Consider the following 55,632-nt stretch of genomic DNA (forward strand, 5'->3'; position numbering starts at 1 on the left):
AACGGGCAGGCATATTCATATGCTCTTTCGATCTAGTTGGTGTCCTGATTAGAAGAGGTCGCTGTGCTAGGATCCCCGCTCGAACACGGCCCGCTGGCCGTTCATAAGAAAGCCTTCGTGAGTAGCCATGGTCGACAAACTGACGCATCTGAAACAGCTGGAGGCGGAAAGCATCCACATCATCCGCGAGGTGGCCGCCGAGTTCGACAACCCGGTGATGCTGTACTCCATCGGTAAAGACTCCGCCGTGATGCTGCATCTGGCACGCAAGGCGTTCTTCCCGGGCAAGCTGCCGTTTCCGGTGATGCACGTCGACACTCGCTGGAAATTCAAGGAGATGTACAGCTTCCGCGACAAGATGGTCGCCGAGCTGGGCCTCGACCTGATCACCCACGTCAACCCGGACGGCGTGGCGCAGGACATCAACCCGTTCACCCACGGCAGCGCCAAGCACACCGACATCATGAAGACCGAGGGCCTGAAGCAGGCACTCGACAAGTATGGTTTCGACGCAGCATTCGGCGGCGCCCGTCGCGATGAAGAGAAATCCCGCGCGAAAGAGCGAGTGTACTCGTTCCGCGACAGCAAGCACCGCTGGGATCCGAAAAACCAGCGTCCCGAGCTGTGGAACGTCTACAACGGCAAGGTCAACAAGGGCGAGTCGATCCGCGTCTTCCCGCTGTCGAACTGGACCGAGCTGGACATCTGGCAGTACATCTACCTTGAAGGCATCCCGATCGTTCCGCTGTACTTCGCCGCCGAGCGTGAAGTCATCGAGAAGAACGGCACGCTGATCATGATCGACGACGAGCGCATCCTCGAGCACCTGAGCGATGAAGACAAAGCGCGCATCGTCAAAAAGAAAGTGCGTTTCCGTACCCTTGGTTGCTACCCGTTGACGGGCGCGGTGGAGTCCGAGGCCGAAAGCCTCACGGACATCATTCAGGAAATGCTCCTGACGCGAACTTCCGAGCGCCAGGGCCGTGTCATCGACCACGATGGCGCCGGCTCGATGGAAGACAAAAAACGTCAGGGTTATTTCTAAGAAGCAGTTGCAAGCTTCAAGCGGCAAGCTGCAAGCGAATCAAAAGCGGGTTTCGAAATGGATTTCGAGAAACTGATTGTTTGGCAAAGAGCCAAAGCATTGGCAGTCAACCTCTACAAGGAACTGGCTGAGTGCAGTGATCTGGCCTTTAGAAGTCAGATCACTCGTTCAGGGCTTTCGATTCCCAGCAATATTGCCGAGGGAATGGAACGTTTCACTGCAGAAGAAAAATGTCGGTTTCTGTCGATAGCTAAGGCCTCCTGCGGGGAGCTGCGGACACAGATAATCATTGGCAGTGAAATTGGTTACATCAGAGAACCGTTGGCGGCACTTTGGATTTCAGAATCTCGCGAGCTTTCAAAAATGCTTAGCGGGTTGATCAATAAAATTTCTGACTAGCTGTACGCCGACAAGCTTGCCGCTTGAAGCTTACAGCTTGGAGCTTGAATGCAATGAGCCACCAATCTGATTTGATCAGCGAGGACATCCTCGCCTACCTGGGCCAGCACGAACGTAAAGAGCTGCTGCGCTTTCTGACCTGCGGTAACGTCGACGACGGCAAGAGCACCCTGATCGGGCGCCTGCTGCACGACTCCAAGATGATCTACGAAGATCACCTGGAAGCCATTACCCGCGACTCGAAAAAAGTCGGCACCACCGGTGAAGACATCGACCTGGCATTGCTGGTCGACGGCCTGCAGGCCGAGCGTGAGCAAGGCATCACCATCGATGTCGCGTACCGCTATTTCTCCACCGCCAAGCGCAAATTCATCATCGCCGACACCCCGGGCCATGAGCAGTACACCCGCAACATGGCCACCGGTGCCTCCACCTGTGACCTGGCGATCATCCTGGTCGACGCCCGTTACGGTGTGCAGACCCAGACTCGTCGCCACAGCTTCATCGCCTCGCTGCTGGGCATCAAGCACATCGTTGTTGCCATCAACAAGATGGACCTCAAGGACTTCGACCAGGGCGTGTTCGAGTCGATCAAGGCCGACTACCTGCAGTTCGCTGAAGGCCTGAAGCTCAAGCCGACCAGCATGCACTTCGTGCCGATGTCGGCTTTGAAGGGCGACAACGTGGTGAACAAGTCCGAGCGTTCGCCGTGGTACACCGGCCAGTCGCTGATGGAAATCCTCGAGACCGTGGAAGTGGCGGGCGATCGCAACTTCACCGACCTGCGTTTCCCGGTGCAGTACGTCAACCGTCCGAACCTGAACTTCCGTGGCTTCGCCGGTACGCTGGCCAGCGGCATCGTCAAGAAAGGCGACGAAGTCGTCGTGCTGCCGTCGGGCAAGAGCAGCCGGGTGAAGTCCATCGTCACCTTCGAAGGTGAACTGGAGCACGCAGGTCCTGGTCAGGCAGTCACGCTGACCATGGAAGACGAAATCGACATCTCCCGTGGCGATCTGTTGGTTCACGCCGACAACGTGCCGCCGGTGACCGACAGCTTCGAAGCGATGCTGGTATGGATGGCTGAAGAGCCGATGCTGCCGGGCAAGAAATACGACATCAAACGCGCCACCAGTTACGTGCCGGGCTCCATCGCCAGCATCGTCAACAAGGTCGACGTGAACACCCTGGAAGAGGGTCCGGCCAGCGCGTTGCAGCTGAACGAAATCGGCAAGGTCAAGATCGCGCTCGATGCGCCGATTGCCCTCGACGGTTACGACAGCAACCGCACCACCGGCGCCTTCATCATCATCGACCGCTTGACCAACGGCACCGTTGGCGCGGGCATGATCGTCGCCCAGCCTTTGGCCCATGGCACCAGCACGCACCACGGCAAACTGGCTCACGTCGCCACCGAAGAACGCGCACAGCGCTTCGGCCAGCAACCTGCCACCGTGTTGTTCAGCGGCTTGTCGGGCGCGGGCAAAAGCACCCTGGCGTATGCGGTTGAACGCAAGTTGTTCGACCTGGGTCGCGCGGTGTTCGTACTCGATGGCCAGAACCTGCGTCACGATCTGAACAAAGGTCTGCCACAGGATCGCGCCGGGCGTACCGAGAACTGGCGTCGTGCCGCCCACGTCGCGCGTCAGTTCAACGAGGCCGGTCTGCTGACCCTCGCTGCGTTCGTTGCCCCGAATGCCGAAGGCCGTGAACAAGCCCGGGAACTGATCGGCAAGGAGCGTCTGCTGACGGTCTACGTCCAGGCTTCGCCGACGGTCTGCGCCGAGCGTGATCCGCAAGGTTTGTACGCGGCGGCCGGGGATAACATCCCGGGCGAGTCCTTCCCGTACGACGTGCCGCTGGATGCCGACCTGGTGATCGACACCCAGTCCGTGTCGCTGGAGGAAAGCGTCAAGCAAGTGCTGGGTCTGCTGCGTGAGCGTGGGGCGATCTAAGGCAATAGCAGCGACAAGCTTCTAGCTTCAAGCTGCAAGGAAAAGCCCGCAGACAAGTGATTGTCTGCGGGCTTTTTTGTGTCTGTTCCGACGCTTTCGCGGGCAAGTCGGATCGCCGCACCGCCGCTCCCACAGTTTTTGGGTTGTTCATGCCATTTGTATACGACGCGAATCCTGTGGGAGCGGGCTTGCCCGCGAAGAGGCCGGTACAGGCACCTCAAGACTTCGCTGGATACTCGCGATGCATCTGTTCCAGCAACGCATCCTTGTCCTGCCACAACTGGTTGATCCAGCCCTGAAACTGCAGGCGGTATTCGCCGTCCTGGTCGTAGTTCTTGCCAATGAACTGCGGCGGAATCTTCAGCTCTTCAAGGTGCACCACGACGTCCGCAACGTTCCCGCACAACAAATCCCAAAAACCAGGACGCCCGGCTGGGTAGTGGATGGTCACGTTGACCAGGGATTCAAGCTGCTCGCCCATCGCATCCAGCACAAAGGCAATGCCGCCGGCCTTGGGCTTGAGCAGGTACTTGAAGGGTGACTGTTGTTGCTTGTGCTTGCCCTCGGTGAAGCGTGTGCCTTCGACGAAGTTGAAAATACCCACCGGGTTGTCGCGGAATTTCGCACAGGTCTTGCGGGTGGTTTCCAGGTCCTTGCCTTTCTTCTCCGGGTGCTTCTCCAGATAGGCCTTGGAGTAGCGTTTCATGAATGGAAAGCCCAGTGCCCACCAGGCCAGACCGATCACCGGGACCCAGATCAGCTCCTGCTTGAGAAAGAACTTCAGCGGTTGAATGCGCCGGTTGAGCACATATTGCAGTACCAAGATGTCGACCCAGCTCTGGTGGTTGCTGGTGATCAGGTACGAGTGCTGATAGTCGAGACCTTGCAGGCCGCTGATGTGCCAGCGCGTGCGGCGCACCAGGTTCATCCAGCCTTTGTTGAGGCTGATCCAGGCTTCGTGGGTATGACTCATCAGCCAGCCCGCGAGGCGCTGGGTGAGGGCGAACGGCAGTACCTTGACGAGCGCCACGCAGAACAGGAACGAGCAGAGAAGAATCGTGTTCAGTGCCAACAGCAGCGAGGCGATCACGCCCCGCAGCGGAGCAGGTAGGAAGTCCAGCATTTACACATCCATAGGTCGGTTGGCAGCTTGAATCGCGGTCAACGCGATGGTGTAGACGATGTCATCGACCTGCGCGCCGCGCGGTAAATCATTCACCGGTTTGCGCAAGCCTTGCAGCATCGGCCCGAGGCTGACGCAGTCGGCGCTGCGCTGTACGGCCTTGTGCGTGGTGTTGCCGGTGTTGAGGTCGGGGAACACGTACACCGTGGCACGACCGGCCACCTGACTGTTCGGCGCCAATTGCCGGGCCACGCTTTCGTTGGCGGCGGCGTCGTACTGCAAGGGGCCGTCGATCAGCAGCGAGTGCTGTTGTTCATGGGCGAGCAGGGTCGCCTCGCGGACCTTCTCGACTTCTTCGCCGCTGGCCGACTCGCCGCTGGAGTAGCTGATCATCGCCACCCGTGGCGTGATGCCGAAGGCGGAGGCCGAATCAGCGCTTTGCAGGGCGATCTCGGCCAGTTCGCTGGCACTCGGGTGCGGGTTCATCACGCAGTCGCCGTAGACGAGCACCTCTTCCGGGAACAGCATGAAGAACACCGACGACACCAGGGTGCAGCCCGGCGCGGTTTTAATCAGCTGCAGGGCCGGGCGGATGGTGTTGGCGGTGGTGTTGATCACGCCCGACACGAGGCCGTCGACTTCATCCAGGGCCAGCATCATGGTGCCGATCACCACGGTGTCTTCCAGTTGTTGCTCGGCCATCGGCGCGTTAAGGCTTTTGCTTTTGCGTAGCGCGACCATGGGCTCGACATAGCGTTCGCGGATCAAGTCCGGATCGATGATTTCCAGGCCCGGTGGCAACTCGATGCCCTGGGCGCGGGCGACGGCTTGCACGTCCTCGGGCTTGGCCAGCAACACACAGCGAGCGATGCCTCGGGCCTGGCAGATCGCGGCGGCCTGCACGGTCAGCGGCTCGCTGCCTTCGGGCAGGACGATGCGCTTGTTGGCCGCCTGGGCGCGCTGGATCAATTGATAGCGGAAAACCGCTGGCGACAGGCGCATCTCCCGTGGCGTGCCGCAGCGCTGATGCAACCAGTTGGCGTCGAGATGACCGGCGATGAAATCGGTGATGATTTCTGCGCGCTCGCGGTCGTCGATGGGGATTTCCTTGTTCAGGCCATTGAGCAGGTTGGCGGTGTCATAGGAGCCGGTGCTCACCGACAGCACCGGCAACCCGGCCTGCAGGGCGCCGCGGCACAGGTCCATGATGCGTGGGTCGGGCAGGGTGTCGCTGGTCAGCAGCAGGCCGGCCAGCGGCACGCCGTTCAAAGCCGCGAGGCTGACGGCGAGGATGATGTCGTCGCGGTCGCCGGGGGTCACCACCAGCACGCCGGGCTTGAGCAGCTCCACGGTGTTGCGCATGGTGCGGGCGCAAATGATGATTTTGGTCATGCGCCGGGTTTCGTAATCACCGGCGTTGAGCACTTGCGCGCCCATCAGGTCGGCGACGTCGCGGGTGCGCGGGGCGTTCAGTTCCGGCTGGAACGGAATGCAGCCGAGCAAGCGGAAATCACCGCTGCGCAGCAACGGCGAATGCTCCTTCAGGCGCGTGGCGAAGGCCTCCATGCTTTCCTCGGTCTTGACCTTGTTGAGGATCACACCGAGGACTTTCGGGTCTTTCGGGCCGCCGAACAATTGCGCCTGCAATTCGACGCGGCCGGAGAGTTCGGTCAGCACTTCGTTTTCCGGCGCCGAGACCAGGATCACCTCGGCGTCGAGGCTCTTGGCCAGGTGCAGGTTGACCCGCGCGGCGTAACTGGCGCTGCGGGTCGGCACCATGCCTTCGACGATCAGCACGTCCTTGCCGATGGCCGCCTGCTGATAAAGGGCGATGATTTCTTCGAGCAACTCATCGAGCTGGCCGTCGCCGAGCATGCGCTCGACATGGGCCAGACCCAGTGGCTGGGGCGGTTTCAAACCGTGAGTGCGCGCCACCAGCTCGGTGGAACGTTCCGGGCCGGTGTCGCCCGGATGCGGTTGGGCAATCGGCTTGAAAAAGCCGACCTTGAGCCCGGCCCGCTCAAGGGTACGCACCAGCCCGAGGCTGATGGAGGTCAGACCCACACCAAAATCGGTGGGCGCGATAAAAAAAGTTTGCATGCGGATTCTCTAAAGGTGCATGGCAATGGTGAAAGCCTATATCTGGCCAACTACCGAAATTCAGTCGCCAAGGTTATCGCTAACCGAGCCTTGTGCGCACCAACCGCAGGCAAAGGGTTGGCCTATTTTTTCCTGGCGCTGCGCAGAGTCCATGACCCAAGCGCGGGATTGCCAGGGCGGCTGGTGCCGCAGGTGCTGGGTGTGGCCGCAGGAAAGCTCGGCCACCCAGTGTCCGTCCTCGTCCTGGTGGAAGCCTGTGATCGTCGAATCCCGTCTGTCCGGGTTGTGTTCGCTTTCGGACGATTGCTTCGCTAAACTTGGCCTTTCAATCTTCTTATGCAAAAGGTCTCGCCCCATGCTGATCGCCGCCAATAAGGCTGTCTCCATCGACTATACCCTGACCAACGACGCTGGTGAGGTCATCGACAGCTCCGCCGGCGGCGCGCCGCTGGTCTACCTGCAAGGCGCAGGCAACATCATCCCGGGCCTGGAAAAGGCTCTGGAAGGCAAGGCTGTCGGCGACGAGCTGACTGTAGCCGTAGAACCTGAAGACGCTTACGGCGAATACGCTGCTGAACTGGTCAGCACCCTGAGCCGCAGCATGTTCGAAGGCGTCGACGAACTGGAAGTGGGCATGCAGTTCCACGCTTCCGCTCCGGACGGCCAGATGCAGATCGTGACCATCCGTGATCTGGACGGCGACGACGTTACCGTTGACGGCAACCACCCGTTGGCTGGTCAACGCCTGAATTTCCAGGTCAAGATCATCGACATCCGTGACGCCAGCCAGGAAGAAATCGCTCATGGCCACGTCCATGGCGAAGGTGGCCATCACCACTGATTTCTGCGCTAAGCTCAGATAACTGGAGAGGCGCCCTGTGGGCGCCTTTTTAGTCTGCGGCCGTCCCTGACGACACCGCCAAGTGGCTGTTTCGAGAAGAACACGGGAATCTGGAGTACGCCATGAGTGCTTTTCACGACCTTAAATTGACAGCCCTGGATGGACAGGAGCTACCTCTGGCGCCTTTCAAAGGCCAAGTCGTATTGGTGGTCAACGTCGCCTCCAAATGCGGCCTGACCCCGCAGTACGCGGCGCTGGAAAACCTCTACCAGCAATTCAAGGCCAAGGGCTTCAGCGTCCTGGGCTTGCCGTGCAACCAGTTTGCGGGGCAGGAACCGGGCACCGAACAAGAGATCAAGGATTTCTGCAGCCTCAACTATGGCGTGACCTTTCCGTTGTCCAGCAAGCTGGAAGTCAACGGGCATGACCGTCATCAGTTGTACCGCTTGCTGGCGGGCGAGGGCGCGGAATTTCCCGGCGACATCACCTGGAACTTCGAGAAGTTCCTGCTGGGCAAGGACGGCCGTGTACTGGCTCGGTTCTCGCCACGCACGGCACCGGATGATCCGACCATCGTTCATGCGATTGAAAAAGCGCTGAGCTGATTCCCCCCTGTAGGAGCGAGCCTGCTCGCGATGAACCTGAGAGCGCCGCGGTGTGTCTGGCTTGCTACGTTATCGTTGACGAACATCGCGAGCAGTCGAGCGTCGACCGGCTGCTCCTACAGTACTCCTGCCTTTTGACCCTTAATCACGCTGATCAATAATGCTGTTCAAGGCGTCAGACTCTCCATATTATCGCCGTCATAAAATTACTTCCCGTGGAGCGTCCCATGCCCGTCAAAGCCCTGTTCAAACCGTTCCACCTCGGCACCCTCGAACTGCCGACCCGCGTTGTCATGGCGCCGATGACCCGTTCCTTTTCCCCGGGCGGCGTGCCTAATTCCAAAGTGATCGAATACTACCGTCGTCGCGCCGCTGCGGGCGTTGGCCTGATCATCACCGAAGGCACCACCGTCGGTCACAAGGCATCCAACGGCTATCCGAACGTTCCGCATTTCTACGGTGAAGCGGCCCTGGCCGGCTGGAAGAAAGTCGTCGACGCCGTTCACGCCGAAGGCGGCAAGATCGTTCCGCAGCTGTGGCACGTGGGCAGCGTGCGCCGTATCGGCACCGAGCCAGACGCCAGCGTGCCGGGTTATGGCCCGTCAGAAAAAGTGAAGGAAGGTCAGGTCGTGGTGCACGGCATGAGCAGACAAGACATCCAGGACGTGATCGCCGCATTCGCCCAGGCCGCCAAGGATGCCCAGAGCATCGGCATGGACGGCGTGGAAATTCACGGCGCCCACGGTTACCTGGTGGACCAGTTCTTCTGGGAAGGCAGCAACCAGCGTACCGACGAATACGGCGGCAGCCTGGCCAATCGTTCGCGCTTCGCCATTGAATTGATTCAGGCCGTGCGTGCCGCGGTCGGTGAAGGTTTCCCGATCATCTTCCGTTTCTCCCAGTGGAAGCAGCAGGACTACACCGCACGTCTGGTGCAAACCCCGGAAGCCTTGGGCGAGTTCCTCAAGCCGTTGGCCGACGCGGGCGTGGATATTTTCCACTGCTCGACCCGCCGCTTCTGGGAGCCGGAGTTCGATGGTTCCGAGTTGAACCTGGCCGGCTGGACCCGCCAACTCACCGGCAAGCCAACCATCACCGTGGGCAGCGTCGGCCTGGATGGCGAGTTCCTGCAGTTCATGGTTAATACCGACAAGGTCGCGCAGCCCGCCAGCCTGGAGAGACTGCTGGAGCGCTTGAACAACGATGAGTTCGACCTGGTGGCGGTCGGTCGTGCCTTGCTGGTGGACCCGGACTGGGCGCAAAAAGTGCGCGACGGCCGTGAGGAAGACATTCTGCCGTTCAGCCGTGAGGCGTTGATGACGCTGGTTTAAGCGGCGTCTGCATCGACGCCATCGCCGGCTTGCCGGCGATGGCAATCTCAATGACACCAAGGATTCAAGGTACGGTGGGTGCATTCGGCACCACCATCTCCCCAGCACACGCCCCGCGCAACTGCCCCTCGAACTGTTCGATGATCGTCGCCCAGCCCTGGCGACTTGCATGCTGGCGCGCATTGAGCCGCACATTGCGCAAGGCTTCCCTTTCCTCCAGCAGCCATGCCGCTGCATCGCAAAACGCTTCTTCATCCCCCGGCATCGCCAGCACGCCGTTGTAGCCATGACGAATATGCTGGGCGGCTGCCGCCTGGTCGTAGGCCACCACGCCAAGCCCCGAAGCGAGTGCTTCAAGCACCACATTGCCGAAGGTTTCAGTCAGGCTCGGAAACAGAAACACGTCGCCCGAGGCATAGTGACAGGCCAGGGCTTCACCCCGTTGCGCGCCGCAGAAAATCGCCTCGGGCATTTCGTTTTCCAGTTCCTGGCGCTGCGGGCCATCGCCGACCACGATCAGTTTCAGCGTGCGCTGGGGATAACTCGCCTTGAGGGTATTGAAAGTGCGTTTGAGCAGGCCAAGGTTTTTTTCCGGGGCCAGGCGCCCGACATGAATGACGGCGATGTCTACCTCGGCCAGTCCCCATTGCTCGCGCAGGGCATTCAAGCGTTTGGTCGGGTGAAACAATTCGCTGTCGACCCCACGGGACAGCAACGCCAGCCGCTCGAAATGACGTCGCTCCAGTTCCAGGCGCTGGCTGACGCTGGGCACCAGGGTCATGGTCGAACGATTGTGGAACCAGCGCAGGTAGTGAGTCAGCAGGCGCGTGAGCAAACCAAGCCCGTACTGGTTGGAGTACTGCTGGAAATTGGTGTGGAAACCGCTGACCACGGAAATTCCCAGTCGCCGTGCCGCACGCAACGCAGAGAGGCCCAGCGGGCCCTCGGTGGCGATGTAGAGCACATCCGGGCGGTGACGCGTCCAGCGCCGCAGCAGTTTGTGCATCGACGACTGACCCCATTGCAGGCCGGGATAGCCCGGTAGTGGCCAGCCGCGGCACAGCAGCAACTCATCGTCGCTGCCCAACTGCTGGTCGCAGCCCTGACGCGGTCGCACCAGCTCCACTTGATGCCCGCGTGCGCGCAATCCATCGCACAAGCGACCCAGGGTATTGGCCACGCCGTTGATTTCCGGTGGGAAGGTTTCGGTGATCAGGGTGATATGCAGAGCTGTCGTCATGACCCGAGTGTCGGCTGGGGCCATGTCGTCAGTGTGACGTCAGGATGATGGATTTGTGACTGCGGTACCGGCGCTGATGGCTCAGCGCTGCGTCACCAGGTTTTCCGCGCCGCGCTCACGCACCCAGAACAGCGTCGCGCCAGCCACGGCGGCCGGCATCATCAGGATGTTGACCACCGGAATCAGCAGCACCAGATAAACACTGCCGCCGAAACTCATGCTCTGCCAGCGCTTCGCGCGCAGCCAGGCGAGCATCTCGTTCCAGCCCAGTTTGTGGTTATCCGCCGGGTAGTCGATGTACTGGATTGCCATCATCCACACCCCGAACAACAGCCACAGCGGCGCGGCGATGATGTTCACCACCGGGATGAACGAGAGGATGAACAGCCCGATGGCCCGCGGCAGGAAATAGCCGAGCTTGCGCATCTCCCGGGCCAGGGTGCGCGGAATCATGGCGATCAGTTCGCCCCAGCTGAAGGCCGGGAAGTCATCGGTGCCGCGCACCACCACTTCGACTTTTTCCGCGAGGAAGCCATTGAACGGCGCGGCAATGACGTTGGCGAGCATGGTGAAGGTGAAGAACACCATCAGCACGACGAGCACCACGAACAGCGGCCAGAGGATGTAGCTGAGAAAACTCAGCCAGTCGGGCAGGGACGGCATCAAGGTGTTGACCCACAGGCTGAATTGATGGCCGGCCAGGTAGATCAATCCGACGAACAGCACCAGGTTGATTGCCAGCGGTAACAGCACAAACAAACGCAGGCTGGGGCTCAACACCAGCTTGAGGCCTTCGCGCAGGTATTGCGGGCCGGACAGAACAGGGGCGGGCATAAGAGGCTCCGTGCAGAGGGAAAACGCGCCGACCTTACCGGCTTTGCTTCACAGGCGAAAGCGCGATGGTGGTATCGACATTCACTGTAACAAAGACGTCGATATCATCGGCGAGATGGCATAGAGACCACCTATGAGCTGGATTGTTAAACCGTATTTCCTTAATCTTCGCCCCCTCGATACGCTGCACCCAATCTTTTTACAGGACGGTCGGGTTCAAGCCTTCCCCAAGTGCTTTCAACCGTTCTTTTTTATTCCAGCCGGCAATCCGGCGTTCCGCGCCAGGGATTCCGGGCCGGTCAACAGGAGCAGGTCATGTCTGAAGTCCGTCATTCGCGAGTGATTATTCTCGGTTCCGGCCCTGCCGGTTACAGCGCCGCGGTCTATGCCGCCCGTGCCAACCTCAAGCCACTGCTGATCACCGGCATGCAGGCCGGCGGTCAATTGACCACCACCACCGAAGTCGACAACTGGCCGGGCGACGTCCACGGCCTGACCGGCCCGGCGCTGATGGAGCGGATGCGCGAGCACGCCGAGCGCTTTGAAACCGAGATCGTTTTCGATCACATCAATGCCGTGGACTTCGCTGCCAAGCCTTACACCCTGACCGGCGACAGCGCGACTTACACCTGCGACGCACTGATCATCGCCACCGGCGCCAGCGCTCGTTACCTGGGCCTGCCATCGGAAGAAACCTTCATGGGCAAAGGCGTTTCGGCCTGCGCGACCTGCGACGGTTTCTTCTACCGCAACAAGCCTGTGGCTGTGGTCGGCGGCGGCAACACCGCTGTTGAAGAAGCCCTGTACCTGGCCAACATCGCCAGCAAGGTCACCCTGATCCACCGTCGCGAGACCTTCCGCGCCGAGAAGATCCTGATCGACAAGCTGAATGCCCGTGTTGCCGAAGGCAAGATCGAGCTGAAGCTGAACGCGACCCTGGACGAAGTGCTGGGTGACAACATGGGCGTGACCGGTGCCCGCCTGAAGAACAACGACGGCAGCTTCGACGAAGTAAAAGTCGACGGCGTGTTCATCGCCATCGGCCACACCCCGAACACTTCGCTGTTCGAAGGCCAACTGACCCTGAAAGACGGTTATCTGGTTGTGCAGGGCGGCCGTGACGGCAACGCCACTGCGACCAACCTCGAAGGTATCTTCGCCGCCGGTGACGTGGCTGATCACGTGTACCGTCAGGCCATCACCTCCGCTGGCGCCGGTTGCATGGCGGCACTGGATGCCGAGCGTTACCTCGACAATCTGCAGAACGCTTGATTCTGCTTTCGTCGAAATGAAAAAACCGGCTTCGGCCGGTTTTTTTGTGCCTTCGAAAAATGCGATGACCTTGTAGGAGCGAGCCTGCTCGCGATTGCGGTGATTCAGTCGACATCAATCTTGAATGAAAAATCGCTATCGCGAGCAGGCTCGCTCCTACAGGGATTGTGCGTTCAAATCAGTTTTGCCAGGCACGCCTCAAGGATATCCAGGCCTTCCTCCAGTACCGCAGCCTCGATGGTCAACGGCGCCAGCAAGCGAATGATGTGCCGCGATTTTCCGCTGGGCATCAGTAGCAGGCCCGCATCCCGCGCCAGAGCCAGCAGTTGGGTCAATTGTGCCGGTGCGGGCGAGCCATCGGCGTTGATCAACTCGATACCCCGCATGGCGCCGACGCCGGTCAGGCGTCCCAGGTATGGCGTCAGGTTGTTCGCGCGCCAGGTTGCATGGCGGCCGACAATCGCTTCTTCCTGTTGGGTGCCCCAGGCATGCAGGTTGGCATCGGTCATTTCGTCCAGGGTTGCCAGTGCCGCTGCGCAGGCGATGGGGTTGCCGGAGTAAGTGCCACCGAGTCCGCCCTTGGGCAAGTTGTCCAGCAGCGACTTGCGCCCGACCACCGCACCCAGCGGCACACCGCCGGCGATGCTTTTGCCGAGCAGGATCAGGTCCGGCTCGATGCCCAGTCGCGAGAACGCGAAGCGCTGGCCGGTACGGCCGAAACCGGACTGGATTTCATCGGCAATCAGCACAATGCCCTTGTCGTCGCAGAACTTGCGCAGCGCCTGGGCGAACTCGACCTCCATGGCCAGGAAGCCCGCTTCGCCCTGCACCGGTTCGACGATAAAACAGGCGACGTCTTCGACATCAATCTCGACGCTGAACAGGCGCTCCATGGCTTTGAGGGCCTCGGCACAGGTGACACCGTTGTCCTGGCTAGGGAAGGGCAGGTGAAACACCGGCCCCGGCAGCACGCCGACTTTCTGTTTGTACGGCGCGACTTTGCCATTGAGGTTGAGGGTGGCCAGTGTGCGACCGTGGAAAGCGCCGTCGAAGGCGATGACCGCGCTACGGCCGGTGGCGCCACGGACGATCTTCAGGGCGTTTTCCGCCGCTTCCGCGCCGCTGTTGGTGAGCATGCCGCTGACCGGGTAATCCACCGGGATGAACGTGCTCAGGCGATCCATCAGCTCGAGGTAAGGCACATGGGGAGCAGCGTTGAACGCGTAGTGGGTCAGTCGGGTGGCTTGTTCGCGAATGGCCTCGACGATGCGCGGATGGCAATGGCCGAGGTTGAGTACGCCGATGCCACCGACGAAGTCGATGTAGCGTTTGCCATCGGTGTCCCAGACCTCGGCGTTTTTGCCGTGGCTGAGCGTGACAGGGTGAACGATGTTGATCGACTGGCTGATGGTTTCGCTGCGCATGAATGACCGGCTCGGAAGAAGGAGGGCTTCTTTTTATCTAAGCCGTGAGCGGCGCTACGGGGCAAACGAAATAAAGTTGCCGGGTCAATCTTAAAAGTCGGGTTGTGTTTCTGATCAGTTCCGCGCCGTGAACGCAGAACCTGTAGGAGAGAGCCTGCTCGCGATGGTGGTGAACGATTACGCGTAAACCAGAGGCCCAGCAGTGCTCTTGAGTTTTTCGCGAGCAGGCTCGCTCCTACAATTTGAATCAGCGGCGGGTCAGCGGCGGCTGAGCGAACTTCACGCCAGCCAGTCCATGGGTAATCAACGCCCGGATGTTGCCGTGATCGCTGCCTTCAGGTGTGGCAACAACCGAACGGTAATGCTCGCCAAAAGCCAGCAGCGCTTCTTCATCGCTCAAGCCTTCGAGCAGCGCCAGACCCAATGTCTTGCACGAACCTTCGTTCTGCCCGGCCGCGTTTTCGACTCCACCGTTGTTGAAGGCCTGGGGCTGGTAGTCGTAACCGGCGGCAATAAACGCCAGGGTGTCGGCGAAGGCATGATCGCCGGTCTTGAGGCTGGCGCGCAGGGTGTTCAAATCACTCATTGGGTTTTCCTTTGGCGAACGCCGCTTGCTGGTCGGCGCTGGCTTCTTGCTGATATTGGGCTTTCCATTCGGCGTACGGCATGCCGTAAACCACTTCGCGGGCTTCGTCGAGGCTGACCTCGATCTGGCGGTCGTCGGCCGCCGCCTTGTACCACTTGGACAGGCAGTTGCGGCAAAAACCCGAGAGGTTCATCAGGTCGATGTTCTGCACATCCTTGCGGCTGTCCAGGTGGGCCACCAGCCGGCGAAAGGCGGCGGCTTCGAGTTCCAGGCGTTGTTGATCGGTCATGGGGGCTCTCGCACGCTATGAGGCAAAGTTATTGAAAGGACGGGACTATAAAGGCGCGGGGTCGGCGTCGGTAAAGATGTTCACCGAGTTGCGTTCGGCAGTCCGGATGAACGACTGCGTCATCATTGCGATGTCCTGAATGATGAACAGTTTCTTATCCGGACTGTTGAGCAGGTCAGTGGAAATGTTAGTGCCATCCTGCATACCTGGCCATGTGCACCAGATGGACAGCACTTGCTCGCCGGAGTTTTTGATAGTGGCTTGCTCGAAATTGACTTTGTAACCCACCGACTCTGCACCGCCGAAGGTGTACTGGAAGATGTCCTTGATGGTCTCTACCGACTCAGTGGTTTTCAGGAAGTAGGCAACGATGATCCGGTCAACATTGAAGCCGACCCACATTTTGGTTTTGGTATTTTTGTTGTGCAGACGATAGTTGGCACCAAAGATGTTGTTGATCGCAGATACCGCGACTTCAAGTTTTTGCCCATGCGAATCTTCGATGTTAGCCAGGGTTTTCGGCATGTTTTTGAGCAGCAGCGTTTCGGTCTTGCTGATCAGGTAGTGCAGGTTGGCCTCGCGCTCGCCAAAAATCAGTATCAGGCTGATGACCAGTGCGGTGGCTGCCAGTTGTGCCAGCGACAAGGACAACAGGATCCAGTCGCTGTGATCGGGAACACCGACAAAGGACAAAGACACATAAACCGCGGCCAACAGACACAGCGTCAACGCTGAAACAATGGTCATTTTTATCCAGCGCGGCAGATAGATCAGCTTTTTCGAGTCAATCATTGATGATTCCTTTCTTGATGTGGCGCCCGCCATTAATGACGACGCTGGTTCCAGTGCTGTAGTTGGTGTTGAGCAAGAACATGACGGCGTCGATCAACGGTTGTGCGCCGGGCTCAAACTCGAGAAGGGCTTTCTTCAAGGTCCGCTGGGAGTATTCCTGAGTGCTGTTTTCCTTGAGGATGAGCAGGCCGGGAAGAATGGCGTTCACCCTGATCGTGGGGGCGTATTTCTCTGCGAAAGACAACACCATGTTTTGCAGTGCCGACTTGGTGGCCGCATATCCGATATGGCTCTTGCTACCCCGTGTTGAGGTTTCGTCGCAGATATGGATGATGTCGGATCTTTCCAGCCGCAGCAGATGCTCGCCAAGTTCCAGGTTCAAATGATAGGGCGCCTCGACATGAAGCTTGAACATGCTGTTCAGATTTTCCAGGCCATCGTCGAGCCACAGAGACGCGTTGTGGATCACCGCCCGCAAACTGTCGAAATTGGTTTTGATGTATGCGATCAGCGCCTCGCGATCGCTCTGGAGCTCAAGGTTTGCTTGGAACGGCAACATGTTCGGGTGCGGTGTCACTGGGTTTAAGGAGCGGCTGACGCAGATAACGGTATTGCCGGCCTCCGCCAGAGTAGTGGCAAGTTGGAGGCCGACGCGCTTGCTGGTACCGGTGACAAGTATTGGACTATTCATAGTTGTGCGATCAGCTTCAGTAGGTCTATGCACGGGCTAAATGCGTGCAGCATAACTGAAGTTTTCCCGCTAGCGGCCAGCTTCTCCCGCCCGTTGCGATCCCGATGTTATCGGTCTGTAGATCGATGAACGAAAGAAACGCTAGTGATCGCTGACCGAATTGACCGTCAATGAGGGTGATTGGGTTTTTTTATGCAGCCAGTCTGCAAGCGCATGGGTCGACAGGGGGATGAAGAAATACACCATCAACGGCGTCAGGCACAGGGTGCTGACGAACACGCGGGGCAGCAGCGCCATCTCGCTCAGCAGCGGTCCCAGCACAAAGTTGAACAGCAGCGAGACCGGAAAGAACGCCAGCCAGATTGCCACGGCCTGTTTCCAGCGCGGCGGGCGTTGACCGACGGCGCCGAACCAACCCTCGATGCCGCTGACCCGATGTTCTGTCGGGTGGGCGAACAGGTCGCTGCCACGTGCCAGCCAGGTAGTGCGCGAGGCCGAATGCTCCCAGGCGTGCAGGGTCTGTTCGTCGGCGAAGCGGAAAATGATCTGGAATTCGTCGTCCTCGGGCGGCGGAGCGAGCACACCGGAGCCGAGATAACCGGGAAAATCGGTGGCCAGTTGTTCGCCTTCGCGCAGCCAGGCAATCAGGTCCTGGTAACGTCCATTGGCAACGCGGCGCGCAACCATCAGCGTGACGGGTGGGGTAGACATTGTGTATCTCCGTAAGGCATTTGCGTCGCTCCGGATAGGAACTTCGCCAGGCACAGCGCCGGGGTGGTGGGCTGCGACTCGAAACAAGCAAGGATTATTCCTGATTCCGCCCGTGGCGTCTGCGACGTTTATCCGCTCATTCATTGCATCGATTTTTTACGGAAACTTTACGGGGCAGGGGCGTTAAAATAACGCTCGGACGATACAGAGATGTTTCAACAGGATGCCCATACTTACAGACGTTGCTTCAGGCTCCACGCAGGCCGTCGCTCTTGAACAGGAAGAACTCTTCCCTATTCGCGAGGTGGCGCGACTGACAGGTGTCAACCCGGTCACGCTTCGAGCCTGGGAACGACGATATGGCCTGATTGTTCCAACACGCACCGATAGTGGGCATCGCCTGTATTCGATGTCCGATATCGAGCGTGTCCACAGCATCCTCGGCTGGATCGAGCGCGGGGTTGCCGTCAGCAAGATCGGCAAGATCCTGGCCAGGACCGAGCCGCTCCAGCCGTTGTCGCACATCATCCCCAACAGTCTTGTGGAAGCCGATTACGCGCAGTGGCGGCAGCAGGTGCTTGCTGCGGTCAACGGGTTTGACGACATTCGGCTGGAGCAGGTCTACGGTCAGATCTTTTCCAGTTACTCCCTGCCGGTGGTGTTTCAGGACATTCTGATGCCCATCTGGAAGCAGTTATTGCAACGCCAGGACCAGTTCGGTGGAACCAGCGAGTGGCTGTTCCTGGATGGCTTTCTGCGTTCCCGGGTGGTGCAGCGTTTGTTGTTGATTCGCGAAAAACAGCCGCGTCGCGTGGTCATCTGTGCCCTGGTTGGCCAGTGCCGGGAACTGGAACTGCTGGTCGCCGCCCTGTTCCTGAGTTCCGGGCCAGTGGCCGTTCGCGTGCTGAACATGGGCCAGCCATTCGAGGAACTGGCGCTGATGTGTGAAAGGATCAAACCCTTGGCGCTGGTGCTGTTTTCCAATCATGTGCCGGCTCCCGAGTTGCCGCGGCGCCTGAATCGCCTGGCCACGAGTCTGGAGTGCCGATTGTTGTTGGCCGGCGATGCTTGCGACCTGGTACAGGAAAGCCTGGCCGGGTCATCGATCGGTTGCCTGGGCAATGAAGGGGAGGTTATGAGCCAGCGTCTGAAGCAGTTCCTGGCGGGTACTCTGGATACTTGAGGTTCAGAGATGCAGCGCAGGATGAGTCAAACGATGCTGTTGCAGGATGAACTGGCGCAGGCGCTCGGTTTCGTCCGTATCGCTCTGGCTCAGTTGATAGGCGTAGAAGCCCTTTTCGTTTTCTTTCTCGAAGGTGCCGCGCAAGGCAATCCGCTCGTAGCCTGAGGGGCTGAACCACAAGGCGAAATGCTTCGGCGGTTTGGTCTTGTTGCGAGCTTCCAGCAAAACCCCTTTACACGACACTTCGTGTACCCACAGGGTGCCGGGTTGACCCTTGGCGTTTTCCAGGGCTACCGGTTCGTCCAGCACCAGGCGCCAAGGCCGGACCATCGGCCCGTCTTCATAGATGCTTGGCACGCCGAGACGCAAATGCAGCGCATGGAACTCGTCTTCCACCAGGTGCAGGGGGAAGGTCATTTGCTGGTTTTCGAAGCTGGCTTGAATGGTGACCTGCTCATGGGCCGCCAGGCGGGTGAGCAGGTCACGGATTTGCGAACCACCGTTGACGAGCAGGCTCGACGTCGCGTCCCGCACATTGAGTTGCGGGTTGTGTTGCATGGTGTGGATGAAATCCAGCTCATCCTGGGTCAGGAGCGCGTCGCGTTGCATGGCCAGCTCGAAAGATATAGTTACAAAGTCATTGGTGATTGTAGTTACTGACCATTAATTCTGAATTTCGTTTGCGCCGTTCGTCGCCTTGAGCGCGGCAAGCTCGGCCTGAAGTTCAGCCAACTGCCCCTCCAGCTGTGCCACGCGCTGTTGCGCCTTGACCTGCGCGGTGACGTCTTTCTGCACACCGACAAAATAGGTTTGCCCGTCCGCCGGATTTTTCACCGTTGAAAGGGACAATTCGTTCCAGAACGGTGTGCCGTCCTTGCGGTAGTTGCGCAGTATTTCCCGGCAGGATCCTTCACGGTTCAATGCATCGCGAATCAGCGGCAGGGCTTCCTGATCGCGGTCCCCCGACTGCAGGAAGCGACAATCCTGATAGAGGATTTCTTCACTGGAGTACCCCGTCAGGCGTTCGAACGCGGGGTTGACGTAAATGAGGATTTTGTCCTGATCGCCTTCCTTTTCGGCAATCACGATACCGTCATTGGAGGCATTGATCACCATTTGCAGCAGCTGTGCATTAATCATCGGAGTATCCTTTCCTGATTGATTGTCGATTGCATTCTAAAAGAACTATCACGACCGTGCTGTTAATATCCGGGTCTTTTACTCGGATTCAGGATCAGATTGATGAAAGTCGCCATCATTTCCGGCTCGGTGTACGGCACGGCCGAAGAAGTTGCCCGCCACGCCGCCAGCCTGTTGAAAGCCGCCGGTTTCGAAACCTGGCACAACCCCCGAGCGACCCTCGCCGACGTCCAGGCGTTTGGCCCCGAAGCCTTTCTGGCGGTGACCTCCACTACCGGCATGGGTGAGCTGCCGGACAACCTGCAACCGCTGTATTCGAGCATTCGTGACCAATTGCCAGCAGCCTGGCGCGGTTTGCCGGGCGCGGTGATCGGGTTGGGCGATGCGAGCTATGGCGATACTTTTTGTGGCGGCGGCGAGCAGATGCGCGAATTGTTCGGTGAACTGGGCATTCGCGAAGTACTGCCGATGCTGCGCCTGGATGCCAGTGAAAGCGTGACCCCTGAGACGGACGCCGAGCCTTGGCTGGCGGACCTGATCAGCGCACTGCGCGACTGAGCGTTGCCCCGGTACCAACGGCAGTCAGGGATCTGACAGTGCGCTGAAAGCTGCCTGTCAGACCTTTGCTGACGCCGGTCATTTGACATGGATCCAGGGCAGCAGGGCGGCTGACCCGCTGGGCCATCAAGCTGGCTGCCAACGCAACTACACGAACCTCAAGGGCTGACTAGACTCGGTAAACATAGGAAACACTCCATAATAAAAACATCGAGGCTTCTTGCCGTGACCGTCGCTCCCGTCCAATCGCCACCCAGTGTCAAAGACCAGGTCAGTGCTGCCGAGTGGCAGACCCGCGTCGATCTGGCGGCCTGTTATCGCCTGGTCGCCCAACATGGCTGGGATGACCTGATCTTCACCCATATCTCCGCCAAGGTGCCCGGCACCGAAGATTTCCTGATCAACCCGTTCGGGTTGATGTTTCACGAAATTACCGCGTCGAGCCTGGTCAAGGTAGATCAGGCCGGCAACAAGCTGATGGACAGTCCTTACGAGATCAATCCGGCGGGCTACACCATCCACAGCGCGGTGCATGAAGTTCGTCACGATGTCGTCTGCGTGCTCCATACCCACACGGCTTCGGGGGTGGCGGTGTCCGCACAGAAGCAGGGCGTTCTGCCGATAAGCCAACAGTCGTTGTTCGTGCTTTCCAGCCTGGCCTACCATGCCTACGAAGGCGTGGCGCTCAACCATGAAGAGAAAGTGCGTCTGCAGGCCGACCTCGGTGAAAACAATTTCCTGATGTTGCACAACCACGGTCTGCTGACCTGCGGCAGCACCATCGCCGATACGTTCCTGATGATGTTCACCTTTCAGCGTGCCTGCGACATTCAGGTCATGGCGCAAAACGGTGCCGCTGAACTGATCGCCATCGAACCGCAGATTCTGGCCGGCGCCAAAGCCATGATCGCGGGTGTCACCCGAAGTGCTCAAGGAATGGGCGGAGCGCTGGCCTGGCCGGCGCTGCTGCGCAAACTCGATAAACTGGACCCGGGTTATAAACTCTAATGGAACTCGCCGAGATCCCCCTGTGTGTCTGGCGCAAACGCAGCCAGACGTTCGTGTTCCGTGGCCAGAGCATCCGTTACTGGACAGCAGGACAGGGCGAGCCGCTGTTGCTCATTCACGGCTTTCCTTCCGCCAGTTGGGACTGGCATTACCTGTGGCAGCCATTGACCCAGCGTTTTCGCGTGATCGCTTGCGACATGCTGGGCTTCGGCGATTCGTCCAAACCGGTGAATCACGAATACAGCCTGCTGGAGCAAGCGGATCTGCAACAGGCACTGCTTGAACACCTGAATGTCGAACAGCCAGTGCACCTGCTCACCCACGATTATGGCGACAGCGTGGCCCAGGAACTGCTGGCCCGGCATTACGAATCGCGGTTGGAACTGGCCAGTTGCGTGTTTCTCAACGGCGGGCTGTTTCCGGAAACCCACCACCCGCTACTGATGCAAAAACTCTTGCTCAGTCCTTTGGGCTGGATGATTGGCCGCGCCTTCAGTCGTGAAGGCTTGGTGAGAAGCTTTCGGCAGATTTTCGGTCCGCAAACCCGTCCCAGTGAAAGCCAGATGGATGATTTCTGGAGTCTGGTCGAAAGCCAGCGTGGGCCACGGATCATGCACAAATTGATCGCCTACATCCCGGAGCGACGCGTCTGGCGCAACCGCTGGGTGAGCGCGATGCAACGCGGTGAAGTGCCGCTGCGAGTGATCGATGGCGGGGTCGATCCGGTCTCCGGCGTGCACATGGTCGAGCGTTACCGGGAGCTGATCCCGGATGCGGACACAGTGGTGTTGCCCGACATTGGCCACTACCCGCAGATCGAGGCCCCCGGCGAGGTGCTTAAGCACTACCTGGCGTTTCGCGATCAATTGCTCTTGCCGCCGCGCAAGGTGGCATGTTCCTGAACCTTAAAGTGAACTGTTGTGGCGAGGGGGCTTGCCCCCGTTCGGCTGCGAGGCAGTCGTAAACCTGCTAAACGCGTTATACCTGAATCACTGCGCTGTATGGTTTGGGGCCGCTGCGCAGCCCAACGGGGGCAAGCCCCCTCGCCACAGGGTTTCGTGTCCATTTTCTCTATCAATCATCCCCCAGCCTTATCGCGCACCATTCAGCCTCCCCCGTGTTCATTGTGACCCGCTGCGCCGTGCCTGAAACTCGGACTCACTGTCCATTGGCCTGCTGGAGTCCCCCCATGAATGAGTCTGTGCGCTTCGAAGATAAAGTCGTGATCATCACCGGAGCCGGTGGCGGTCTGGGACGGACGCATGCACTTCTGTTCGCCAGGCAGGGCGCCAAGGTACTGGTCAACGATCTTGGCGGCTCGGCCCAGGGCGAAGGCGCCAATGCCTCGGCCGCTGACCGCGTGGTCGCGGAGATCCGCGAGGCTGGCGGCATTGCCGAAGCCAACCATGACTCGGTCACTGACGGTGACAAACTGGTCCAGCACGCCCTGGACGTCTTCGGTCGCGTCGACGTGGTGGTCAACAACGCCGGGATCCTGCGTGACAAGACCTTCCACAAAATGGATGACGCCGACTGGGACCTGGTTTACCGCGTCCACGTCGAAGGTGCCTACAAAGTCACCCGTGCCGCCTGGCCGCACATGCGCGAGCAGAACTACGGCCGGGTGATTTTCACTGCGTCGACCTCGGGCATCTATGGCAACTTCGGCCAGTCCAACTACGGCATGGCCAAGCTCGGTCTCTACGGCCTGACGCGCACCCTGGCCATCGAAGGCCGCAAGAACAACATCCTGGTCAACGCCATCGCCCCCACCGGTGGCACGCGCATGACCGAAGGCCTGATCCCGCCGCAGGTCTTCGAGCAGCTCAAGCCGGAACTGGTCAGCCCGCTGGTGGTGTACCTGGCCAGCGAGAACTGCGAGGAAACCTCCGGTTTGTTTGAAGTCGGCGGCGGCTGGATGGGCAAGGTCCGCTGGGAGCGCAGCCTCGGCATCGGCTTCGATCCACGGGCCGGTTTCTCCCCGGAAGACGTGGCGGCGCACTGGCAGCAGATTTGCGACTTCGAAGGCGCGGCGCATCCGAAGGACAACATCGAAGCGCTGAAGGAAATGATGGGGAATTTGCAGAGGTATTCGCTCTGATAGCGCCGGCAAGGCCACATTGACTGACCTTGCCGGTTGTTGCATTGTCGGCTGCAAAGCCGTTTGCCAAGGGTCAGCCGGGGAAGTATTTGACAACCAACGACTTCAAATTGGCGGCTGTCTGTGCATCCATTTTTCCATCGAAGTTTTCCGGGCGAAAATGCATCTGGAATGCCCGCACCAACTGTTGAAAGCCGCCGTCCGTTGACGCGCCCGAAACATCGTATCCATAGGATTTGAACAGTCCCAGCAATTCGCTTCGGGCTGGAGTGCCGGATGTGTTGTATTGGCGCAGATACTCGTCCCGAGTGCTTTCATCGAACCAGGCGCCGACACCTTTCAAGTAAAGCTCCCGCCAGGGAAACATCGGTCCCGGGTCACTTTTGCGGCCGATCGAAACATCGGAGTGGCCCAGAACTTGGGTCGGCGTGATATCCGGGTAACGCATGAGTATATTCAGCGCCAGTTGTTCAATCGCAGCAATCTGCTCAGGGTGATACGGCGGAAAGGTGAAGTCGCCTTTGTTGTCGGTCGCCAGGTTGACGACTTCAATGCCGATGGACGTGTCATTCAGATTGCTGCGGCTGCCCCACTGACTGACACCCGCGTGCCACGCACGATGGATTTCATCCACCAGGTTGAAAACTTCCTGCCCGGTATAGCCGGCTTTCAGGTAGCTGGGGTCCGTGATATCTGGAACCAGATAGTGCGCGCTGACATTCGGGCCGGTCAGGGCACTGACAGAGTTCGCAAAGTCTGCGGCCGTGTAGTGAAGAATCAGAAAGCGTATTCGACTGTTGAAACTTTTGGTTGAGCGATAGTGGTTGTAGATGATGGGTTTCATTGTTGCACTCGCAATAAGTAAGTTTGAAGCCGTACGAAGATAAAAGTCGTTCGCCGACTTGCTGTTCAACTTAATGACTCGAGTGCTTTTGGTGTTTACCTATGCTTGTAGGCGCTTTCTGAAAGAAATGTAGGAATGCGAAAGTTTGACTGTATGGTCAGGGGTTACCGACTGGCAGCCGTTACTCATCAAGAACCATCGCCCATAAAAAAGGCCGCTGCAAACGCAGCGGCCAAAGTAAGACGTTGGATCAGGAGCTACAAATCAACGTCAGTGAACACGGGGTGATGAACCGAATCTTCAATTCATCTGAAATCTTTCAGTCACGGTGCAGGCCGGTACAGGGTGCCTGCGGTGGTTTACCGTGACAGCCAGACAAGAATAAGCCCTTGGTGTCGTAGGAAAAATACCAATTACGGACATGCACTGTTGCAGCCCCGGCAACAGTCAGGATTCGGCTGCTCGTCGTCCGGGTGATGACCTGTACCAGTCATCCTTTAGAGGTACACCACGAATACCTCCTTGGTGCGCTTATCGGCCCCGATGCCCGGCAGTAGGGTGAGGCCTTCTGTCACTCACCGGGGAAGACGCATGACAAAAACAACAATGCGCGCCATCTTCACACCACAGGCGCTGGCGGCTGCGGTCGCCTTGGGTTGCTGTGCCCAGACGCAGGCCATTTCGTTCAACATCGGGGAAATCGAGGGGACATTCGACTCCTCGCTGTCGGTCGGCGCGAGCTGGGGCATGCGTGATGCGGATAGCGCGCTGGTGGGCACCGTCAACGGCGGTTCCGGCCAGTCTTCGACCGGCGACGACGGGCGATTGAATTTCAAGAAGGGTGAAACCTTCTCGAAGATCTTCAAGGGTATTCACGACCTCGAACTGAAGTACGGCGACACCGGTGGGTTTGTGCGTGGCAAGTACTGGTACGACTTTGAACTCAAGGATGAAAGCCGCCCATTCAAGGACATCAGCGATCACAACCGCAAAGAAGGCGCCAAGTCTTCAGGCGGACAAATCCTCGACGCTTTCGTCTATCACAACTACTCCCTCGCCGATTTGCCGGGCACGGTCCGCGCCGGCAAGCAGGTGGTCAGTTGGGGCGAGAGCACGTTCATCGGCAACTCGATCAACAGCATCAATCCGGTTGACGTGTCCGCGTTCCGTCGTCCTGGCGCCGAGATCAAGGAAGGCCTGATCCCGGTCAACATGCTGTTCGCCTCCCAGGGTCTGACGGATAAGTTGACCGTGGAAGGCTTCTATCAACTGGAATGGGACCAGACGGTCGTCGATAACTGCGGCACTTTCTTTGGTGTCGATGTGGTGGCGGACGGCTGCAACAAGGGCTACACCGTCGCCAACCCGGCCATCGCACCGCTGCAGCCGATTGCGGCTGCTTTTGGCCAGGGCTTCGAGGTCAGCAAGGAGGGGGTGATCGTTCCCCGTGGCGGCGACCGCGATGCCCGGGATTCCGGGCAGTGGGGTACGGCGTTGCGCTGGCTGGGGGACGACACCGAGTACGGCCTGTACTTCATGAACTACCACAGCCGTTCGCCGAATGTCGGGACCACCACCGCCGGCCTCAGTACGCTGGCAAGCATTCCGGGGATCGTTGCCGCCGCCAACCGCATCGCCCCCGGCAGCGGTTCGGGCCTGGCCCAAAGTGTGATGCTCGGTCGCGGCCAGTATTACCTCGAATACCCGGAGGACATCCGCCTCTACGGCGCGAGCTTCTCCACCACCTTATCCACCGGCACCGCGTGGAACGGGGAAATCAGCTACCGCCCCAACCTCCCGGTGCAGGTCAACACCAATGACCTGACCCTGGCCATGCTCAATCCGATCGCGGGTGGTGCGGCATCGCCCATCGCCACGTCCCCCGGGGCTGACAACAAGGGTTATCGCCGCAAGGAAGTGACGCAGATCCAGAGCACCCTGACGCACTTCATCGATCAGGTCGCCGGTGCGGATCGTCTGACCCTGGTGGGCGAGGCCGCAGTGGTTCGGGTCGGTGGTCTGGAGTCGCGCACCAAACTGCGCTACGGCCGCGACTCGGTGTATGGCCAATATGGTTTCGGCGGCGACACCGGCGGCTTCGTGACCTCGACTTCATGGGGTTATCGCGGCCGGGCCATCCTCGACTACAACAACCTCATCGCCGGGATCAACGTCAGGCCCAACCTCTCGTGGTCCCACGATGTCTCTGGCTATGGCCCCAACGGTCTGTTCAACGAAGGCGCCAAGGCGATCAGCCTCGGTGTCGATGCGGACTATCGCAACACCTACACCGCGAGCCTCAGTTACACCGACTTTTTCGGCGGGAACTACAACGTCCTCACCGACCGTGACTTCGTGGCGTTGAGCTTTGGTGTGAACTTCTGATCTGGCTGAAAAGGATGAATTCAATGCGCAAGATGATTCTGCAATTGGGCACCGTTCTGGCCCTGAGTCTGCTGGCCGCCAATGTGATGGCCGCGGTGTCGCCGGAAGAAGCCAGCAAGCTCGGCACCAGCCTTACACCGCTCGGTGCCGAGAAGACCGGCAATGCCGATGGCTCGATTCCGGCCTGGACCGGCGGCATCTCGAAAAACGCTGGCGCGGTGGATAGCAAAGGTTTCCTGGCCGACCCGTTCGCCAACGAAAAACCCTTGTTCGTGATCACCGCGGCGACCGTCGACAAGTACAAGGACAAGCTCTCCGACGGCCAGATCGCGATGTTCAAGCGCTATCCAGAGACTTACAGGATTCCGGTCTATCCCAGCCATCGCACCGTGGCGTTACCGGCAGAAATCTATGAGTCGGCCAAGCGCAGTGCACTGAACGTAACACCGATCAACGACGGTAACGGTCTGGCCAACTTCACCGGCAATCGCTACTACGCGTTCCCGATCCCGAAGAATGGCGTGGAAGTGATCTGGAACCATGTCACTCGTTACCACGGCGGCAATCTGCGCCGCACCATCACCCAGGCGACACCGCAGTCCAATGGCGACTTCACCGTGATCCGCTTCAAGGACGAGGTCGCCGTGCCGTCGTTGCTCAGCGATCTGAAACCGGGCAGCGACGATAACGTCCTCAACTACTTCAAGCAGGAAGTGACCGCGCCGGCGCGGCTGGCGGGCAACGTGTTGCTGGTCCACGAGACCCTCGACCAGGTCAAGGAGCCGCGCAAGGCCTGGATCTACAACGCAGGCCAGCGCCGGGTACGGCGTGCGCCACAGGTCGCTTATGACGGCGTCGGCACCTCATCCGACGGCCTGCGCACCACCGACAACTTCGACATGTTTTCCGGCGCGCCGGATCGCTACGACTGGAAACTGATCGGCAAGAAGGAGATGTACATCCCTTACAACAGCTACAAGCTCGACTCGCCAGACCTCAAGTACACCGATGTGATCAAGGCCGGGCACATCAATCAGGACCTGACTCGCTATGAGTTGCACCGGGTCTGGGAGGTTGTCGCCACGGTCAAGCCGAGCGAACGGCACGTGTACGCCAAGCGCCACATGTACATCGATGAAGACAGCTGGCAAGTGGCGCTGGCCGACCACTACGACGGGCGTGGCCAGCTCTGGCGTGTCGCCGAAGGGCATGCCCAGTTCTACTACGATCACCAGGTTCCGGCCTATACCGTCGAAGCGCTGTATGACCTGATCGCCGGCCGCTATATCGCCTTGGGAATGAAGAACGAAGAGAAGCGCAGCTTCGAATTCAACATCGATGCAAAAGCGGGGGACTACACGCCAGCAGCCTTGCGTAGCACGGGGGTTCGGTAGGTTTCCTACAGGCTCCTACACAAAAGGGTGACTTTGCGGTCACCTTTTTTATAGCGGTCGATCAGTGTGTTGAATACTTCTTCAACAAGCGCTCGGGAGGGGGCTAGGGTGGCGCCAGAATTATAAAAAAGGCGCACCACAATGACTGCAATGACGCACTGTCTGGACCGCCCTGGCTTTCTGCCCCGACTGTCGTCCCATCATTTGTCCCGCGAGCGGCTGATCGAGCCCATGCTGGTTTCGACCGCGCGGGTGAAGTTGCTTTGCGCACCGGCCGGTAGTGGCAAGAGCGCGTTGCTCACCGAATGCCTGCTACGGGCGCCGGAACACTTCCGGGTCTGTTGGCTGCCGCTGGCGGGGGCGTCCTTGAGCACAGTCGATTTTCTGTTGCGCCTGACGCAAGCGCTGGGCCTGCCCTCGACGGATGAGCCCGGGCTGCTGGCGCATCTGGCCCGATTACAGGCGCCGGTCTGGCTGTTTATCGATGATTACTGCCGGGCACCCAATCCGGAACTCGACCGGATGCTCGATCGCCTGTTGGCCGTCGCCAGCCCGGCACTGACCTGGTGGATGAGTTCCCGTCGACGACCACCCTGCAACTGGCCGCGGCTGCTGCTCGATGATGAGTTGTACGAGTGCGAGGGCCGGACGCTGGCGTTTAACGAGGCCGAGGTCGGGCAGTTGCTCGGTCATGTCGAGCCGACCCTGGCGGCACAAACCGCCAAAAGGGTGGTTCAGCGCAGCGGTGGCTGGTGCGCTGGCGTGCGGATCGCGTTGCTCAATGGTTGTCCGTGGTCGGGTGAGCAAGGGCGTTCGGCGACATTGCTCGATTATCTGCAACACGAGTTGTTCAACACCTTGCCGCCGGAGTTGGTCGAGGTCTGGAAGGTGCTGGTTCATCTGCCACGGTTCAACGCCAGCTTGTGCGAGCATCTTTTCGGTACGGGTGAGGGCGCGCAGTGGCTACACGCGTTGCAGGACATGGGCTGCTTCATTGAACCATGGGAAGACTCCGTCGAGTGGTTGCGGGTCTTCGAACCACTGGCCAGGGAGATGCGTGAAGAACCGACCCCGGCCGGGCGATCCTGGCATCGCCGCGCGTGCCAATGGTTCAGCGCCGAAGAAGACTGGCAGGGGGCCTTCGAGCAGGCGTTGCTGGCGCAAGAGCATGAGGTCGCGGTCAGTCTGTTGCAACACTTCAGTTTTGAGCATCTATTCAAGCGTCAGAACGTCAGCTGGTTACTCAAGCTGCACGAGCAACTGGGTGAACAGTTGACCCTGGGCACGCCGCAACGGGTGGGGTTGATCACTGCAGCATTGCTGTTTGCCGGGCGTTTCGAGCAGGCGGCTGCCTGCATCGGGCAACTGTCCCGATTTGCCCCGCAACCGACGGCATCCTTGCAACGGCAACTGCTGGCGCGTTGGCAGGCGCAACAGGGTTGGTTGCTGCATTTGCAGGGGCGCCTGCCGGCGGCACGGGCTCATTTTATCGAGGCACTGGACGAACTGGCGGCGGAGGCGTGGCCCGCACGGTTGCTGTGTCTGTCCGGGTTGACCCAGCAAGCGCTGCTCAACGCCGACCTCGATGCCGCTCAGGCCTTCAATCGTGACGCACTGTGCTTGGCGCGGGCACAAGGTTCGTTGCTGTTTGAAGGCTTGCTTGAACTCGATCATGCACAGTTGCTGGAACAGCGTGGTGCACCGCGGCGAGCGGGGCAGTTGCTGGCCGACATCCATGAAATGCTCGGACGGCAGGCTGATCGACCGATGCCGTTGCTGGGACGAATCGCCTTGCGGCGTGGGCGGTTGGCCCTCTGCCAGGGCCAGGATGAATTGGCCGGTGAATGTTTCCAGGCGGGCCTTGATGACTGCCTGCACAGTCAGGACAAACACGTGTTGTACGGGTTTCTCGGGCAGGCGCAACTGGCGGCCAATGAACGTGATTACGCCCAAGCATTTGATCGTCTGCGCGAGGCCGAACGGTTGATGCAGCAACGGCAGATCCCCGACACTGTTTATCGCGGCGTGCTGCTGCAAATCAGCAGTCATTTCTGGCTGCAACAAGGGCGACCGGAGCTGGCGCGGGAGGCGCTGACCCGGGTCTTGCGTCATTACCGCGGGGCCCACGCGCGCCAGGCACCGCCGGCTACACTGCAACTGATTGCGCGTATCGAATACCAGTTGGTGTTGGCCGAGACTCAACTGCAACTGGTGCAACGTCCACTGGATCGACTCAAGGCGTTACTCGAGCACGCGCAACAACACGCCATGGTGGCGCTGGAAACGGAGCTGCAATTGGCCATCTGCGAAGTGGCGGACCTGACGGGTGAACCGGACATGGCCCACGCAGCACTGGAGGCCGGACTGGCGTTGGTCAAACGTTGTCAGGGGCAACAGGCATTGCGTGATTTGAACTTGCGTCAGCCGAGCCTGATCAGTCGTTTACAAGGCGAGGAGACGGTGACCGCGCGGGCCCTGGATGCCAGCCTGCTGAGTATTCGGGAACTGGAAGTGCTCGGCCTGATTGCCCAGGGCAGTTCCAATCAGCAAATTGCCGAGCAGTTGTTCATTTCGTTGCATACGGTGAAAACCCATGCCCGGCGCATTCACAGTAAGTTGGGTGTGGAACGGCGTACACAGGCAGTTGCCATGGCGAAGAAGTTGGGGTTGATAATGCAGGTCTGATAGTTGTTGGTTTTTAGTCGGGAAATTAATTAAAACATACTGTCGCGTGCATAAATAACTGTGTTGATTAGTATGGTCAGTGGCGCTGGCAAATAAGCAATTGGTTGCGATGTCAGTACATTGAACGACAGGTCGAGCAGGATGCTCGGCTCTTAACGTGACAGGAAGTCTGTATGAGTGACAGTTTTTTTTCTAACAGTAAGATTGTGCTATTGAAGCGTATTCGTGCGGATTTCGCCGTCGAGGTGCTGTTGACTGAACGCTTGGGGGAACTCGGGATCAACCCGTTCAAGACCTATCTGAATACGCTGGTTGATATTCTTGGCACTGACGTCAGCGAGTCCAGGACGTTATTCGATGAGACGCTGGAGTGGGTTGAGAAAGAGTCACTGCCTAATTATATTCAGGGTATCAATGGGGTCTTCAATCGGCCATATACTTTTGAGCGGGAACATCAGGTTGAAGGACTGGATCTGATAGAGTTTGAAAGAATAGTAATGGATACCGTCCGTTGGTTGATCGATGCGCCCTCAATCAATCTTTCAAAACGCTCGATCAAGGTTTCTGGTCTTGAACAGGTCCATGCAGCGTTAAAGTATCAGATCCCGGAAATCAATATTGATAACGTGTACTTGACCAGCTTTGTGACTGAGCCGGACGGGCGAAAGATACTTCAATCCAGAAGTCTGGCCGAAGATATCTTTGCTCATTTTCAACATGATGAAATTCCTTACTATCACGGCGAAGGACTGGGCGTTTATTCGGTCGCCTACAGTTCCCGGGAATCTGATGTGCATCCGCAACTCACGATCAAGGACATCAGCGACCTGGTGATCGAAATTGCTCCGGATTTCCTGATCTGAAACTCAGGGACTTTCGTAGCCCATTCTCCAACTGATGGCCCGTGTCGCAGCCAGTAACCGCTGCGCCGCCGGGCCGTTTTCATCGGCATGGAACAGCGAGGTCGGCCCGACCACGGTCAGTACTGCCGCGATCCTGCCCATGGCGTTGAACACCGGTGCCGACAGGGCATCCACTCCCGGCATCAACAATCCATGCACATGATGCAGGCCCCGATGGCGAATCTGTTCGCTCATCGTTGTATAGGCCTGATCATCCGCCAGGGCGTGGGCGGTAACGTTTTGCAGTTCCTGTTTACGCAGATCCACGGTTTCACGCGCAGGCAAGTAAGCGCCAAACACCAGTCCCGTCGAAGAACTGAGCAATGGCAACACCGAGCCCAGTTGTGTCACCACAGTCACTGCACGCACCGCCGGTTCGATATGCACCACGGTCGCGCCCTGATTGCCCCACACCGCCAGAAAACAGGTTTCGTTCAAGTCATCGCGCAGTTCAGCCAGGGGCAGGGCGGCGACTTTCAGCACGTCCATACTGTTGAGTGCCGCCAACCCTACGCGCAAGGCTTCGCGGCCCAGGCCGTAATGGTTGGTGGCGGCGTTCTGTTCGGCGAATCCGCTGGCGATCAAGGCCTGCAAATAGCGGTGAACCTTGCTCGCCGGCATCTGCACGTGTTCGGCCAGGCGCGACAGCGAAGTCGAGGGCGACAACTCGGCCAGAGCCTTGAGGATGTCGGTGCCAACCTCGGCCGAGCGGACTTTCTGTTTGCCGTTGCTGTCGCTGGTCTTTTCCATGGTGGTGCTGTGATCCCGGGACGAATGGGCGTCTTTATAGCTTGACGGTCAATACCAATCAAATTACGTTATGCGTAATTAGATTACGATAAAAACAACCCAGGCGTGCCTCGACCTCTGCAACAGAGCGAGCGGCCACTGCCGACTCCCTGTTCAGGAGGCTCCATGAACCCCGATTCAACGACGCCAGCGCTGGCCTACCAGTCAGGCTTCGGCAACGAATTCAGCAGCGAAGCGTTGCCCGGCGCACTGCCTGTCGGCCAGAACTCCCCGCAAAAAGCCCCGTACGGCCTTTACACCGAACTGTTCTCCGGCACGGCGTTCACCATGGCGCGCAGCGAGGCGCGGCGGACCTGGATGTACCGCATTCAACCGTCGGCCAATCACCCGGCATTCGTCAAACTGGACCGGCAACTGGCTGGCGGCCCGCTGGGTGAGGTGACTCCCAACCGCCTGCGCTGGAACCCGCTGGATATTCCCGCCGAGCCGACCGATTTCATCGACGGCCTGGTGAGCATGGCCGCCAACTCGGGCGCAGAAAAACCGGCCGGGATCAGCATCTATAACTACCGCGCCAACCGTTCCATGGAGCGCGTGTTCTTCAATGCTGACGGCGAGATGTTGCTGGTGCCTGAACTGGGGCGCCTGCGCATTGCCACCGAACTCGGCGTGCTTGAACTGGAGCCTTTGGAAATTGCCGTACTGCCTCGCGGCCTTAAATTCCGCATCGAACTGCTCGACCCGCAAGCCCGCGGTTACGTCGCCGAAAACCATGGTGCGCCGCTGCGGCTGCCGGACCTGGGGCCGATTGGCAGCAATGGCCTGGCCAATCCGCGGGACTTCCTGACCCCGGTGGCGGCCTACGAAAACCTGCAACAACCCACCACGCTGGTGCAGAAGTTCCTCGGCGAGTTGTGGGCCTGCGAGCTCAATCATTCGCCGCTCAACGTGGTCGCCTGGCACGGTAACAACGTGCCGTACAAATATGACCTACGCCGCTTCAATACCATCGGCACTGTCAGTTTCGATCACCCCGATCCGTCGATCTTCACCGTGCTGACTTCGCCAACGAGCGTACACGGCCTGGCCAACCTCGACTTCGTGATCTTCCCGCCACGCTGGATGGTGGCCGAGAAAACCTTCCGTCCACCGTGGTTTCATCGCAACCTGATGAACGAGTACATGGGTTTGATCCAGGGCGAATATGACGCCAAGGCCGAAGGCTTTGTGCCCGGCGGTGCTTCGTTGCACAGCTGCATGAGCGCCCACGGTCCCGACGGAGAGACTTGCACCAAGGCGATCAACGCTGACCTCAAACCGGCGAAAATCGACAACACCATGGCGTTCATGTTCGAGACCAGCCAGGTGTTGCGCCCAAGCCGTTTCGCCCTCGACTGTCCGCAACTGCAAAACACTTACGACGCCTGTTGGGCCACGCTGCCCGCCACTTTCGACCCGACCCGGAGATAACCCATGACGCAGACTTCCATCACTCGCAGCTGGGTTGCATCCGCTAACGGCCACGCGGATTTCCCCCTGCAAAACCTGCCACTGGGCGTGTTCAGCGTCAATGGCTCGGCACCGCGCAGTGGCGTGGCCATTGGCGAACATGTCTTTGACCTGCAAGCGGCCCTTGAGGCCGGGTTGTTCGATGGCGCCGCGAAAGCGGCGGTCGAAGCCACCCGTGGCGGCCAGCTGAATGCGTTCTTCGAACTGGGCCGCGAGGCTCGCGTCGCGTTGCGCGAGCGTTTGCTGGAACTGTTTGCCGAGGGCAGCACCCTGCACGGCAAGATCGAAGCCCAGGGCGCAAAACTGCTGCCGTTGGCGGCGGATTGCGAGATGCACCTGCCGGCGAAAATCAACGATTACACCGATTTCTATGTCGGCATCGAGCATGCGCAGAACGTCGGCAAACTGTTCCGTCCGGACAACCCGCTGCTGCCGAACTACAAGTACGTGCCAATCGGCTACCACGGTCGTGCGTCGACCATTCGCCCGTCCGGTACCGACGTACGCCGCCCGAAAGGCCAGACATTGCCGGCCGGACAGAGCGAACCGACCTTTGGCCCTTGCGCGCGCCTGGACTACGAACTGGAGCTGGGCATCTGGATCGGCCAGGGCAACGACATGGGCGACTCGATTGCCATTGGCGACGCCGCCGATCACATCGCCGGTTTCTGCCTGCTCAACGACTGGTCGGCACGGGACATCCAGGCCTGGGAATACCAGCCGCTGGGGCCGTTCCTGTCGAAAAGCTTCATCACCAGCATCTCGCCGTGGGTGGTCACCGCCGAAGCGCTGGAGCCGTTCCGTCGTGCCCAACCTGCGCGTCCCCAGGGCGATCCACAGCCACTGCCGTACCTGCTCGACAAACGCGATCAGGCCGCTGGCGCATTCGACATCGAACTGGAAGTGTTGCTGCTCACCGAGGCCATGCGCGAACAGAACCTGCCAGCCCATCGCCTGACTCTGAGCAACACCGGGCACATGTACTGGACCGTGGCGCAAATGGTTGCTCATCACAGCGTCAACGGTTGCCAATTGCAGGCCGGTGACCTGTTCGGCTCGGGCACCTTGTCGGGGCCGGAAAACGGTCAGTTCGGCAGCCTGCTGGAAATCTCCGAAGGCGGTAAAAAGCCGATCGAGCTGGCTTCGGGCGAAGTGCGTAAATTCCTTGAAGACGGTGATGAAATCATCCTGCGCGGCCGTTGCCGCCGCGACGGTTTTGCTTCCATCGGTTTCGGCGAATGCCGCGGTAAAGTGCTGCCGGCGCGTTAACAGGAGCGGGGCATGGACCTCTATACCTACTACCGTTCGACATCTTCGTACCGGGTGCGTATCGCGTTGGTGCTCAAGGGCCTGGATTATCAATCCTTGCCGGTCAACCTGATCGCACCGCAGGGTGGCGAGCATCGACAGCCGTCTTATCTGGGCATCAACCCGCAGGGCCGCGTACCGGCCTTGCGTACCGATGAAGGCGAGTTGCTGATCCAGTCTCCCGCGATCATCGAGTACCTGGAGGAACGTTATCCACAGGTGCCACTGCTGTCCAAAGACCTGGCTGCTCGTGCTCACGAGCGCGGCGTGGCGGCAGTGATCGGCTGCGATGTGCACCCGCTGCACAACGTCAGCGTGCTCAATCGGCTGCGCCAGTCGGGCCACGACGAACCGCAGGTGGTGGAGTGGATTGGCCACTGGATCAGCCAGGGGCTGGCCACGGTGGAGCAGTTGATCGGTGATGACGGTTATTGCTTCGGTCCCGAACCTGGGCTGGCGGACGTCTACCTGATCCCGCAGCTGTACGCGGCCGAGCGTTTCAACGTATCCCTTGAGGCTTATCCGCGAATCCGGCGAGTGGCGGCATTGGCGGCGACTCACCCGGCGTTCATCAAGGCGCATCCGGCGAATCAGCCAGATACGCCTTAAGTCAGAAGCAGGATCAAAAGATCGCTGCCTGCGGCATTTCCTACCCCGATCCTCGGAGCTGCCGCAGGCTGCGATCTTTTGCTTTTAATGGACGATGGAATTGGGCGGCAAATGCCCCAGTCGTTCCGTCAGGCGAATCCGCTGGATCGGGTCGTCGCTGAGCAGCAGCGCATGCTCCAGGTCAAAACGCTCGGCGTTCGGGCAGTCCAGCCGTTGGTACAGGCTGGCCCGGGCCAGATAGTCGGCGGCAGTGGCATTGCCCAGTTCCAGGACGCGCTCGGCGTCGATCAAGGCATTGATGAAATCTTCGTGGGACAGGTACAGCTGGCGCAGGTTGCGCGACAGCCGTTGCAGCATCTGCACCGGCTCGGCGGTTACCAGGTGCTCGGCGCTGAGCTTAATGTTCGGGCCATACTGGCGGTGCAGCAGTTCCCGACAATCGTTCGGATAAAGGCGACGGCCGCCGCAGGGGTCGAGCAAATGATCGGCGCCCGGCACCCGCAGCAGGAAATGCCCGGGGAAGTTGACCCCGACCATGGGAATCTCCAGGCCCTTGGCCAACTCCAGCGCAATCAGCCCCAACGTCAAGGGTTGCCCTCGTCGGCGCTCCAGTACCTTGTCAAGCAGTGCCACTTGCGGGCGCAAAGGTGTGAAGTCGTCCTGGGCGAAGCCAATATCATTCATGCGCCGCAGCAGTGGCTGGGCCAGTTCACTGACCGGCAGCATCGGCAAGCCGCCGCTGACTCGTTGTTGCAACTCCTGGAAATCGGCCATCAACGCTTGCGGCTGCACCTCGCTGTCGTGCTCGGCCGCAATCCACAGTGCCGCCTCGAACAGCGCGGGCGGTGAACGTTGCAGGCAGGCGAAGAACGATTGGCGCGGGGTCATCAAAATCTCCGGGCAATGCCTCGTTTTAGCCCCCTCTCCGGCATTCGTCCAGTGCTGCAAAAGGGCGACCACAGGTTATTTCCGAAAGCCTGCTTCGGGGCCGTGCTTATTCCGGTGCGCTTCTGCAATTTTTGGGCGCAAGCCTATACTGGCGTCTACAAGACGTGATTCGGGAGCCTTACGATGTTCGCTCTCATGCAAAGCACTCGCCTTGAATCGCTGCATCTGAGCGTCGACTCGGTCACCGGGTTGAAGGCGGTCATTGCCATTCATAACAGCCGGCTGGGGCCTGCCCTGGGTGGTTGCCGTTACCTTGCCTACCCCAACGACGAATCGGCGGTCGAGGATGCTGTGCGCCTGGCCCAAGGCATGAGCTACAAGGCTGCGCTGGCCGGTTTGGCCCAGGGCGGCGGCGTGGCGGTGATCGTGCGCCCGGCCCATGTGGAAAACCGTGCGGCGCTGTTCGAAGCCTTCGGACGCTGCATCGAACAGCTCGAGGGCCGTTACATCACTGCCATCGACAGTGGCACGTCAGTGGCGGACATGGATTGCATCGCCCAGCAGACCCAGCACGTCACCAGCACCACCTCGGCGGGCGACCCCGCGCCACACGCGGCGATGGGGGTGTTCACCGGCATCCGCAGTACCGCCATGGCCCGGCTCGGCAGCGACAACCTCGAAGGCCTGCGCGTGGCCATCCAGGGCCTGGGTAATGTCGGGTATGCATTGGCCGAACAGCTGCACGCCGCCGGTGCCGAACTGCTGGTCAGCGACATCGATCACGGCAAGGTGCAACTGGCCATGGAGCAACTCGGCGCGCACCCGATTGCCAACGAAGCACTGCTCAGCACACCTTGCGACATCCTCGCGCCCTGCGGCCTGGGCGGTGTACTCAACAGCCATACCGTGACGCAGTTGCGCTGCTCGGCGGTGGCCGGTTCGGCGAACAATCAGCTGACGCATCTGGATGTCGCCGACCAACTGGAACGCCGCGGCATCCTGTATGCGCCGGATTACGTGATCAACGCCGGTGGGCTGATTTACGTGTCGCTCAAGCACCGCGGCGAAGAACTGTCGACCATCACCGCACACCTGTCGAAAATAAGCTCGCGCCTGACCGAAGTGTTCGCCCACGCCCAGGCGGAAAAACGTTCCCCAGCACGGGTGGCCGACGAGTTGGCGGAGAAAGTGTTGTACCGCTGAATCGGGCATGCGTTATCCACAGGCATGAAAAAGGCCCTGGGTCATTCGACTCAGGGCCTGTTCAATTCGGACTTTGCCTACTTGGCGGCTTTGGGGGCCTTGGCAGGCTTGGCCGGGGTGATCTGCTCTGCGGCCTCAACGACCTCGGTCGCTGCAACAGGTTGTGCGACTTCAACCGGTGCGCTGAGCAGTTCGGACAGGGCGTCCGGCTGGCTCTTGAACGCCTTGGCGAACACATCGCGATTCTTCGCCATGTAGATCCCGGCTTCTTCCACTTGCTGCTCGGTCAGGGACGGAACGGCTTTTTGCAACACTTCAGCCAGCAGTTCGGCCAGTTCGAGCATTTTGTCATGACGGTCAGCTTCGGCTTTATCCATGAACAAGCGCTCCAGATCTCGGCTGCTGCGGTATACCACTTCGACGGCCATTCACCACCTCACATGCCTTCACATTGGTTGTCGATTTCGACTACTGTATCTATATACAGCTAAAGGATAAGCGAAACCCTGCCTTTTGGGTAGTGGCTTTTTAATGTAGACCGGATTCGAGATTTGTCAGGCGAGGCGCTGCACAGGTGCGACCAAACGCCACGGCGCGTAATCCAGAGCGGCTCGCCATCATGGGCTGGCCTTTTTTCTGCATGCAGGAAAACCGTCACGTCCAACCCGCATCATCCGGTCGAATCGACCTAAGGAAGCAGCATCGTGAAAATCAACTGGGCCGAAAAACTGCGGCAGAACGTGCATGAACTGGCCGAGTCCCTGGGCAATCTGTTTGTCGAAACCTTTCACTACATGGCGCTGTTCGCCATTGGTGCGGTGACCGCGTGGGCGGCGGTGATGGAATTTCTCGGGATGATCGAAGAAGGGCACATCAAGATCGATGACATCTTGCTGCTGTTCATCTACCTGGAACTGGGGGCGATGGTCGGGATTTACTTCAAGACCAACCACATGCCCGTGCGCTTCCTGATCTACGTGGCGATCACCGCGCTGACGCGGCTGCTGATTTCCAACGTTTCGCACCACAACCCGCCGGACCTGGGGATCATCTACCTGTGCGGCGGGATTCTGCTGTTGGCGTTTGCGATTCTGGTGGTGCGTTACGCTTCGTCGCAATTTCCTTCGGTGAAGATCGAGAACCCACACCGCAAGACAGGTGCGGGCTCCAGTGAACATCCGGAAGTAGAAAAGGGCGAGCTCTAAAGCCCCATGGCGGGTCGGGGACGGCCATTGGCTGATGGTGGCGGCAGGCTGCGCGTGCCGTCATCGGTCATGGATTCGAGGATGGCCACGGCGCTGTGGCCCTGCTCGATGGCAATGCCGAACTGAATGCTTTGCACCAGTCGTTTCAGGCGCTCGGGGTCATTGCGTTGTTCGGCGCTGATCATGCGCTTTGCGACTACGTGTCCACTGTTGGACAGGGTCAGCATGATGCTGCCATCCAGGCCCTGAATGCTCAGGTTGATCTGGTAATCCGCTGCAAAGGCATCGGTAATGAGCTGGAAAGGGTTGTCCATGATGCGTCACCGCCTGATTGAACGTGCAGTTGTTGACCAGCCGTGATCGGGTTGGTTCGCAATGCCAGACCACCGGCCATCTCGCCATCATTGTTCCAGCAGGGAAGTAGCAAGGCCCATGCCGGAAAATTGTTGGACAAAAAACCGGTAACAAAAAGGCGGGCACTGAGGCCCGCCTGGTTTTTGTCTGCCTTTTGCCTGCCCGTTTCAGGGCAATAACGGCTGGCGTGCAACCTAAACGGTCAACACTCCACCCAGTTCACCGCCAGGCCGCCCCGCGATGTCTCTTTGTACTTGTCGTGCATGTCGGCCCCGGTATCGCGCATGGTGCGGATCACCCGGTCCAGGGAAATGAAGTGTTTGCCGTCGCCGCGCAGGGCCATTTGCGTGGCGTTGATGGCCTTCACGGCAGCGATCGCGTTGCGCTCGATACACGGCACTTGCACCAGTCCGCCAACCGGGTCGCAGGTGAGGCCGAGGTTGTGTTCCAGACCGATTTCGGCGGCGTTTTCCAGTTGCTCCGGGGTGGCGCCAAGCACCTCTGCCAGGCCGGCGGCGGCCATGGCGCAGGCGGAGCCGACTTCACCCTGGCAGCCGACTTCGGCCCCGGAGATCGAGGCGTTTTTCTTGCACAGGATGCCGACCGCAGCGGCGCCCAGGAAAAATGCGACCACGTCATCGTCAGACGCATCGGCATTGAATTTCATGTAGTAGTGCAGCACCGCCGGAATGATCCCCGCCGCACCGTTGGTCGGTGCCGTGACCATACGCCCGCCGGCGGCGTTTTCTTCGTTCACGGCAAGGGCGTACAGGTTGACCCATTCCATTGCCGACAAGGTGGACGTAATGACGTTCGGCTTGCCGATTTCCTGCAGGCTGCGATGCAGTTTCGCCGCTCGACGCGGAACATTCAGACCGCCGGGCAAGATGCCTTCGTGGCGCAAGCCCTGCTCGACGCATTCGCGCATCACCGACCAGATATGCAACAGGCCCTGGCTAATATCTGCGTCACTGCGCCATGCCCGTTCGTTGGCCATCATCAGTTCGCTCACCCGCAGCCCGTGCTGGTTGCAGAGCTTGAGCAGTTCGGCGGCGCTGGAGAAATCGTAAGGCAGCACCACATCCCCGGTCGGTGCGATCCCGGATTCGGCTTCGGCCGCTTCGATGATGAAACCGCCACCCACCGAGTAATAGGTTTGCTCGAACAGTTCGCCGGTTTCACCCAAGGCTGTCAGGGACATGGCATTGGGGTGGTAGGGCAGGCTCTCGTTTAGCAGCAGGAGATCGCGTTGCCAGTCGAAGGCAATTTCCACAGCGCCTGCCAGACACAATTTGCCGGTTTCGCGCAGGGTGTGAATGCGGCTGTCGATGGTGGTGGGATCGATGCGGTCGGGCCATTCGCCCATCAGGCCCATGACGCAGGCGCGGTCCGTTGCGTGGCCGACACCGGTCGCCGACAGAGAACCGTAAAGGCGAATTTCCACGCGTCGCACGTCAGCCAGAAGACCGTGATCGACCAGCGCTTGGGCAAAGGTTGCGGCAGCGCGCATCGGACCGACGGTATGGGAACTGGACGGGCCGATGCCGACTTTGAAGAGATCGAAAACACTGATAGCCATGCTAAAGCCTGCACATTCAATGGAAGGGAAATCGCTGCCATTTCTGTAGGACAAGCGCAATTTGGGCGATACTGCCTGTCACGATCCTGCGTGACCAACGAAAACTCCTAAGACATCCTTTAGCAGGACTAAACGATGAGTCGTCAATTACACGCCCAGACGTATGTCTGGCTGAACGTGTTTGCCTGTGCCGCACGGCACCTGTCGTTCACCCGATGCGCCGAAGAGCTGCACATCACACCGGGAGCGGTCAGCCAGCAGATCCGCCAGCTGGAAGAGCGCCTGGGCTTTCGCCTGTTTCACCGCCGCGCCCGCGGAGTTGAGCTGAGCGCAGAGGGCCAGCGCCTGGCCATTACCGTCAACGAGGCCTTTGGCAGCATCGACGCGGAATTGCGGCGACTGGACGCGGGCATGATCAGCGGGATTCTGCGGGTGCGTTCGATTCCGTCGTTCCTGAGCAAATGGCTGACGCCGCGCCTGCCGCGTTTGCAGCAGCGTTTTCCGGACATTCAGTTGCGCCTGGTGGCCGAGGACAGCAGCGTGCCGTTGCATGAAGGCGACTTCGACCTGGCGATCGACCTGAACGACGGCAGCTACCCGGGCCTGTTATCCACCGCCTTGCTGGATGAACAGATTTTTCCGGTGTGCGCGCCGAGCCTGTTGCGAGGTCGTCCGCCGCTGCACGGTCCGGCAGACCTGATGCACTTTCCCTTGCTGCACGACATCACCGCCTGGCGCGGCAGCTATGAGTACGCGGAATGGGAGTTTTACCTCAATGCCATCGGCTTCGAGGGGGCGGATGTGCGACGCGGGCATACGTTCAATCGCAATCACCTGACGATCGAAGCAGCCATCGCCGGGATGGGCGTGGCGATTGCGCGACGAACGTTGCTCAATGATGAGTTGGAGCGTGGTGCCTTGATCGTGCCGTTTGGCCTGGCGGTGCCCAATCACAAGCGTTACATGCTGCTTTACGCACCGGGGGCGTTGAGCCATCCGGGTGTGCGCGCGGTGCACGATTGGTTGGTGGAGGAGGCGGGTGCTTTTCGCAGCATGCACCCGTTGGGGGAGCGGCAAATGTGAGCAATTATTACGTAAGAGCAGGGCGACCCAACTCCCGACCTTAACAGCGCTTTTACCGGTTGTCCGGCTTTTTTTGCGATTGAAAATTTATCTTTTTTAGGGGGTTGAATTGTTCAGCGTACAGACCGATTGTGTAAGTAAGAGGTCACGGTGATGACGCCCAAGGGCTTAGCTGACCGGCCTCTCGCGAGCTAGCTGAAATAAGGGATGAACTATGCAAATCCAAGTCAATAGCGATAACCATATTCAAGGCAGTAAACGACTGGAGGAGTGGGTACGTACGACCATTGAGAGCACGCTCGAACGCTACGAAGAGGACCTGACACGAGTCGAGGTTCACCTGCGGGACGAGAACGGCGATAAGCCCGGTCCCCACGACATGCGCTGCCAACTGGAGGCGCGGCCAAAAGGCCATCAGCCGGTTTCCGTCACCCATAAGGCCTCCACCATGGAGCAGGCGATCGACGGAGCGGCCACCAAACTTGAACATGCGCTGGAGCATATGTTCGGCAAATTACGCGGCAAACGAGCTAATGTGGTGCCCATCGAGAGTGACGCCCATGCCGACCAGCTGCTGGAAGAAGAGTTTCTTGAGAACGAACAGGCAGCGCTTAACGGCTGACACCTGATTCACTTTTTTACCTTCCCATGAAAACGGGCCTGCATTGCAGGCCCGTTTTGTTTTCGGTGGCTTTTGGATTCCATGGCCATTGGCTGGCTCCGGGGGCAGCCAGGTTTGCGGTGCAGCCAACGGGCGAAATAGGGGCTACACTCGATCCTTTTGCATATGAGAATATTTATCATTAGTATTGCGACCTTGCCGGCCCCCTGACGCTGTCGTGGCCTCACCGGTTTTCAGATCGAAACATGAACGATGATCACTCTGCCCCCCGATTCCCACGATATCGAGTGCGATGAACAGCGCGGCGACCGTGCGCATTTTCTCCAGGTGTTTCTCTCCCAGCGTTCGCAAATGGAAGCACTGGTGAGTCGGCGTGTCGGTTGCCGGGCGACGGCGGCTGACCTGGTACAGGATTTGTTCCTGCGTTTCTGGCGGCGGCCGCTGGTGCAAGTCGAGGAACTCAGCACCTACCTGCTGCGCTGCGCCGGCAACATCGCCATCGACCATTTGCGCAGTGAAGGCACGCGAGTCCGGGCCAGCGAAGGCTTGATGGTCGAGCCGCCGGACAGTCATGGCAGCGGGCCACAAGCGGCGCTGGAGGCGGGCAACGATTTGCGTCACGTCGAAGCCGCGTTGCGCGCCTTGCCGGAGCGTACGCGGCAGATCTTTTTGCTCAATCGCATTCACGGCCGCAAGTACGCCGAGATCGCCAAGGCCATGGGCTTGTCCCAAAGTTCCGTGGAAAAACATATGATGCGCGCCCTCGAAGCCTGCAAGGCCAGCCTTCGGGAACCCGAATCGCGTACGCCAGGGAAAGCATCGTGAACCACCTCGAACGCGTCACCCCGACGCCCGCGCAGGAGCGGGCCGCGCTGGCCTGGCTGAGTCTGTTGCATGACCAGCCCAGCAGCGGTGACCAGGCGACGTTCAGCCAGTGGTTGCAAGCCGACCCCGCCCATGCCGAGGCCTATGCCCGGGCGCAGGTCTTGTGGGAGTTGAGCGAAGGGCCGGCGCGCGCGCTCGCCAATGAAGACGCTTTTGCCTTGCAGGGGTATCTCAACGCCATGGACAAGTCGCGGCGCAGCACGGTCGGGCGCTGGTCCGGTGTGCTGGCGATGGCCGCGTGCCTGCTGTTGATGATCAGTGTCGGCACAGGCTGGCAGCCGATGCGCTGGATTGATGACCTGGGGGCGGATTACGTCTCGGCACAGGGGGAAATCCGCACCGTCACCCTGGCCGATCAGTCGCAGGTGACACTGGATGCCGACAGCGCTATCGCCGTAGATTTCAGTCGTGGTGAGCGGCATGTGCAACTGCGTCGCGGCGCCGGTTTTTTCAGCGTGACGCATACGGGGGAACCCTTTGTGGTGGACGCCGAGAAAGGCCAGGCGCGGGTCCTGGGTACGCAGTTCGAGGTCCGTTTGCAGCCCCACGGCGTGCAGGTCACGGTGCTGTCAGGACGGGTTGGCGTGACGGCGCAGCAGAACGCCGAACAGCAAATTCTCACCGCCGGCCAGCAAGTGGCCTATGGCGAAGGCTCGGCGGAAAAACTCCACGCGGTGGACAGCGAAGCGCAGTTGGCATGGCGCCAGGGCTGGCTCAATTACTACAAGGCGACGTTGGCCGATGTGGTGCAGGATTTGGCGCGCTATTACCCCGGTCGGATTGTGATACTGAACGATGGACTGGCGACGCGCCGGGTCAGTGGCAGCTTTCCGAGCAGGAACCCGCAGGCAGTGTTGAGTTCGTTGCAGGGCGTGTTGGGGTTTGAGCAGCATCAGGTGTTGGGGCACCTGATTATTTTGCGTTAAAGCTGCTGGCCTCTTCGCGAGCAGGTTCGCTCCCACAGGGAAATGCATTCCAAATGTGGGAGCGAGCCTGCTCATGAAGTCGGTGGGTCAAACGCCACTTTTCTTTCAATAAAAATATTTTCAAATTTCTGCTGAGGTAAACCCGATTGCCATCCGTGTAGTGACTGAAACTGCGAGTCATTCGCATCCGTTGCGGTTCTACACAGGTCATGAGTCATGAAGTCCAGGGCAAAGTCGGGTTCGGTCAAACAATGGTTGGGTGTGTCTGCGTTGAGCTTTTCGGCATTGGCGTTGTTGCCGCTGAGCGTGGCGCTGGCCGCGGAGGCGGGCAGCAGTCAGCCCCGTGGGCAATTCAATTTCGCGCTGGCCGCCAAACCGTTGCCCCAGGCCCTGAGTGATTTCAGCCGGATGACCGGCATCAGCGTCGTCTACACCGACGAAGCGCCGTACGGCGTCAATGCGCCGGCCATCAACGGCCAGATGAGCGCCGAACAGGCCCTGCAACGTCTGCTCACCGGTTCGGGTTTGACCTTCCGTCGCACCGACGGCCACACCTTCGCACTGGAACCGCGGCCAACCGACGGCGCATTGAATCTCGGCGCGACCACCATCACCTCGTCGATGGATGAATCCATGAGCTACCAGCCGCCACCGACCTCTTCGGTGATGCGCTCTTCGGCCCCGATTCAGGAAATCCCGCAGACCATCAACGTCGTCCCGGCCCAGGTCATTCGCGACCAGGCGCCGCGCAATCTCGATGACGCCCTGGCCAATGTCAGCGGCATCACCCAGGCCAACACCTTGGGCAGCACCCAGGACTCAGTGATGGTCCGTGGCTTTGGCGACAACCGTAACGGCTCGATCATGCGCGACGGCATGCCGATCGTGCAGGGCCGTGGCCTCAACGCCAGTGTCGACCGGGTCGAAGTGCTCAAGGGCCCGGCCTCGTTGCTCTATGGCATCCAGGATCCGGGGGGCGTGGTCAATATGGTCAGCAAGAAGCCCGAACTTGAGCAGTACAACGCACTGACCGCGCGCGGTTCGAGCTATGGCGACGGCAAGAACGGCAGCGGCGGCGGTCTCGACAGCACCGGTGCCCTCGGCGGTTCCAGGTTGGCCTACCGCATGGTGCTGGACTACGAAGACGAAGATTACTGGCGCAACTTCGGTGTGCATCGCGAGAGCCTGATCGCGCCGTCGCTGGCCTGGTACGGCGAAAGCACCAGCCTGTTGTTCTCCTATGAGCACCGCGAATTCCTCACGCCGTTCGACCGTGGCACGCTGATTGATCCACGGACCAACCATCCGCTGGACATCTCGCGCAACGAGCGCCTCGACGAGCCGTTCAACAACATGGAAGGGCGCTCGGACCTCTATCACTTCGAGGCCGATCACGAACTCAACGACAACTGGAAAGCCCATTTCGGCTACAGCTGGAACCGCGAAACCTACGATGCCAGCCAGGTGCGCGTGACCGCCATCGACACCAAAAAGGGCACCCTGACCCGCAGCATGGACGGCACCCGGAATGCGATCAGCACCGACCGTTTCACCACCGCCAGCCTCGAAGGCAATGTGAACGTACTCGGCATGCAGCATGACCTGCTGTTCGGCATCGACGACGAATACCGCAAGATCTTCCGCGAAGACCTGATCCGCCAGAAAAGCCGCACCCAGTTCAGCTACGTGAACCCGATCTATGGTCAGGAAGTGCCGGGCACCACCGTCAGTGCGCCCGACAGTGCGCAGACCGATGAACTGCGCAGCGATTCGGTCTTCCTGCAAGACTCCATCCACCTCACTGACCAATGGGTTCTGGTGGCCGGTGCGCGTTTCCAGGCGTACGACCAATACGCCGGCAAAGGCGTGCCATTCCACGCCAACACCGACAGCAACGGGCAGAAATGGGTGCCGCGCGCCGGCCTTGTGTACAAATACACCGATGCCTTGTCGTTCTATGGCAGCTACACCGAGTCGTTCAAACCCAACTCCACCATCGCGCCTCTGAGCGGCAGCAGTACCGTGCTTGACGGCGGCATCGCACCGGAAGAAGCCAAGTCCTGGGAGCTGGGTGCCAAGCTTGATCTGCCGGGCCGCGTCACCGGCAACATTGCACTGTTCGACATCAAGAAACGCAATGTGCTGGTGGCCAACGCCGAAGGCCCGACCACGATTTACAGTGCCGCTGGCGAAGTGCGTTCCCGTGGCCTGGAAGTGGATTTGAGCGGTCAGCTCAGCGATCACTGGAGCATGATCGGCAGCTATGCCTACACCGATGCCGAGGTCACCGAAGACCCTGTTTACCAAGGCAATCAACTGCAAAACGTGGCGAAGAACAGCGGCTCGTTGTCGGCCGTCTATGACTTCGGTAGAGTCATTGGCGGTGATCAACTGCGAGTCGGCGCCGGGGCGCGTTATGTGGGTGAGCGCGCGGGCAACGCGGTGAACGATTTCGACCTGCCGAGCTACACCGTGGCCGATGCGTTCGCCACCTACGACACCAGGGTCGAAGGGCAGAAGGTCAAGTTTCAGCTCAACGTGAAGAACCTGTTCGACCGCACTTACTACACCTCGGCGGCGAGTCGGTTCTTTGTTTCCATGGGGGATTCGCGGCAGATTTCGCTGTCCAGCACGCTGGAGTTCTGACGAAGGCGGTAATACAGACCACAAAAAATCTCGGGCCTAGCGCAAAAACGCCTGCCGATACTCACCGGGCGTCCCGCCGAGTGACTGGCGAAACCGGTTGGTGAAATGGCTGGCACTGGAAAAACCGCAAGCCAGCGCAATCTCCCCCAGTGGCTGCGAGGTCGTGCGCAGCAACTCCCGCGCCCGCTCAAGGCGCCGAGCCAGCACGTACTGGTGGGGTGGCAAGCCGAAGCTTTCGCGGAACATCCGCGCGAAGTGGTATTCGGACAACGCGCACAACGCCGCCAACTGACCGAGGCTGATGGCCTCGTCCAGATGGCTGTCGATGAACTCCACCAGATGCCGACGCTGATGCGCGGCCAATCCACCTTTAAGGCGCAGACCCTGACACACATTCACTTGGCTGAGCAGGGCATGGCTGAGCAATTCGTGAGCCAGGCTGCTGGTGAGCAGGCGCTCGCCCGGCTCGTCCCAGTTCAAGGTGATCAACTGCCGAAAGCGCAGCGCCTGCTGCGGATCATCGAGAAAGGTCTGCTCGCGCAGCTGCATTTCCCGTGGTTCGCGATCGAGCAAGGTGACGCAGCCGAGGGCAAACTGTTCGGGGCTGAAATACAGGTGTGCCAGGCGAATATTGCCGTTGATCACCCAGCCTGACTGGTGATCGGCCGGGAGGATGCACAGTTTGTCCGGGCCGCCCTTGTTGGCGGGCTGGTCGCGGCGAAAGGTGCCGGTGCCGCCGGCGAGGTAACAGGACAAGGTGTGATGACTCGGCGCTTCGTATTCCTGGGCGTCGTGGTAATTGCTCCACAAGGCTGCAGACAAGCCGTCACCGAGCTCGGCACTGTGCTCGAGGCGAGCATTCGGCGAGCGGTTGAGGGCTTGAAAGACTTGCAGGTTGTCCAGTGCGGCCATATGGGTTCTCTCCAACGCCTTGCATCCTACTCCGTAGACGTGCGCCTGCCAGCCTGTCGCCAGACAAAAGCGCAAGTTTATGCAAGTGCGCCCAGGCGTTGCGCCGGACACTGGGCTCCTATCGAGGAGCCTTAGTCATGAACCTTTCTTTGTACCTGCTGACCGTGCTGATCTGGGGTACCACCTGGATTGCCTTGAAATGGCAACTGGGCGTGGTGGCCATTCCCGTGTCGATCGTCTATCGCTTCGGCCTCGCCGCGCTGGTGCTGTTCGTGATCCTGCTGCTCAGCCGACGCCTGCAAGTGATGAACCGTCGCGGGCACCTGATCTGCCTGGCTCAAGGTTTGTGTCTGTTCTGCGTCAACTTCATGTGCTTCCTCACGGCGAGCCAGTGGATCCCCAGCGGTCTGGTGGCGGTGGTGTTTTCCACCGTCACCTTGTGGAATGCCCTCAATGCGCGGGTGTTTTTCGGTCAGAAAATCGCCCGCAATGTGCTGATGGGCGGTGCGTTGGGCCTGCTGGGGCTGGGACTGCTGTTCTGGCCGGAGCTGGCCGGGCATACCGCGAGTCCGGAAACCTTGCTCGGTCTCGGCCTGGCCCTGTGCGGCACCTTGTGTTTCTCGGCGGGCAACATGCTTTCGAGCCTGCAGCAGAAGGCCGGTCTCAAGCCACTGACCACCAATGCCTGGGGCATGGCTTACGGGGCGGCGATGCTCTCGGTGTGGTGCCTGGTCAAAGGCATTCCCTTCGACATGGAGATGAGCGCGCGTTACATCGGGTCACTGTTGTACCTGGTGATTCCGGGATCGGTGATCGGTTTCACCGCATACCTGACCCTGGTCGGACGCATGGGGCCTGAACGGGCTGCGTACTGCACGGTGCTGTTTCCGGTGGTGGCGCTCAACGTGTCAGCGTTCGCCGAGGGTTACCAATGGACGGTGCCGGCGTTGTTGGGGCTGGTGTTGGTGATGTTGGGTAACGTACTGGTGTTTCGCAAGCCAAAACCACGCTTGGTACAGGGAAGTAGCAAGCTCGCTTGAAACGATGCTCATTGAGCACTGAAGTCCTCAGTGCTCGACTTTTATCACAATATAAATCAGCAGCGGAAGTATGAAGTCGACAATGTGTCGGGTCCAGTCTTTGTAACTCCAGGCTTGTGATTGGTCCATGTTGAACCATTCCACTCCGATAACTTGAAAGCCGACATAGTAAAGCGAGAGTGCAATGAATAATCCAATGATCGCGGGCTTTTTGGCTTCGTGAAATTCTTCAGCGCTGCTATTCATGTTTTTATAAAGATAACAGGTTCCGATCATGAAGAAGAGCGTATAGATAAGTTCAAGTGTAATGATGAACCAGTAGATTCGGTGATGGAATATGTGCGAGGTAATGGCCCTGTAGCTGTACCTCCCGTCGTCATCAGTGGTCTCCATGCTCAGGATGTGACTGATGTTTTCGTAGTTGGTTGTATAGTCTGTAAAGTTGCTGTACATCACCAGCAATCCAAAAAAGCTAATGAATAACATTAGTGTGGCTTTACTGAAGCGTATGACTTTATTTGTCGTGAGTGGGTTCAAGGTGATGGTCTCCTTTGTTGTTCCCGTTGTTGCTGGAAAAGTAAGGAGAGTCTAGCGCGTGGTTTTATTGAATGTTTATTGACTGAATTGCAGGGTGTGTATCCAGACAGCTTTTTACAGGTTGAGAGTGATATTGTTTTTGTTCTTTGTATTAAAGGGCAGGCGCTTATAACGCCTGCCCTTTTTTTAACCCTTCCAGACTTGCGGGTTGACCAGGTCCTGCGGTCGTTCCCCCAACAGCGCACTGCGCAAGTTGGCCAGGGCACGGTTGGCCATGGCATCGCGGGTCTCATGGGTGGCCGAGCCGATGTGCGGCAAGGTCACGGCGTTTTTCAGCTGGAACAGTGGCGACTCGACCAGCGGTTCTTTTTCGTATACGTCCAGCCCGGCACCACGAATGCGGTTGTTTTGCAGCGCCTCGATCAGCGCCGGTTCATCCACCACCGGACCACGGGAAATGTTTACCAGAATGGCACTCGGCTTCATCAGCGCCAGTTCGCGATGGCTGATCAGGTGTTTGGTCTTCTCGCTGAGCGGCACCACCAGGCACACGAAATCGGCCTCGGCCAGCAATTGATCGAGGCTGCGGTACTGTGCGCCGAGTTCCTGTTCCAGCTCGGTCTTGCGGCTGTTGCCGCTGTAGATGACCGGCATGTTGAACCCCAGGCGACCGCGTCGGGCGATGGCCGCACCGATATTGCCCATGCCGACAATGCCCAGGGTCTTGCCATGCACATCGCAACCGAACAGCTGCGCACCGACAGTGGCCTGCCATTGCCCGGCCTTGGTCCAGTCGTCAAGTTCGGCGACGCGACGGGCGCTGCTCATCAACAGGGCAAACGCCAGGTCGGCGGTGCTTTCGGTGAGCACATCCGGCGTGTTGGTCAGCATGATCCCGCGTTCGTTGAAGTAGGCCAGGTCATAGTTGTCGTAGCCCACCGAGACACTGGACACCACTTCCAGGCTGGCGGCGTTCTCCAGTTGCGCACGACCGAGTTTGCGGCCTACACCAATCAAGCCATGGGCATGGGGCAGGGCTTCGTTGAACTGGGCGTTGATGTCGCCGTTTTTCGGATTCGGCACGATGACGTCGAAGTCTTGTTGCAGGCGTTCAACCATTTGTGGAGTGACGCGGCTGAATGCCAGGACAGTCTTTTTCATAGGGGGGGCTCGTCGGGCGGTGAAGAATGATGAGCACGCTAACATTCTTCACGGGATTTGTGCGAGTCGCTCAGCGGTCGTTGCAAGCTTGCAGCTTGTGCTGCTCCATCCAGTTATACTGCGGCACTTCTTATACTGTGGCATGCGGCCCACTCACCGGGCCCGACATTTCATGCACCACCCGGAGCTTTCATGACATCCCCGAAACAACCGCCGGTAGCCGACGCCTTGAGCGACGCACAGGCAGAGCTGCCAGACAGCGTCGACTCCAGCGCCGACAGCGAATCCAAAGCCGAGATCCCGACCTTCAAATTCCCGTTCAAGCCGGGTGAGTTGGCGGCCGCCAAGGGTTCCAACCAGCCGTGGTACAAGAACGGCGCCAAGAACGGCCACACCAAGACACCGGGCATGGCACCGCCGGGGACTCGTCGGTCGATGGGCAAGCGCTAGGCCTTCATGCTGCGGTGCTTGACCTGGCCTCATCGCGAGCAGGCTCGCTCCCACAATTTGATCGCATTTTCATGAAAGAGCGCATTCACCTGTGGGAGCGAGCTTGCTCGCGATGGGGCCATTACAAGTGACGAATCCTTCGGATCAAACCGCCCGCAACGAAATAAACGAGTAATTCGCCGACGTATCCGCCGCCAATTGCGCACCTGCGGCCAACACTTGCTCGGCAATGCCATCGCCGGACACATGAAACAGCCATTCGCTGCCCCACTCTGGCAACGTTTGCCCGGCCAGGTCGTCAATGAGCGCGGCGAACTCCGCCATATCCGGAAGATAGGCGGTAAACCCGTCGCCCTTCAGCGCCGTCGTACGAATCCCCAGCAACGCACAAATCGCATCCTTCATCAGAATGTCATCACGATCCGCCTGACGGGAGCGCTGGATCAACTCCGACAATTCCCGGTCGACCAACTCACCACCGACAATCAGGTCCGGTCCTTTTTCCCACGACTCAGGCGGACATTCCTTCACGGCGGTGTTCAGAGGTATGTGCGGATTGATTTCCATCGGATAGATACGGCACACCAGCGGCCGGCGTTCGTAGATGCGGCAGAGGTTGTCTTCGTCAAGATTCCGGCAGGGGCCGACATTGTAGGCGGCGAAGGTGATGGCCACGTACACCTCGGATTCACCGCTGCGCACCGCCGCCGAACGGCGTTCGGCGTGTTCGCGTTGGTGCATCGGCAGACCCAGGCCATTGCCCAGATACGCTTCCACCAGCACGATCACCTGACCGCCATCGGCTGCCCACATCCGGGCTTCGCCCAGGGTCAGGGGCACATGGTGGTCGTTGCAGCATTTGCCGCAGCCTACACAGGAAAAGGTTGTATTCATCGAGCGTTCATTCGCATCACAGGGCATGAAACGGCGACAGAATGCCGCCGCAAAGGTCGCGATCGAAGCAAGTTATGCGCCACTCAGTTTGCCTTGCCGGCCGGGCGGATGGAGTCCCATTCGGTGACGTACGCGGTTTTGCTCTTTTTGTTGTACAGGCACAACTCGGTGCCTTGTGCGCCTTTCATGTGCTTTTGCGGGTACTGACCCTGGAGCAGGAGCGCGGTATAGCCGACCCGGTCATCGAATTGCGCGGCGGTGCCGACCGGTTTGCTGTCCTTCAGGCCACTGGCTTTGGTGCAGTTGGTGAGTACGGCTTTATCGTAGGTGGCCCAGGCGCCGGGGCTGGAGGCGTGGGCCTGGGTGGCGAGGGCAGTGAGGCAGAGAATAGTCAGGGTTGCTGCTTTCATGGTTCAGGCATCCTTGGTGCTGTGACCGAAAGGTGAGTATGCCTGAAGGTTTTGAGGTGGTTGTGCCGGCCCCATCGCGAGCAAGCTCGCTCCCACATTTGGAATGCAATCCCCTGTGGGAGCGAGCTTGCTCGCAATGGCGGTTTGTCAGAGCGGAACCGGTTCCCGGCGGACGGCGCGCATCCCGACGCTTTCATACAAGCGCCGCGCCCGAAGGTTGTCTTCACGTACCTTCAGGTCCACGAAACCTTCACGTCGCTGCTGGAACACCTTGAACGCCTGTAACAGCAGCGCACGGCCCAACCCCCGGCCCTGAAACCGCGGATGCACCACCAGGTTCTTGATATAGGCACTGGTCCAGCACTGGCAAACGCCCACCACTTCCCCGGCATCCAGGGCAATGAAGCACAGGGCCGGGTCATATTCCGGGTCGGTTTCGAACTGCCGTTGCCACATCTCCAGCGCAGCTACGCGACCACCGCCGTCGAGATAACCGAACTCCATCAACCGGTGCACGGCGGCGCCCAGTTCGGGACGGTATTCGCTCAGTTGCAGGCCGGCTGGCCACTCGGGGGAGGGCACGACAACAGAGAGGTCGCGCCGCATCAGCCAGCAGAATTCTTCGGTCAACATTCAATAACCCTGTTCGGCGACAGCCTTGGCCGCGGTGATCAGGCACTGGGTCAATTCCGGCGAAGAGAATTTGGTCAGCACCGCGTTCGCCCCCGCCAGTCGTGCTTTCTCGGCGTTCATCGCACTGTCCAGCGAGGTGTGCAGCAGTACATAAAGATGCGCGAAATCCGGGGTTTCCCGCAGGGTGCGGGTGAAGGCGTAGCCGTCCATCTCCGACATTTCGATGTCCGAGACGATCAGGTTGATCTGCTGCGCGGTGCCTTGCAGGTCCAGCAGGCAGTCGATGGCTTCCTTGGCGCTGCGGGCGGTATGGCATTGCAGGCCAAGGTTACGCAGGGTGTGCACCGATTGCTGCAAGGCGACCTGGCTGTCGTCGACCACCAGGATGCGCGCGTTGCCGAGCAGCTCGGCGTCTTCCATGCTCAGTTCGGTCGGCGCCATTTCGATTTGTGCCGGGGCGATGCCGTGGATGACTTTTTCGATGTCCAGCACTTGCACCAGGGTGCCATCGACCGACGTCACGCCGGTGATATAGGCACGCAAACCACCAGAGCCGAAGGGCGGTGGGTGGATGTCGGTGGTCAGGCAATGGACGATCTTGCTCACGGCCTGCACGTGCAGGCCCTGCTTGGAACGGCTGACGTCGGTGACGATCAGGCAGCCGCCGTTCGGGTCTTCCAGCGGACGCTCGCCAATGGCACGGCTGAGGTCGATCACCGACAGCGAGGCACCGCGCAGGGTGGCGATACCTTTTACGTGAGGGTGCGACTCCGGCAGCCTGGTCAGCGGCGGGCAGGGAATGATTTCACTGACCTTGAGCAGGTTGATCGCCATCAGCTTGCCGCTGCGCAAGGTAAACAGCAGAAGCGAAAGTGAGTCTGCGCGGGCTTTGGTGGAGGACATAGGAACCTTCTCTGGAAAAAGGTGACGGGCAATCCCGGGATCGCCAATGACTTCGATGCCGGGTTATCGACTTGTCGGGGGCAGGCTTTAGGGTGAATTCCCATCTTGGACCAAACGGTGGACCTTTGTGGCGAGGGAGCTTGATTGTGGCGAGGGGGCTTGTCGGATCGCCGCACCGCCCCGTTGGGTCGCGAAGCGGCCCTTGGCTTTCCACTGTCAAACCGAGTCGCCGGATTTACGACCGCTTCGCGGCCGAACGGGGGCAAGCCCCCTCGCCACAAAGACTCCACTCACCCTATAGCGACGCTATTTCATCCCCAACCGCTTGGCCATCCGCCCCAGGTTCGCCCGATCCAAGCCTAGCTCACGGGCCGCGCTTGCCCAGTTGTTGTTGTGCCGCTCCAGGCAGGCACCGATCAATTGGCGCTGATAATGCTCGGTGGCCTCGCGTAAATCGCCGGTCACCGCTTGCGTGATGGTGGCGACGGGTTGCTCGGCGGCGGCTTCAACGCTGGCGTTGGGCAAGTCGAAATCGGCTGCGCTCAAGCTGAGAATCTTCGGCCGTTCCTTGCAATTGCCCAAGGCCTTCAAGGCGCTACGGCCGATCAAGTGTTCAAGCTCGCGCACATTGCCGGGCCAGTCGTAGGCCAATAGCGCGGCCTGGGCGTCGCTGTTCAGGCGCAGGCTGTTGAGGCCCATGCGTGAGCGGTTCTGCTCCAGGAAGTAACCGCTGAGCAGCAGCACATCACGCCCGCGATCGCGCAGGGCCGGTACCAGCAGCGGATAAACGCTGAGGCGATGGTAGAAGTCGGCGCGGTAACGGCCGCTGCGCACTTCTTCGGCGAGGTCACGGTTGGTCGCCGCGATCAGGCGCACGTCGACCTGATGCTCCTGGTCCGAACCCAGTCGCTGCAGTTGACCGCTCTGCAACACCCGCAGCAACTTGGCCTGCACGGTCAGCGACAACTCACCGACTTCATCGAGGAACAGCGTGCCGCCGTTGGCCAGTTCGAATTTGCCGCGGCGGTCGTTCATCGCCCCGGTAAAGGCGCCGCGGACATGGCCGAACAACTCGCTTTCCACCAATGTGTCGGGCAGCGCGGCGCAGTTGAGGCTGATGATCGGCTTGTCGGCGCGGGGCGAGGCCGCGTGAATTGCCTGGGCCACCAACTCCTTGCCGACCCCGGTTTCGCCAGTGATCAACACGGTCAGGTCGCTGCCGCCCACCAGGCTGATTTCTTCGACCAGACGCTTGTGGGCCTTGCTCTGGCCAATCATCTCGCGATTCTGCTGGCCGCTGGCCTGGCGGTAGACCTCGGCGCGTTGATGTTCATCTTCGACCCGGTTGTTCAAGCGTTCGATGCGCTCGGCGGCGTTGACCGTGGCCGCCGCGAGGCTGGCGAAGGCTTGCAGGGCATCCAGTTCGATCGGTTCGAAGCGCTCTGGGTCTAGGGCGTCGAGGGTCAGCAGACCCCAGGGGCGCTCGTCGATGAACAACGGGCAACCCATGCAGTCGTGGACTTCCAGATGATCATCGAGGCCATCGACCAGACCGTCATAGGGGTCCGGCAAGTCGCTGTCGGCAGCGAAACGGGTCGGGCCGGGGCCGCTGAGCAGCGCTTCGAAACGCGGGTGCTCGCTGACCTTGAAGCGCCGACCGAGGGTGTCGGTACTCAAGCCGTCGACGGCC

At 59.7% G+C, this 55,632-nt stretch carries 54 protein-coding genes and 1 pseudogene (1 of these 55 only partly in view); 28 read left to right on the forward strand and 27 right to left on the reverse strand.

Annotated elements, in window-relative coordinates; translation table 11 throughout:
• The first annotated feature begins 127 nt into the window (after window positions 1-127).
• From cysD to cysN, 3 genes are read left to right on the forward strand one after another with little or no spacing between them, the layout of a single operon-like run.
• Window positions 128-1,045, forward strand: coding sequence for a sulfate adenylyltransferase subunit CysD (gene cysD / locus VC35_RS11475; RefSeq protein ID WP_008046199.1), 918 nt, complete (start codon window positions 128-130; stop codon window positions 1,043-1,045).
• A 57-nt stretch (window positions 1,046-1,102) separates the two neighbouring features.
• Window positions 1,103-1,444 carry a four helix bundle protein gene (locus VC35_RS11480; RefSeq protein WP_046040072.1) on the forward strand — a complete coding sequence of 114 codons (342 nt, stop codon included), beginning with the start codon at window positions 1,103-1,105 and terminating at the stop codon, window positions 1,442-1,444.
• A 53-nt stretch (window positions 1,445-1,497) separates the two neighbouring features.
• Window positions 1,498-3,396 carry a sulfate adenylyltransferase subunit CysN gene (gene cysN / locus VC35_RS11485; protein ID WP_046040073.1) on the forward strand — a complete coding sequence of 633 codons (1,899 nt, stop codon included), beginning with the start codon at window positions 1,498-1,500 and terminating at the stop codon, window positions 3,394-3,396.
• A 217-nt stretch (window positions 3,397-3,613) separates the two neighbouring features.
• Here cysN and VC35_RS11490 read toward each other — a convergent pair whose 3' ends face one another.
• Genes VC35_RS11490 through VC35_RS11500 form a run of 3 tightly spaced genes read right to left on the reverse strand, consistent with a single transcriptional unit; the run spans window position 3,614 to window position 7,006 of the window.
• Window positions 3,614-4,519, reverse strand: a complete 906-nt coding sequence (locus VC35_RS11490; RefSeq protein ID WP_046040074.1) for an acyltransferase — start codon at window positions 4,517-4,519, stop codon at window positions 3,614-3,616.
• A complete protein-coding gene (gene pta / locus VC35_RS11495) occupies window positions 4,520-6,619 on the reverse strand; it encodes a phosphate acetyltransferase (RefSeq protein ID WP_046040075.1) in 2,100 nt (699 codons plus the stop codon).
• Between the two features lie 60 nt (window positions 6,620-6,679).
• Window positions 6,680-7,006 (reverse strand): DUF3565 domain-containing protein, encoded by a 327-nt coding sequence (locus VC35_RS11500; RefSeq protein ID WP_046040076.1) that lies wholly within the window; start codon window positions 7,004-7,006, stop codon window positions 6,680-6,682.
• Here VC35_RS11500 and VC35_RS11505 point away from each other — a divergent pair.
• The 3 genes from VC35_RS11505 to VC35_RS11515 all read left to right on the forward strand — a co-directional run bounded on the left by VC35_RS11505 (window position 6,975) and on the right by VC35_RS11515 (window position 9,396).
• Window positions 6,975-7,460, forward strand: coding sequence for an FKBP-type peptidyl-prolyl cis-trans isomerase (locus tag VC35_RS11505; protein ID WP_007901600.1), 486 nt, complete (start codon window positions 6,975-6,977; stop codon window positions 7,458-7,460). The two genes, VC35_RS11500 and VC35_RS11505, sit on opposite strands and share 32 nt — an antisense overlap.
• A gap of 122 nt (window positions 7,461-7,582) precedes the next feature.
• Window positions 7,583-8,065, forward strand: coding sequence for a glutathione peroxidase (locus VC35_RS11510; RefSeq protein WP_046040079.1), 483 nt, complete (start codon window positions 7,583-7,585; stop codon window positions 8,063-8,065).
• A gap of 227 nt (window positions 8,066-8,292) precedes the next feature.
• The gene (locus VC35_RS11515) at window positions 8,293-9,396 is read left to right on the forward strand and encodes an NADH:flavin oxidoreductase (RefSeq protein ID WP_046040082.1); all 1,104 of its coding nucleotides are present in this window, start codon (window positions 8,293-8,295) and stop codon (window positions 9,394-9,396) included.
• Window positions 9,397-9,460: 64 nt separating this feature from the next.
• Here VC35_RS11515 and VC35_RS11520 read toward each other — a convergent pair whose 3' ends face one another.
• Window positions 9,461-10,660, reverse strand: coding sequence for a glycosyltransferase family 4 protein (locus VC35_RS11520; RefSeq protein WP_046040084.1), 1,200 nt, complete (start codon window positions 10,658-10,660; stop codon window positions 9,461-9,463).
• A 57-nt stretch (window positions 10,661-10,717) separates the two neighbouring features.
• Window positions 10,718-11,470: a sulfate transporter CysZ gene (gene cysZ / locus VC35_RS11525; protein WP_046040085.1), complete on the reverse strand. Its 753-nt coding sequence runs from the start codon at window positions 11,468-11,470 to the stop codon at window positions 10,718-10,720.
• A gap of 315 nt (window positions 11,471-11,785) precedes the next feature.
• On the opposite strand from cysZ, the gene trxB reads away from it, so the two are divergent.
• Window positions 11,786-12,742 (forward strand): thioredoxin-disulfide reductase, encoded by a 957-nt coding sequence (gene trxB, locus VC35_RS11530; RefSeq protein ID WP_046040086.1) that lies wholly within the window; start codon window positions 11,786-11,788, stop codon window positions 12,740-12,742.
• Between the two features lie 173 nt (window positions 12,743-12,915).
• Here the strand turns inward: trxB and VC35_RS11535 are convergent, their stop codons facing one another.
• From VC35_RS11535 to VC35_RS11560, 6 genes are all read right to left on the reverse strand, one after another.
• Window positions 12,916-14,166: a 2-aminoadipate transaminase gene (locus VC35_RS11535; RefSeq protein ID WP_046040088.1), complete on the reverse strand. Its 1,251-nt coding sequence runs from the start codon at window positions 14,164-14,166 to the stop codon at window positions 12,916-12,918.
• A 247-nt stretch (window positions 14,167-14,413) separates the two neighbouring features.
• Entirely contained in the window at window positions 14,414-14,752 is a 339-nt protein-coding gene (locus tag VC35_RS11540) for a HopJ type III effector protein (RefSeq protein ID WP_046040091.1), read from the reverse strand.
• Complete coding sequence (locus tag VC35_RS11545) at window positions 14,745-15,041, reverse strand: DUF1244 domain-containing protein (RefSeq protein ID WP_046040093.1); 297 nt, start codon at window positions 15,039-15,041, stop codon at window positions 14,745-14,747. The genes VC35_RS11540 and VC35_RS11545 overlap by 8 nt, the downstream gene beginning before the upstream one ends.
• Before the next feature lie 45 nt (window positions 15,042-15,086).
• A complete protein-coding gene (locus tag VC35_RS11550; RefSeq protein WP_046040094.1) occupies window positions 15,087-15,833 on the reverse strand; it encodes a hypothetical protein in 747 nt (248 codons plus the stop codon).
• Window positions 15,826-16,524, reverse strand: coding sequence for a dihydromonapterin reductase (folM, locus tag VC35_RS11555; protein ID WP_046040095.1), 699 nt, complete (start codon window positions 16,522-16,524; stop codon window positions 15,826-15,828). The genes VC35_RS11550 and folM overlap by 8 nt, the downstream gene beginning before the upstream one ends.
• 141 nt (window positions 16,525-16,665) lie before the next feature.
• Complete coding sequence (locus VC35_RS11560) at window positions 16,666-17,235, reverse strand: antibiotic biosynthesis monooxygenase (RefSeq protein ID WP_046040097.1); 570 nt, start codon at window positions 17,233-17,235, stop codon at window positions 16,666-16,668.
• 223 nt (window positions 17,236-17,458) lie between these two features.
• Between VC35_RS11560 and VC35_RS11565 the strand changes: the two genes are divergently transcribed.
• Window positions 17,459-18,418 (forward strand): MerR family transcriptional regulator, encoded by a 960-nt coding sequence (locus tag VC35_RS11565; protein WP_046040098.1) that lies wholly within the window; start codon window positions 17,459-17,461, stop codon window positions 18,416-18,418.
• A 3-nt stretch (window positions 18,419-18,421) separates the two neighbouring features.
• Here the strand turns inward: VC35_RS11565 and VC35_RS11570 are convergent, their stop codons facing one another.
• Together VC35_RS11570 and VC35_RS11575 are read right to left on the reverse strand one after the other, a co-directional pair.
• The gene (locus tag VC35_RS11570) at window positions 18,422-19,027 is read right to left on the reverse strand and encodes a hypothetical protein (protein WP_046040099.1); all 606 of its coding nucleotides are present in this window, start codon (window positions 19,025-19,027) and stop codon (window positions 18,422-18,424) included.
• A gap of 54 nt (window positions 19,028-19,081) precedes the next feature.
• Window positions 19,082-19,558, reverse strand: coding sequence for a PAS domain S-box protein (locus VC35_RS11575; protein WP_046040100.1), 477 nt, complete (start codon window positions 19,556-19,558; stop codon window positions 19,082-19,084).
• 102 nt (window positions 19,559-19,660) lie between these two features.
• Between VC35_RS11575 and VC35_RS11580 the strand changes: the two genes are divergently transcribed.
• From VC35_RS11580 to VC35_RS11595, 4 genes are all read left to right on the forward strand, one after another.
• Complete coding sequence (locus tag VC35_RS11580) at window positions 19,661-20,116, forward strand: flavodoxin (protein WP_046040103.1); 456 nt, start codon at window positions 19,661-19,663, stop codon at window positions 20,114-20,116.
• A 225-nt stretch (window positions 20,117-20,341) separates the two neighbouring features.
• Window positions 20,342-21,124, forward strand: a complete 783-nt coding sequence (locus VC35_RS11585) for a class II aldolase/adducin family protein (protein ID WP_046040106.1) — start codon at window positions 20,342-20,344, stop codon at window positions 21,122-21,124.
• Window positions 21,124-22,026, forward strand: a complete 903-nt coding sequence (locus tag VC35_RS11590; RefSeq protein WP_046040109.1) for an alpha/beta fold hydrolase — start codon at window positions 21,124-21,126, stop codon at window positions 22,024-22,026. Before VC35_RS11585 ends, VC35_RS11590 begins: the two co-directional genes overlap by 1 nt.
• Before the next feature lie 287 nt (window positions 22,027-22,313).
• Complete coding sequence (locus VC35_RS11595) at window positions 22,314-23,225, forward strand: SDR family oxidoreductase (RefSeq protein ID WP_046040111.1); 912 nt, start codon at window positions 22,314-22,316, stop codon at window positions 23,223-23,225.
• 73 nt (window positions 23,226-23,298) lie between these two features.
• Here VC35_RS11595 and VC35_RS11600 read toward each other — a convergent pair whose 3' ends face one another.
• Window positions 23,299-24,069 (reverse strand): N-acetylmuramoyl-L-alanine amidase, encoded by a 771-nt coding sequence (locus VC35_RS11600; RefSeq protein WP_046040113.1) that lies wholly within the window; start codon window positions 24,067-24,069, stop codon window positions 23,299-23,301.
• Between the two features lie 591 nt (window positions 24,070-24,660).
• Between VC35_RS11600 and VC35_RS11605 the strand changes: the two genes are divergently transcribed.
• The 4 genes from VC35_RS11605 to VC35_RS11620 all read left to right on the forward strand — a co-directional run bounded on the left by VC35_RS11605 (window position 24,661) and on the right by VC35_RS11620 (window position 31,396).
• Window positions 24,661-26,454, forward strand: a complete 1,794-nt coding sequence (locus VC35_RS11605; protein WP_046040115.1) for a DUF1302 domain-containing protein — start codon at window positions 24,661-24,663, stop codon at window positions 26,452-26,454.
• Between the two features lie 23 nt (window positions 26,455-26,477).
• Window positions 26,478-27,848: a DUF1329 domain-containing protein gene (locus tag VC35_RS11610; protein ID WP_046040116.1), complete on the forward strand. Its 1,371-nt coding sequence runs from the start codon at window positions 26,478-26,480 to the stop codon at window positions 27,846-27,848.
• A 141-nt stretch (window positions 27,849-27,989) separates the two neighbouring features.
• Window positions 27,990-30,533: a LuxR C-terminal-related transcriptional regulator gene (locus VC35_RS11615; protein WP_046040117.1), complete on the forward strand. Its 2,544-nt coding sequence runs from the start codon at window positions 27,990-27,992 to the stop codon at window positions 30,531-30,533.
• A 173-nt stretch (window positions 30,534-30,706) separates the two neighbouring features.
• On the forward strand, window positions 30,707-31,396 hold the full coding sequence (locus VC35_RS11620) for a hypothetical protein (RefSeq protein WP_046040118.1): 690 nt from the start codon (window positions 30,707-30,709) through the stop codon (window positions 31,394-31,396).
• 3 nt (window positions 31,397-31,399) lie between these two features.
• On the opposite strand, the gene VC35_RS11625 is transcribed toward VC35_RS11620, so the two are convergent.
• Window positions 31,400-32,185, reverse strand: coding sequence for an IclR family transcriptional regulator (locus VC35_RS11625; protein WP_046040119.1), 786 nt, complete (start codon window positions 32,183-32,185; stop codon window positions 31,400-31,402).
• A 165-nt stretch (window positions 32,186-32,350) separates the two neighbouring features.
• Here VC35_RS11625 and hmgA point away from each other — a divergent pair, with 165 nt between their 5' ends.
• Genes hmgA through maiA form a run of 3 tightly spaced genes read left to right on the forward strand, consistent with a single transcriptional unit; the run spans window position 32,351 to window position 35,611 of the window.
• Window positions 32,351-33,655: a homogentisate 1,2-dioxygenase gene (gene hmgA, locus VC35_RS11630; protein ID WP_046040120.1), complete on the forward strand. Its 1,305-nt coding sequence runs from the start codon at window positions 32,351-32,353 to the stop codon at window positions 33,653-33,655.
• 3 nt (window positions 33,656-33,658) lie between these two features.
• Window positions 33,659-34,963, forward strand: coding sequence for a fumarylacetoacetase (gene fahA / locus VC35_RS11635; protein ID WP_046040121.1), 1,305 nt, complete (start codon window positions 33,659-33,661; stop codon window positions 34,961-34,963).
• Between the two features lie 12 nt (window positions 34,964-34,975).
• Window positions 34,976-35,611, forward strand: coding sequence for a maleylacetoacetate isomerase (gene maiA, locus VC35_RS11640; RefSeq protein WP_046040122.1), 636 nt, complete (start codon window positions 34,976-34,978; stop codon window positions 35,609-35,611).
• Window positions 35,612-35,695: 84 nt separating this feature from the next.
• On the opposite strand, the gene VC35_RS11645 is transcribed toward maiA, so the two are convergent.
• Window positions 35,696-36,499, reverse strand: coding sequence for a SirB1 family protein (locus tag VC35_RS11645; RefSeq protein WP_046040124.1), 804 nt, complete (start codon window positions 36,497-36,499; stop codon window positions 35,696-35,698).
• Window positions 36,500-36,682: 183 nt separating this feature from the next.
• Between VC35_RS11645 and VC35_RS11650 the strand changes: the two genes are divergently transcribed.
• Window positions 36,683-37,702 carry a Glu/Leu/Phe/Val dehydrogenase family protein gene (locus tag VC35_RS11650; protein ID WP_046040126.1) on the forward strand — a complete coding sequence of 340 codons (1,020 nt, stop codon included), beginning with the start codon at window positions 36,683-36,685 and terminating at the stop codon, window positions 37,700-37,702.
• 188 nt (window positions 37,703-37,890) lie between these two features.
• On the opposite strand, the pseudogene VC35_RS11655 reads toward VC35_RS11650, so the two are convergent.
• Window positions 37,891-38,130, reverse strand: a pseudogene (locus VC35_RS11655) (YebG family protein); the annotation flags it as partial.
• Between the two features lie 276 nt (window positions 38,131-38,406).
• Between VC35_RS11655 and VC35_RS11660 the strand changes: the two are divergent.
• Window positions 38,407-38,907 carry a phosphate-starvation-inducible protein PsiE gene (locus VC35_RS11660; RefSeq protein WP_046040131.1) on the forward strand — a complete coding sequence of 167 codons (501 nt, stop codon included), beginning with the start codon at window positions 38,407-38,409 and terminating at the stop codon, window positions 38,905-38,907.
• On the opposite strand, the gene VC35_RS11665 is transcribed toward VC35_RS11660, so the two are convergent.
• A complete protein-coding gene (locus VC35_RS11665) occupies window positions 38,904-39,221 on the reverse strand; it encodes a DUF3509 domain-containing protein (RefSeq protein ID WP_046040134.1) in 318 nt (105 codons plus the stop codon). The genes VC35_RS11660 and VC35_RS11665 overlap by 4 nt on opposite strands.
• Window positions 39,222-39,463: 242 nt before the next feature.
• Complete coding sequence (locus VC35_RS11670; protein WP_046040136.1) at window positions 39,464-40,840, reverse strand: L-serine ammonia-lyase; 1,377 nt, start codon at window positions 40,838-40,840, stop codon at window positions 39,464-39,466.
• 135 nt (window positions 40,841-40,975) lie between these two features.
• Between VC35_RS11670 and VC35_RS11675 the strand changes: the two genes are divergently transcribed.
• The 5 genes from VC35_RS11675 to VC35_RS11695 all read left to right on the forward strand — a co-directional run bounded on the left by VC35_RS11675 (window position 40,976) and on the right by VC35_RS11695 (window position 47,002).
• Window positions 40,976-41,923 carry a LysR substrate-binding domain-containing protein gene (locus tag VC35_RS11675; RefSeq protein WP_046040138.1) on the forward strand — a complete coding sequence of 316 codons (948 nt, stop codon included), beginning with the start codon at window positions 40,976-40,978 and terminating at the stop codon, window positions 41,921-41,923.
• 214 nt (window positions 41,924-42,137) lie between these two features.
• Window positions 42,138-42,545 carry an HPF/RaiA family ribosome-associated protein gene (locus VC35_RS11680; protein WP_046040140.1) on the forward strand — a complete coding sequence of 136 codons (408 nt, stop codon included), beginning with the start codon at window positions 42,138-42,140 and terminating at the stop codon, window positions 42,543-42,545.
• Window positions 42,546-42,797: 252 nt separating this feature from the next.
• Window positions 42,798-43,370: an RNA polymerase sigma factor gene (locus VC35_RS11685; protein WP_046040141.1), complete on the forward strand. Its 573-nt coding sequence runs from the start codon at window positions 42,798-42,800 to the stop codon at window positions 43,368-43,370.
• On the forward strand, window positions 43,367-44,356 hold the full coding sequence (locus VC35_RS11690) for a FecR family protein (RefSeq protein WP_046040142.1): 990 nt from the start codon (window positions 43,367-43,369) through the stop codon (window positions 44,354-44,356). Before VC35_RS11685 ends, VC35_RS11690 begins: the two co-directional genes overlap by 4 nt.
• 216 nt (window positions 44,357-44,572) lie before the next feature.
• Window positions 44,573-47,002 carry a TonB-dependent siderophore receptor gene (locus tag VC35_RS11695; protein WP_046040143.1) on the forward strand — a complete coding sequence of 810 codons (2,430 nt, stop codon included), beginning with the start codon at window positions 44,573-44,575 and terminating at the stop codon, window positions 47,000-47,002.
• Window positions 47,003-47,038: 36 nt separating this feature from the next.
• Here VC35_RS11695 and VC35_RS11700 read toward each other — a convergent pair whose 3' ends face one another.
• Complete coding sequence (locus VC35_RS11700) at window positions 47,039-47,914, reverse strand: helix-turn-helix domain-containing protein (RefSeq protein ID WP_046040144.1); 876 nt, start codon at window positions 47,912-47,914, stop codon at window positions 47,039-47,041.
• A gap of 137 nt (window positions 47,915-48,051) precedes the next feature.
• Here VC35_RS11700 and VC35_RS11705 point away from each other — a divergent pair, with 137 nt between their 5' ends.
• Window positions 48,052-48,954: a DMT family transporter gene (locus tag VC35_RS11705; RefSeq protein ID WP_046040147.1), complete on the forward strand. Its 903-nt coding sequence runs from the start codon at window positions 48,052-48,054 to the stop codon at window positions 48,952-48,954.
• A gap of 27 nt (window positions 48,955-48,981) precedes the next feature.
• On the opposite strand, the gene VC35_RS11710 is transcribed toward VC35_RS11705, so the two are convergent.
• Entirely contained in the window at window positions 48,982-49,491 is a 510-nt protein-coding gene (locus VC35_RS11710) for a DUF2165 domain-containing protein (protein WP_046040149.1), read from the reverse strand.
• Between the two features lie 186 nt (window positions 49,492-49,677).
• Entirely contained in the window at window positions 49,678-50,652 is a 975-nt protein-coding gene (locus VC35_RS11715) for a 2-hydroxyacid dehydrogenase (protein WP_046040150.1), read from the reverse strand.
• Between the two features lie 192 nt (window positions 50,653-50,844).
• On the opposite strand from VC35_RS11715, the gene VC35_RS11720 reads away from it, so the two are divergent.
• Window positions 50,845-51,102, forward strand: a complete 258-nt coding sequence (locus VC35_RS11720; RefSeq protein WP_046040152.1) for a hypothetical protein — start codon at window positions 50,845-50,847, stop codon at window positions 51,100-51,102.
• A 144-nt stretch (window positions 51,103-51,246) separates the two neighbouring features.
• On the opposite strand, the gene VC35_RS11725 is transcribed toward VC35_RS11720, so the two are convergent.
• The 5 genes from VC35_RS11725 to norR all read right to left on the reverse strand — a co-directional run.
• A complete protein-coding gene (locus VC35_RS11725; protein WP_046040154.1) occupies window positions 51,247-51,996 on the reverse strand; it encodes a YkgJ family cysteine cluster protein in 750 nt (249 codons plus the stop codon).
• An 83-nt stretch (window positions 51,997-52,079) separates the two neighbouring features.
• Window positions 52,080-52,406, reverse strand: coding sequence for a hypothetical protein (locus VC35_RS11730; RefSeq protein WP_046040157.1), 327 nt, complete (start codon window positions 52,404-52,406; stop codon window positions 52,080-52,082).
• Between the two features lie 147 nt (window positions 52,407-52,553).
• On the reverse strand, window positions 52,554-53,039 hold the full coding sequence (locus tag VC35_RS11735) for a GNAT family N-acetyltransferase (RefSeq protein ID WP_046040159.1): 486 nt from the start codon (window positions 53,037-53,039) through the stop codon (window positions 52,554-52,556).
• Window positions 53,040-53,942 carry a chemotaxis protein CheV gene (locus VC35_RS11740; RefSeq protein WP_046040162.1) on the reverse strand — a complete coding sequence of 301 codons (903 nt, stop codon included), beginning with the start codon at window positions 53,940-53,942 and terminating at the stop codon, window positions 53,040-53,042. It abuts the gene before it with no gap.
• Window positions 53,943-54,248: 306 nt separating this feature from the next.
• Window positions 54,249-55,632: the 3' portion of a nitric oxide reductase transcriptional regulator NorR gene (gene norR / locus VC35_RS11745; protein ID WP_046040163.1), read on the reverse strand. 167 nt of this gene lie beyond the right edge of the window; 1,384 of the gene's 1,551 nt are visible here — the last part of the coding sequence; its start codon lies off the right edge, out of view; its stop codon occupies window positions 54,249-54,251.

This window comes from Pseudomonas fluorescens, from assembly GCF_000967965.1.
Classification (GTDB): Bacteria; Pseudomonadota; Gammaproteobacteria; order Pseudomonadales; family Pseudomonadaceae; genus Aquipseudomonas; species Aquipseudomonas grandcourensis.

What these genes read in the sequence shown, in the direction of transcription:
- VC35_RS11650 (WP_046040126.1), top strand. Translation starts at nt 36,683, where the DNA reads ATGTTCGCTCTCATGCAAAGCACTCGCCTTGAATCGCTGCATCTGAGC.
- VC35_RS11735 (WP_046040159.1), bottom strand. Translation starts at nt 53,039, where the DNA reads ATGTTGACCGAAGAATTCTGCTGGCTGATGCGGCGCGACCTCTCTGTT.
- VC35_RS11560 (WP_046040097.1), bottom strand. Translation starts at nt 17,235, where the DNA reads ATGTCTACCCCACCCGTCACGCTGATGGTTGCGCGCCGCGTTGCCAAT.
- VC35_RS11605 (WP_046040115.1), top strand. Translation starts at nt 24,661, where the DNA reads ATGACAAAAACAACAATGCGCGCCATCTTCACACCACAGGCGCTGGCG.
- VC35_RS11675 (WP_046040138.1), top strand. Translation starts at nt 40,976, where the DNA reads ATGAGTCGTCAATTACACGCCCAGACGTATGTCTGGCTGAACGTGTTT.
- VC35_RS11540 (WP_046040091.1), bottom strand. Translation starts at nt 14,752, where the DNA reads ATGAGTGATTTGAACACCCTGCGCGCCAGCCTCAAGACCGGCGATCAT.
- VC35_RS11645 (WP_046040124.1), bottom strand. Translation starts at nt 36,499, where the DNA reads ATGACCCCGCGCCAATCGTTCTTCGCCTGCCTGCAACGTTCACCGCCC.
- hmgA (WP_046040120.1), top strand. Translation starts at nt 32,351, where the DNA reads ATGAACCCCGATTCAACGACGCCAGCGCTGGCCTACCAGTCAGGCTTC.
- VC35_RS11720 (WP_046040152.1), top strand. Translation starts at nt 50,845, where the DNA reads ATGACATCCCCGAAACAACCGCCGGTAGCCGACGCCTTGAGCGACGCA.
- VC35_RS11490 (WP_046040074.1), bottom strand. Translation starts at nt 4,519, where the DNA reads ATGCTGGACTTCCTACCTGCTCCGCTGCGGGGCGTGATCGCCTCGCTG.
- VC35_RS11610 (WP_046040116.1), top strand. Translation starts at nt 26,478, where the DNA reads ATGCGCAAGATGATTCTGCAATTGGGCACCGTTCTGGCCCTGAGTCTG.
- VC35_RS11505 (WP_007901600.1), top strand. Translation starts at nt 6,975, where the DNA reads ATGCTGATCGCCGCCAATAAGGCTGTCTCCATCGACTATACCCTGACC.
- maiA (WP_046040122.1), top strand. Translation starts at nt 34,976, where the DNA reads ATGGACCTCTATACCTACTACCGTTCGACATCTTCGTACCGGGTGCGT.
- cysN (WP_046040073.1), top strand. Translation starts at nt 1,498, where the DNA reads ATGAGCCACCAATCTGATTTGATCAGCGAGGACATCCTCGCCTACCTG.
- VC35_RS11580 (WP_046040103.1), top strand. Translation starts at nt 19,661, where the DNA reads ATGAAAGTCGCCATCATTTCCGGCTCGGTGTACGGCACGGCCGAAGAA.
- pta (WP_046040075.1), bottom strand. Translation starts at nt 6,619, where the DNA reads ATGCAAACTTTTTTTATCGCGCCCACCGATTTTGGTGTGGGTCTGACC.
- VC35_RS11595 (WP_046040111.1), top strand. Translation starts at nt 22,314, where the DNA reads ATGAATGAGTCTGTGCGCTTCGAAGATAAAGTCGTGATCATCACCGGA.
- VC35_RS11700 (WP_046040144.1), bottom strand. Translation starts at nt 47,914, where the DNA reads ATGGCCGCACTGGACAACCTGCAAGTCTTTCAAGCCCTCAACCGCTCG.
- trxB (WP_046040086.1), top strand. Translation starts at nt 11,786, where the DNA reads ATGTCTGAAGTCCGTCATTCGCGAGTGATTATTCTCGGTTCCGGCCCT.
- VC35_RS11680 (WP_046040140.1), top strand. Translation starts at nt 42,138, where the DNA reads ATGCAAATCCAAGTCAATAGCGATAACCATATTCAAGGCAGTAAACGA.
- VC35_RS11575 (WP_046040100.1), bottom strand. Translation starts at nt 19,558, where the DNA reads ATGATTAATGCACAGCTGCTGCAAATGGTGATCAATGCCTCCAATGAC.
- VC35_RS11570 (WP_046040099.1), bottom strand. Translation starts at nt 19,027, where the DNA reads ATGCAACGCGACGCGCTCCTGACCCAGGATGAGCTGGATTTCATCCAC.
- VC35_RS11670 (WP_046040136.1), bottom strand. Translation starts at nt 40,840, where the DNA reads ATGGCTATCAGTGTTTTCGATCTCTTCAAAGTCGGCATCGGCCCGTCC.
- VC35_RS11590 (WP_046040109.1), top strand. Translation starts at nt 21,124, where the DNA reads ATGGAACTCGCCGAGATCCCCCTGTGTGTCTGGCGCAAACGCAGCCAG.
- VC35_RS11565 (WP_046040098.1), top strand. Translation starts at nt 17,459, where the DNA reads ATGCCCATACTTACAGACGTTGCTTCAGGCTCCACGCAGGCCGTCGCT.
- VC35_RS11550 (WP_046040094.1), bottom strand. Translation starts at nt 15,833, where the DNA reads ATGATTGACTCGAAAAAGCTGATCTATCTGCCGCGCTGGATAAAAATG.
- VC35_RS11545 (WP_046040093.1), bottom strand. Translation starts at nt 15,041, where the DNA reads ATGACCGATCAACAACGCCTGGAACTCGAAGCCGCCGCCTTTCGCCGG.
- VC35_RS11615 (WP_046040117.1), top strand. Translation starts at nt 27,990, where the DNA reads ATGACTGCAATGACGCACTGTCTGGACCGCCCTGGCTTTCTGCCCCGA.
- fahA (WP_046040121.1), top strand. Translation starts at nt 33,659, where the DNA reads ATGACGCAGACTTCCATCACTCGCAGCTGGGTTGCATCCGCTAACGGC.
- VC35_RS11535 (WP_046040088.1), bottom strand. Translation starts at nt 14,166, where the DNA reads ATGCGCAGCGAAACCATCAGCCAGTCGATCAACATCGTTCACCCTGTC.
- VC35_RS11600 (WP_046040113.1), bottom strand. Translation starts at nt 24,069, where the DNA reads ATGAAACCCATCATCTACAACCACTATCGCTCAACCAAAAGTTTCAAC.
- VC35_RS11740 (WP_046040162.1), bottom strand. Translation starts at nt 53,942, where the DNA reads ATGTCCTCCACCAAAGCCCGCGCAGACTCACTTTCGCTTCTGCTGTTT.
- VC35_RS11685 (WP_046040141.1), top strand. Translation starts at nt 42,798, where the DNA reads ATGATCACTCTGCCCCCCGATTCCCACGATATCGAGTGCGATGAACAG.
- VC35_RS11695 (WP_046040143.1), top strand. Translation starts at nt 44,573, where the DNA reads ATGAAGTCCAGGGCAAAGTCGGGTTCGGTCAAACAATGGTTGGGTGTG.
- VC35_RS11715 (WP_046040150.1), bottom strand. Translation starts at nt 50,652, where the DNA reads ATGAAAAAGACTGTCCTGGCATTCAGCCGCGTCACTCCACAAATGGTT.
- VC35_RS11510 (WP_046040079.1), top strand. Translation starts at nt 7,583, where the DNA reads ATGAGTGCTTTTCACGACCTTAAATTGACAGCCCTGGATGGACAGGAG.
- VC35_RS11515 (WP_046040082.1), top strand. Translation starts at nt 8,293, where the DNA reads ATGCCCGTCAAAGCCCTGTTCAAACCGTTCCACCTCGGCACCCTCGAA.
- VC35_RS11625 (WP_046040119.1), bottom strand. Translation starts at nt 32,185, where the DNA reads ATGGAAAAGACCAGCGACAGCAACGGCAAACAGAAAGTCCGCTCGGCC.
- VC35_RS11725 (WP_046040154.1), bottom strand. Translation starts at nt 51,996, where the DNA reads ATGAATACAACCTTTTCCTGTGTAGGCTGCGGCAAATGCTGCAACGAC.
- VC35_RS11480 (WP_046040072.1), top strand. Translation starts at nt 1,103, where the DNA reads ATGGATTTCGAGAAACTGATTGTTTGGCAAAGAGCCAAAGCATTGGCA.
- VC35_RS11665 (WP_046040134.1), bottom strand. Translation starts at nt 39,221, where the DNA reads ATGGACAACCCTTTCCAGCTCATTACCGATGCCTTTGCAGCGGATTAC.
- VC35_RS11520 (WP_046040084.1), bottom strand. Translation starts at nt 10,660, where the DNA reads ATGGCCCCAGCCGACACTCGGGTCATGACGACAGCTCTGCATATCACC.
- cysZ (WP_046040085.1), bottom strand. Translation starts at nt 11,470, where the DNA reads ATGCCCGCCCCTGTTCTGTCCGGCCCGCAATACCTGCGCGAAGGCCTC.
- VC35_RS11705 (WP_046040147.1), top strand. Translation starts at nt 48,052, where the DNA reads ATGAACCTTTCTTTGTACCTGCTGACCGTGCTGATCTGGGGTACCACC.
- VC35_RS11500 (WP_046040076.1), bottom strand. Translation starts at nt 7,006, where the DNA reads ATGGAGACAGCCTTATTGGCGGCGATCAGCATGGGGCGAGACCTTTTG.
- VC35_RS11620 (WP_046040118.1), top strand. Translation starts at nt 30,707, where the DNA reads ATGAGTGACAGTTTTTTTTCTAACAGTAAGATTGTGCTATTGAAGCGT.
- cysD (WP_008046199.1), top strand. Translation starts at nt 128, where the DNA reads ATGGTCGACAAACTGACGCATCTGAAACAGCTGGAGGCGGAAAGCATC.
- VC35_RS11730 (WP_046040157.1), bottom strand. Translation starts at nt 52,406, where the DNA reads ATGAAAGCAGCAACCCTGACTATTCTCTGCCTCACTGCCCTCGCCACC.
- folM (WP_046040095.1), bottom strand. Translation starts at nt 16,524, where the DNA reads ATGAATAGTCCAATACTTGTCACCGGTACCAGCAAGCGCGTCGGCCTC.